We start from the raw sequence: 57,671 nt of genomic DNA on the forward strand, positions 1-57,671 counted from the left end.
ATCCTGGTAGCCGACGAAGAGCCGGCCTTCCTCTTTCCCGCCCCCCCACCGGACGACCGTGCTCCGGAGCGGCGTCTCCTGCTCCCACACGGTCTCGCGGCGTTCGAGGTCGAAGACGCGGATCGTCGACCGGCCGCTCGTCGCCAGCCGCCGGCCGTCGGACGTCACCGACAGCGAGAGGAGCCCCTGATGAGTCGGGAGCTGGGCGTAGTCAAAGCCCGCCCGCCGCAGGCGATCGAGGTAGTGCCATTCGAAGCCGCGGAGGTCTTCGCTGCCGCCGGCCGGACGCAGGCCGTCGAGGATCCGCGTCATCTCCTTGTGGTTCGCCTCCTCCCACATCTGCATGGCGACGTTGATCTGCGATCCGTAGAGGAACCGCCGAGCCCGCGCCTCCTGATACTCGGCTCGGGTGCGCTGCCGGTCCGCCTCCTCCCGTGCGGCAACGGCGGCAGTCCGTTCCACCTCCGCCTTGCGCCGCAGCTGCTCGGCTTCGCCCCGCAGCCCGTCGGCCTTGGCCTTCTCCTCCTCGGCCAGGACCCGCTGCCGCTGGGCTTCGGTCCGCTGTGTCTCGGCGACTTCCCGCTGGTGCTCCGTCTCAGAGAGCGATTTCGACAAATCGCTCTGGTACGACAGGCTGACACCGACGACTGCCAGCGCCACCAGGGCCAAGACGGAGACCACCGCCAGTCCTGCCTCGGTCGGCCGCCGTCGCATCCAGCGGGCGGTCCGTTCCAGCCGTCCCAGCGGCCGGGCCAGGATCGGCTCCCCGTTCAGGAACCGCTGCAGCTCGTCCGCCATCTCGGCGCCGCTCGCGTACCGGTCCTTCGGCGATTTCGAGAGAGTCTTGAGGCAGATCGTTTCCAGGTCCCGCGGGAGCTGCGGGCTCCACTGCCGCGGCGCGACCGGGTCGGTATGGACCACCTGTTGCAGCGTCTCGATGACGCTGGCCGCCTGGAACGGCGGACGGCCCGCCAGGAGGCAGTAGAGCGTCGCCCCGAGGGAGTAGACGTCGGAGAGGACGCCGACCTCTTCGGTCTTTCCCGAGGCCTGCTCCGGCGGCATGTAGCTCGGCGTCCCGAGGACCTGCCCGGTGGCCGTGAGTCCGCTGTCCTTGGCGGTCCGCTTGGCGAGACCGAAGTCGGTCACGCGGGGCTCGCCGTCCTTGTCGATCAGGACATTGGCCGGCTTGATGTCGCGATGGACGATCCCCTTCGAGTGGGCGTAGTGGACCGCGCGGGCGATCTTCTCCATCAGGGTCGCCGCCTTGCGGGGGCCGAGCGGGCCGTCGGCGACGATCTGCTTGAGGCTGTTCCCTTCGACGTAGGCCATCGAGAGATAGGGCCGGCCGCGGTCCTCTCCGACGGCGTGGACGGCGACGATGTGGGGATGGTCGAGCTGGCCCGCCGCCTCCGCTTCCGCCTGGAAGCGGCCCCGCTCCTCGGGGGACATGCCGTGCGTCCCGAGCATCATCTTGAGGGCGACGGTCCGGTTCACGCCGAGCTGGCGGGCCCGGTAGACGACCCCCATTCCGCCGCGGGCGATTTCGCCCAGGATCTCGAAGTCGCCGATCCGCTCGACGACCTTGGGGGCGATGATGGTCTTCAGGTGGGAGTCGTCGACCGGGGTGGTCGCCGGGGGGCGTGGCGTATCGGGGCGGGTGGCGGAGCCGCCGCGCGAGGGGCCGGTTCCCGACGCGGGGGGTTTGGCGGCGGGCTTCTTCGGTTCGGCCCGCGGTTCGGCGACGGTCTCGCTGGTGTCGATGCGCGGTGGCGTCGGGTCAGAGTCGGTGGGATCGGTCGACGGGCGGGTCACGATCTCAAGTCCTCGGCTCGTTCCGTGGAAGTCCCGGCAGGGCAGCGTGGGAACGAGAGTCCGGGAAGTTTAAACGTTTGGAACGCCAGCGTCCCGGTGGGCCGGGGTGGGAGGGGAGAGCGAGTGCGTGTGTCCCGAAAGTCGGTGGAAAGTTCCAACGGGAGGATCGAGGGGAAGACATCGGAAGGGCCGTACCTCGACGCACTGCTCCTCGTCTCCTCTGTGATCTCTGTGCCTCTGTGTTTTCTTCTTCCGGAAGAGGTTTGAAACACAGAGACACGGAGGGCACAGAGACGAAGAGGGAGGCGGGCCGACACGGGCCTTCGGTGCGGAGTGTCGACGACTCATCGGTGGCGGGAGACAACGCTGCGGCTCGGCAGGAGCCTCGCCCTCCCGGGGGGCCGTACCCCGACGCACTGCTCCTCGTCTCCTCTGTGATCTCTGTGCCTCTGTGTTTTCTTCTTCCGGAGGAGGTTTGAAACACAGCGAGACGGAGGGCACGGAGACGAAGAGGGAGGCGGGCCGACACGGGCCTTTGGTGCGCAGTGTCCGGGATTCATCGGTGGCGGGAGACAACGCCGCGGCTCGGCGGGAGCCTCGCCCTCCCGGGGCGTTCTGGCGGGGCGATGGGGCTCTCCGGACAAGGCTTTATGGCCTGCCGCGAGGGGCCGAATCTGCCGGCTACAGCGGGTCTCGAAGATGACCCGGGCCCCCGCAAAATCCGCCGGACCCGCGTAAAAAATACAATCGTTCGGCAATTCCTGCCCAACATATTGACCCTTTTTGCCGGTCGCCGATACAAACCCCGCACCTTCAACCGCAGCGGTCAACTCCCTTCCCACCTCGACCGCCCGCAGTTCCCTTCTCAAATCCCCTCCTCTCGTCAAAGCAGGAATGAATCCATGCTGAGACTCCGATCTCGCCTTCTGGCCGGTGCAGCCACCCTCGGTGCTGCGTGCGGCGCTGTCCCCGCCTTTGGTCAGTGGTTCGGCGGTTCAAGCTGCGGTTGTGCTCAACCCGTCGCCATGGCCCCCGCTCCCGTCGTCACCAGCGCGTGCTGTGCTCCGCCGCAGCCGATCGCCTGCATGACACCCGTCCAGCAGACGGTCTACCGGGAGATGCCGGTCACCGAATACCGCACCGTCCAGAAGACGGAAAAGGTCCCGGTGGTCAAGGTGGCCTACGAAGACCGCCCCGTCACCGCCTACCGGCAGGTGATGGAGACCAAGACCGCTTCCGTTCCCTCCTACGACTACCAGACGGTGGCCGAGAACCGGGTCCAGACGGTCAACCAGAGCTACTGGCGGACCAACTGGCAGCCGATCGCCAAGTGCGAGCCGTGCCAGTACGACCCCCGCCCCGGATTCATGGGCAGCATGAACCGCCTGGGGGTCCAGATGCGGAACGCCATGACCCCCAGCTACATCCCCCGCCGGGAGTTCGTCCCGAACGTTGTGGCCTACAACGTCCCGACCCAGCGGACGGTCGCCATCCCGACGACCCGCCAGGTGGCCTACAACGTCGCCCGGATGGAGCCGTACCAGTCGACGGAGCGGGTCGCCGTTCAGCGGGTCGAATACGAAGACCGCACCGTGACCGCCCTCGAGCCGTTCACGACGACGCGGACCGTCGCCGTCGGCACGCAGACGCAGTACGCCTGGTCCGGCGTGGGTGTCGGTGGGACGATGACCGCCTTCGGGTACCTGCCGACGACGACCGCTCTTGCTCCGCTTGCCACGGGGCAGACCGCCGCGGCGCCGCAGCCGACGCCCGCCGGCAGCAACCCCGTCAAGCTGCAGTCCTATGAGCGGCCGGTCGATGACCGCGGCCTCCAGACGGTCCCCGTCCGGCCCCTGAACGGTCGCCTCCCCGAACAGCAGCCCGGCAAGGAACCCGCCGTCGCCGGCAACGGCTGGCGGAGCTACCGCGGCCGCGATGGCCAGGTGGATCCCGCTGCCGCCCCGGCGAATCCGATCGTCCGCCGTGCGGCTCCTCCGGCTCCGGTTCAGGGACCGATCCTGAGCGTCGCCGCCAACTGAGCGTCTTCGCGAACGAATCCAGGGACCGGCTGTGCCGGCAGGTTCTCGACCTTCCGTCTTCCGCCTCAGGTCTTCCGACTCTCCTCTGCCTCCTCTCCGCGCCGGCGGTCATCGCAAGATGACCGCCGGCGTTTTGCGTTGAACAAACCCGATCCACCCACCAGCATGACCCGCGGGCCGGAGGCACCACCGCGTCCGGCTCTTTCCCTTTCAGATCGTCCTGACGAGTCGGCTCATGCGTGGTTGTCGGTGCTTGTTCTTTTCGCTCCTGGTCATTGCAGGAATTACATCGGAAGGACGCGCCGCGGAGGTCGGTCCGGACGATCAGCACGTGATCGTGATCTGCGTCGACGGACTTCCGGCTTACCTCCTCAATGACCCGAGTGCCCCGCTGGCGACCGTCCGCCAGCTCGCAAAGGCCGGCACCACGGCGGAGGGGATGACCGTCTCGAACCCGTCGGTGACGTGGCCCAACCACACCTCGATGGTGACCGGCGCCACGCCGCGGAAGCACGGCGTCCTGTTCAACGGAGTCCTGGAGCGGGGGAGCGTCGGCCTGCCGGTCCGGGTCGATCCGAAGCGAGACAAGAAGGACCTGGTCCGCATCCCGACGATCTACGACGTGATGCACGCGAAGGGGCTCTCGACGGCGGGGATCAACTGGCCCTGCACGCGGAACTCGGGGACGCTCGATATCGACTTCCCCGATTCGCCCGACACGTTCGACCACAGCACCCAGAGCTTCCTGGCCAGCATGAAGGAGGCGGGGCGGCTCTCCGATGAGACGCGGGCCGGGTTCGGCAAGCTCAGCCCGACCGCCCGCGACCACGTCTGGATGGAAGCGGCCTGCCACGCCATCACGGCCTACAAGCCTCGCTTTCTGCTCCTGCACCTCCTGAACTGCGACGCCCTGCACCATCGCTACGGGCCGAAGACCCCCGGCGGCTACGCGGCGGTCGGTTACGCCGACACCTGCATCCGCGAAGTCCTGCGTGCGGTCGAGACCGCCGGGCTGACGCAGAAGACGACAATCTTCATCGTGGCCGATCACGGCTTCATCGCGATCCCCAAGACGCTGCAGCCGAACGTCGTTCTGAAACAGGCGGGGCTGCTCACCGCCGCCAAGGGGAAGGTCGAGACCGCCCGCGTCCAGGTCGTTCCCGAAGGGGGGATCGGGATGGTCTACCTCACCGTCCCGGAGACCGCCGCGGAAGACCGGCGGAAGGTCATCGAGCTGTTCACCGGGAAGGAAGGGATCGAGACGGTCCTGGAGCCGAAGAGCTTTGCGGAGTACGGGCTGCCGCAGCCGGACGACTATCGCCAGATGGCGGACCTGATCCTGGTGGCCAAGGACGGATACGGCATTGGCGGGGATGCCGATGGGGAGGAGTTCGTGACCGAGAGCAAGTCGACGCTCGGGACACACGGGTTCCTTTCGACCGAGCCGAAGATGAACGCGATCTTCGTCGCCGCCGGAGCCAACGTTCGGCAGGGGGAAACGGTCGGCATCGTGCGGAACATCGACCTCGCTCCGACGATCGCGCGGCTGTTCCGGATCGAACTTCCGGCCGCCGAAGGGCGCGTGCTGGACGAGGTGCTGCTTAAGTAGTCAGTCGTCCGTTTTCCGTTGTCAGCCAAGCATCCTGTCAGGAGAGCTTCCGATGCCCGTTCACCTGTCTCCGATCCGCCGCCGTGAGTTTCTCCAGCAGAGCGCGGCGGCCCTGGCGGGCTTTGCCGTCCTGCGCTCCGCCTCGGCGGCTGAAGGGGCGAATCCCAACCTCCTCGCGCTCCTCTCCGATACGCACATTCCGGAGAACGCGGACGTGCTGGCCCGCGAGGTCAACATGACCGCCAACCTGCGGAAGGTCGTACGGGACCTCGTGGCCCTGAAGGAGAAGCCGGCCGGCGTCCTCGTCAACGGGGACTGCGCGTACCTGAAGGGGAAGCCGGACGACTACGCCAACTTCGCGGGATGCGTGGCTCCGCTGGTCGAGGCGGGCCTGCCGCTGCACCTGACGATGGGGAACCACGACAACCGCGAAGCCCTCTACGAGAAGCTCGCGGCCCAGAAGCCGGCCGCGCCGCTGGTGCAGGCCAAGCACGTCAGCGTCCTCGAATGTCCGCACGCCAACTGGTTTCTCCTCGACTCGCTGTTCGTCACCGACGTCGTGACCGGCCAGCTGGGGGATGAACAGCGGGGGTGGCTGGCGAAGGCGCTCGACGAGCGGAAGGACAAGCCGGCGATCGTGATGGCGCATCACACGCCGCAGTTCGAGCCGCCGCCGGAAGGGACGAAGTGGGGCGGGATCGAAGACACCGCGGCGCTGTTCGAACTGCTGATGCCGCGGCGGCACGTCAAGGCGTTCGTCTACGGCCACTCGCACAACTGGAGCGTGACGATGCGGGACGACCTGCACCTCGTGAACCTGCCGCCGGTCGCCTACGTCTTTGCGGCGGGGAAGCCGAACGGGTGGGTGTCGGCCGCGATGCGGCCGGACGGCCTCGACCTGCAGCTGCACACGCTCGACCCGGCCCACCGTCAGGCCGGCGAGAAATTCTCGCTCACCTGGCGGGCGTAAGTCCCGCGACGTGCCTCCGGCGGGCAAGGGGGCTGACCCCCTTGCATCCCCCACCAGGGCATCCGCCCTGGACCCGGTGGGCCAGCCGCGTTGGGTTGCGCTAGGAAAGTCCGTCGGCCATGGACGCTGCTTGAGCAGTCGGAAGACTCAATTCCCGTCTTCGCCCGGACCGCGTCTCAGCCGGCACGACTCCCGCCACCTCAATCCCATCGTTCCACGGCCACCCCGGTCCAGCGGGACGCTGGCTGGCTAGATGGTCATGGCGCTGAAGCCGCCGTCGACGACGATGTTTTCGCCCGTCACGAAGCTGCCGGCGTTTTCCGCAGCGAGCAGGAGCACCGCGCCCGCCAGTTCCTTGCCGTCGCCGAAGCGGTTCATCGGCGTGTGCCGCATGATGTTCTCGACGCGGTCCGGCGTCAGGACCTTGCGGTTCTGCTCGGCCGGGAAGAAGCCGGGCGAGAGGGCGTTGACCCGGATCCCCTTGGCGGCCCATTCGCGGGCCAGGTTCTGCGTCAGGTTGAGGACTGCCGCCTTCGAGGCGGAGTAGGTGAAGACCCGCGAGAGAGGCTTGATCGCGCTCAGCGAGGCGACGTTGATGATCGAGCCCTTCGTCCCCTTCTCCAGCATGTACTTGGCGAACACCTGGCAGGCGACCCGCACGCCGCGGAGGTTGACGTTGAAGATCCGGTCCCACTCTTCGTCCGTGATGTCGAGGAACGGCGTCGGCGAATTGACCCCCGCCCCGTTGATCAGGACGTCGCAGGCCCGGTTCGCCTTCTGAAGATGGGCGACCAGGCTCTCGAGGTCTGCCTTCGCCGTGGCGTCGCAGGCGAAGAACTCGGCCGTCCCGCCGACCGCCTCGACCCGCTGGACCGCGGCCGCCCCCTGCTCCGCCTTCCGTCCGACGACGACGACGTGCGCCCCCGCGGCCCCGAGAGCGACGCACATCTCGCCGCCGAGGACCCCGGTCCCGCCGATGACGACGGCGGTCTTGCCGCTCAGGCCGAACAGGGAAAGCAGGTAGTCAGAAGCACTCTTCGACATCGCAAACGCCTTGGAAACGGCCGGGGATTCGCTCGGAAATGACTCGGAAACTGCCGGCGTTCTCGCACATCCGCGCGGGGTTGTCGAGCGACGGGGAGGACTTCGGCCGCCCGTTCTCCGCGGTCCCGCGGGGCAGCCGGTAGTGTCACCCCGGATGCTGCGATACACTCCCCGCGCCGGGACAGCGCTGAGGCCCCACGCCTCTGCCGGATGGTTCCGGATGATTTCAGGCGGGGAGCCGAGAGAGACATGCCGGTTCGGGGTATTCGCGGAGCGACGAGCGTCGAGCAGAACACGGCCGCCGAGATTCTCGGCGCGACGAAGGAGCTGTTGGGAGAGATCCTGCGGGCCAACGACCTGACCGACTACTCCGAGATCGTATCGGCGGTCTTTACGACGACGCCGGACCTGACCGCCTGTTTCCCGGCGGAAGCGGCCCGCGAGCTGGGGATGAAGCAGGTCCCGCTGCTGTGTGCATCGGAGATCGCCGTTCCGACCGGAATGCCGATGTGTATCCGGATCCTGCTGCACCTGAATACGGAGAAGAAGCAGGCGGAGGTGGTTCACGTGTACCTCCGCAATGCCCGCAAGCTGCGGCCGGATGTCTGCAGCGCGCAGTAAACCGAGGCAGGAACGGCAATTGGCCCGTCTGGATCTGCGACGGTCCATTCGGCGCCGCGTCAGGGGAAGTGCTCGCTCGACAGTGGTCGGGCTTGGCGCCCCCTAGCCGGGTCCAGGGGCACCCTGGTGGGGGATGCAAGGGGGTCACACCCCCTTGCCCGCCGGAGGCCTGGCCGTCGAGAGATGTTTGGAGGAGTGCGTGTCCAAACGCGGACACCGTGTCGGATGCCCCCTCACCAACCCGCGGGGATTCCAGAGCGAGCGTCGAGTCCTCAACGCTGTTCCCACGAAGGGGACATCCGTTGTGTACCACGGTTCCTCATGGAAGCGCCTCCGGCGGCAAGGGGGCGTGGCCCCCTTGACCCCAGGCTGCCAGGGCACGTTGGGTTTGAGCGAGCAACGTCGTGCCGGCAAGAGCATCGTCCCGGCCAGCGAGACAAGGCATTTCGACGCTTTTGCCTTCACGGACCACCATTCGGCGAAGGGACTCAGCGTACGGCGGCACTGTGAATTCTGATGAGTTCGTCAGGAAATGCCGCGCCGGATGCGGCGTGAGCCCGTCTAGAATGGGGAATGGCCCTCCGGGCCGAGGCTCCCCGATCGGAGCCGGCTCGAGCGGCCAGTCCCCTGCCTTGAGGGAGGCGGCCTGATGTCTCTCGAAACGTCGTTCGACTTTGCCCGGGTCTTTGATGAGCACGAGGACCTGATTCAGCGGATCAAGGCCGAGCGCCTGTTCTGGCTGCAGCTCCGGGAGTGGGGCGTCCCCGACTTCGGCCAGATGGGATTGCGGCTCCACGATCTTCGCGACCGCCTCGCGGATCACCTTCACCACGAGGAACGGCTCGAGGACGAAGTCGAGCAGCACGGAGCGGGCGCGGCCTTCTCCCTGGTCGCGGGACGACAGCGACAGGAACACCAGGCCCTCCTGGCGCGGCTCGACGGGATCATCGGCCGGCTGGAAGGCTGCGGTTCCGGATTCGACTGCTGGGGCGAAGCGGGCGAGGCCTTCGAGACCTTCGCCGGAGACCTGCAGGAACACGAGGAAGACGAGCTGAGGGAGCTCCGGAAATTCCGGATCTGAGCCTGCCGTCCCGCCCCACCGCTCTTCTCCCTGCGGGGCCGGACCGTTCAGATCACTCGGGCGTCCGGAGGGGTGAATTCTCCCGGTCAAAGCCTCCCGGGCCGTCCGAACTGGCCGTCCGCTACGACTGATCGCCCGGGCCGGCTGGGCCTCGCTCCGACTGATTTTCGACTCTCCAGCCGGCCGCGGCCATCCGCGACTGGAAGTCGAACTGGCGCTCCATCACCTTCCAGTCGGCAAATGTGATGACCAAAAGCTGCCGGGCGTCGTCCCACAGGGCCGAATGGACGATCGCCGGCGTTCCGTCCGCAATCAGGATCTGAGATCCGGCCGCTGGAACGAACGGAATCTCGCTCCGCCGCTTCAGGTGGACGAACCAGGAATTCCTGTCGCCCCACGTCATCAGCTCCAGTTCCGTCTTCACAGAATCTCCTTCCGGACGGTCCGGCGGTTTCTTAATGACCTCTCTCTAGTCCCGCAGACAGGAATCGGTATAGTTTTTCCCCTTGTTTCTCCCCGCGTGGTCTCCGACCGGAGCGCCTTTAGATGATTGAACCCGCCGAGTCCTGGTCCGTTACGGATTCCAGCGAGCTGTATGACGTTCCGCGGTGGGGGAAAGGCTACTTCTCAGTCGGCAAAAACGGGCACCTCCTGGCCCATCCGGACCGGAATTCGGCCCGCGCGATCGACCTCAAGGAACTGGTCGACCGCCTCCAGATGCGCGGGCTCTACCTCCCGATCCTCGTCCGCTTCAACGGAATCCTCAAGGACCGGCTGCAGGAGATGCACGACATCTTCGCCACCGCCATGAAGGAGCACGACTACAAGGGGGGCTACAGCTGCGTCTACCCGATCAAGGTCAACCAGCAGCGGGAAGTCGTCGAGAAGATCGTCGAGTACGGCCACAAGCTGAACTTCGGCCTCGAGGCCGGCAGCAAGCCGGAGCTCCTGGCGGTCATCGCCATGACGGCGCCGCATACGCCGATCATCTGCAACGGCTTCAAGGATGACGAGTTCATCGAGATGGCGATGCTGGCGACCAAGATCGGCCGCAACGTCATCCCGGTCGTCGAGAAGGCGACCGAGCTCGACCTGATCCTCAAGTACTGTGAGAAGGTCGGCGTCCGGCCGCAGATCGGGATGCGGGTCAAGCTGGCGACCCGCGGCTCCGGCCGCTGGCAGTCGTCGGGGGGCTACCGCTCGAAGTTCGGCCTGACGGTCAGCGAAATCCTGAAGTGCTTCCAGAAGCTCGAGGCGGCCGGGATGACCGACTGCTTCCAGCTCCTGCATTTCCACCAGGGAAGCCAGATCACCAACATCCGGCAGGTGAAGCACGCCGTCAACGAGGCGGTCCGGATTTACTGCGACCTCTACAAGCGCGGTGCCGGCCTCAAGTACCTCGACATCGGGGGCGGTCTGGGGGTCGATTACGACGGCTCGCAGACGAACTTCGAATCGAGCATGAACTACTCGGTCCACGAGTACGCTCGCGACGTGATCCACCACGTCTCGACCGTCTGCGACGAAGCCCAGGTCCCGCATCCGACGATCGTGTCGGAGAGCGGCCGGGCGGTCGTGGCGTACCACGCGGCCCTGATCTTCGGGACGATGGGAACCGCCGAGCAGGGGGCCGTGGCCGAGATTCCGAAGGAGATGCCCGAGGAGTCCGAGCAGCCGCTGCACGACCTGTTCAACACCTACAACGCGGTCAACATCCGCAACGCCCTGGAGTCGTACCACGACGCCCAGCAGGCGCTCGACATGGTCAACAACCTGTTCAGCACCGGCTATCTGCCGCTGACGCAGCGCGTGGTGGCGGAGAACCTGTTCTTCGCGATCTGCCACAAGATCCGCAAGCTGTCGCAGGAGATGGACTACGTTCCGGACGAGCTGGCGAACCTCGACCGGATGCTCTCCGACACGTACTTCTGCAATTTCTCGCTGTTCCAGTCGATGCCCGACAGCTGGGCGATCAAGCAGCTCTTCCCGGTGATGCCGATCCATCGTCTGGAGCAGCAGCCGACGCGGCATGCCGTGATCAGCGACATCACGTGCGACTCGGACGGCAAGATTGACTGCTTCATCGATCAGCGGGACGTCAAGAAGACGCTGATGCTCCATCCCTTCAAGGAGGAGCAGCCGTACTACTTGGGGGCATTCCTGATCGGGGCGTACCAGGAGATCCTGGGGGACCTGCACAACCTGTTTGGTGATACGAACGCCGTCCACGTCGACCTCAACGAGTCGGGCGAGGTCGAGCTGCATGCGATCATCAAGGGGGACACGGTCAACGAGGTTCTTGACTACGTCCAGTTCAAGGGGCGGGACCTGATCGACCGGCTGCAGATGGCGGTTGAGCTGGCGGTTCGCGAGGGTCGGATCGATCACGTGCAGGCGGGGCGGTTCGTGAAGTTCTATGAGGACGGTCTCAACGGTTACACGTACCTGGAAGAGCCGGGCGAGTAGGCCGTTCGATCGCAGTGGGTGGACGTGTCTCGAACCACGTCCTTGCCGGCGCGGCTCTGTTTGCTCAAACCCAACGTGCGACGGCCGCTGGGGTCAAGGGGGTCTCACCCCCTTGCCGCCGGAGGCACTTCCATGAGGAACCGTGGGAAATAACGGGCGTCCGCTTTGTGGGACCGGCTATGAGGACTCCCTCACCCCACACAGCTGGCTTTGCAATCCCCGCGGGTTGGTGATGGGGCATCCGGCACGTCGTCCGCGCCTGGACACTCACTCCTTCAGACATCCCTCAACGGCCAGGCCTCCGGCGGGCAAAGGGGCGTTGCCCCTCTGCACTCCCCACCAGGGTACCCCTGGACCCGGTTGGCTTGCGCTATGCAGCATCCGCACGCCGGCGCACTACCCGCTTGACCAACCGGCGTCTGCCTCCCGACAGTGATGACGGTTTGCCCGTGGCTCGCCGGAGACCGTCATGAACGGAACGTCGATTGTGCGTCTCGTTGCGCTGGTCGTGTGGCTGGGGCTCGCTGCACGGGCGGCCTCTGCTCAGGCTCTCGTGGAGGCCGATTTCTCTAAGGGAGACTTCGCCACCCTCGGCTGGAAAGCCGAAGGGGCCTGGGACGTCTTCGAGTACCCGGCGCCCGCCGGCAAGAACCCCGGCCGGGTCGCCCGGTTCGCCGCCAACCAGCCGGACGGGACGCTGACCCGCTCGTTCGCCAAGGCCAACGACCCCGCCCGGCTGACGCTCTCGCTCGACTACGGCTGGGGCTGGGGGGACGCAGGACAGCAGGCGGACGCCGTGGCGTTCCAGCTTCTCGACGGACAGCGCAACGGCTACCTGTTCGAAATCCACCGCTGCAAAACAACCTGGGCCGTCCAGTGGGGACGCGTGGCCGACGGCAAACCGTCCGGAAACAACGTCTGGGCCCCGATCGAGATCGATGCCACGCGAGCGGCGGTCCGGGACGGCGGGGGACTGGGGACCGTCACCGTGACCCGCGAAGCCGGCGGAGCCTGGACGATGTCGAGTCCGGGCTGGAACGGCGGACGAGGGGGAGGCATCACGTTCACGGATGCGACGACGAACTCGTTCGAGCAGATCGTCCTCCTCGGGACGCGGAACTTCGACGAGCAGGTGTTCAACCGGATCGCCCTCACCGTCGCCGCGGCCGAGCCGGTGCAAGCTCGCCCGGCGTCCGAGTTCCTCGGGAGTGTCGGGATCGTCACCACGTTTCCCGACCGGGGACAGCCGCTCGAGAAGACGATCGAGATGGTCCGCTACTGCGGGTTCCGCTGGGTCCGGGGCGGGATCGAAGGGGTGACCGAGGACGGCCCGACGACGATCCAGACGTACCTCGACCTTCACCGCGAGACGGGCGCCCGGTTCAGCTGGGGACTCGTGAGCGGCGGGACGGACGTCGACCGGCTTCTCCGGACGGGGCGAGTCCTGGCGGACGCCGGCGCGCTCCTGGCCTTCGAGGGGAACAACGAGCCGAACAACTGGGGGGTGACTTACGAAGGGGAGAAAGGAGGCGGCGGGGCTCCTTCATGGATCGCCGTCGCCAAGCTCCAGCGCGACCTCTATCGGCGGGTCAAAGGCGATCCGGCGCTGGCGAAGTACCCGGTCTGGTCGATCAGCGAGAGCGGCGGCCAGACGGACAATGTCGGCCTCCAGTTCCTGGAGATTCCGGCGGGAGCCGGAACGCTCATGCCCGAGGGGACGAAGTACGCGGACTCCGTCAACGTCCACAACTACACCTACCACCCCGGCTCGCCTGGCGTGGAGGACAACAAGACCTGGAACGCCGCCGATCCGACTTCGGCCTGCAAGGTCGACGGCCTCTTCGGCAATCACGGTCGGACCTGGGCGAAGCAGTTCGCCGGGTACTCCGAAGCGGAACTGCGAACGCTTCCCCGCGTGACCACCGAGACCGGAACGACGATCGGAGGCGACATCACCGAGGAGATCCAGGGGCTCAACCTGCTCAGCACCTACCTGGCCCAGTTCGCGCGGGGCTGGAGCCACACCGCGGTCTATCTCCTCCGGGACCGGACCGACGAGGCGGGGAACCAGAGCTTCGGCTTCTATCGCGCGGACTACACGCCGCGGAAGGGAGCGGTCTACCTGCACAACCTGACGACGATCCTGGCGGACGACGGCCCCCCGGCCGCGCCCGCGCGGCTCCAGTACACGCTCCGGCCGCGGCCCGCGACCGTTCACGACCTCCTGCTCCAGAAGCGCGACGGGACGTTCTTCCTTGTCGTCTGGAACGAGCGACTCCGCGGCTCGGACGAGATCACGCTCCGTCTGGAGAAGCGGGTCGCCGGGATGACGATCTTCGATCCGACGGTGGGGACCAATCCCGTTTCGTCGCCGGGCGAGACCGATACGCTGACGCTCTCGCTGAGCGATCATCCGCTGGTCATCGCGATCCCCGGCCGGTTCGCGGCGGAGTGACCGACCAGGCGGCGGGCGATGCGTCGATCACATCGTCGACTGGGCCAGGGAGGCCAGGACCTCGCCGAGGTTCGAATACTGCCAGCCTTCGCCCAGCTTGCCGTTGCGGACGTGGATCCACGTGATACCGCGGAGCGCCACCGCCTGCCGCGCGGGGCGGATGCCGAGCTCGGGGCCGCAGAGCGTTCCGGAGGCCGACCAGCGGACCACCGCCTGGGTCCCCTCCGCGACGGCGTCCTCGACCGTCACGAACAGATCGGGGATCGCCGCGAGAAACGGCGTGTACATCCGCTGACGGAACCCCTCGGGACCGACGACCGGCCCCCCTTCGGCGTGACAGACGCTGGACTCGTCCAGCAGTTCGTCAATGGTCTCCTTCCGCCGCTGGTTCCAGACCTCTTCGAACCACCGGACCGCCGTCGCCACGACTTCGTTCGATCGATCCATACTGTCGCCTCGAATCGAAACCGCGTCGATCGCCGCCGGCAAACGCCGACCGCACGCCGTCTCCCCCGATATGCCGCTGCGCCCGCAGAGATGGAGGGGATGATAGCCGATTCCGCGAAGAATTGCGTCGGTCCCGGCCTCCTCGGCCGGCGTCCTCACTCCGATCCCATTCGGAGTATCACGCCTTACCGGGGATCGAAGACGCGGAGAACGCAGCAGAAGACAGAGCTTGCCAGGAGCCTCAGGGGGGCGCGTCCGCCGTGTGCAGGACCACCCGGAAGCCGAAGTCCTCGCCGGAGGTGATCGTATTCCCGGCGAGGACCACGGGATCGACCCGGTCGAAGTCCTCGGTCGGGACGATCGTCACGGTCTCGCCGTCGCGGATGGCCCAGCGGAAGCGCTGATCGCTCGTGGGGCGTTCACCGACGCCGCGGACCAGGATCCGGTAGAGGCCGGTGACCTCCGACTGCGCGGCGACGCGCTGGAGGTCCGTCAGGATCGTGTTGGCGAGCAGCGTGCCCGTCAGTTCAGTAATCGGCAGTCCCGCGGCACTGCGCGGATAGCGGCATCCGAAGGGGGAGCTCTCCGTCAGACGCCCGCCGTCCGGCACGTAGACCTCGTTGTCGTCGGGCCCCATGCCGTAAAGAACCGTGTAGTTGAGGTCCCGCACCGGAACCGGCTTCTTCCGGAACGCCTCGAATGTTCCGGACGGAATCTCGCGGGAGGTCACGTTGGCGACCCGTTCGAGAGCCTCCAGGAGCTCATAGTAGCCGGACGAGATGTCCCACTCGGTCGTCGTCGGCAACGTCGCGCCCTTTCCGCCGATCCATTGCGCGAAGCCGTGGGCGTCGAGCGGAACGATGTCGGTCACCGGGTCGTCGTCGTTGAGTTCGCTGCTCCGATCCTTGGACCCTGCGGGCTTCCACGGCCGCTGCGGTTGGTCCTGGGCGTAGGCGTAGAACATCCGGTTCGTCACGAGCCCTTCCATGACGTAGAAGGTCCGGACTCGACGCTGTCCGACGGTCCGCTCGGGGACGAGACGGAACCGGACTGTCTTTCCGGCAACCTCGCGGCTCAGGACGGTCGGGAAGAACTCCTTGTCGATCCGGCAGAGCTGCGGCGGCTTGGCGAGGGAGAACCCGAGCGACTTGAGCGATTCGGGAAGCCATGCAACCGGCGGCCTGAGGTCGAGGCGGGTCACGATCTCGATCGGGTCGACTCCGGAGGCGGTCCGGCCGCGGAACGTGATGGCCGCTTCCGGCGGAAGCGTCACGTTCGGGTCGGGGACGCTGATGGTGTAGGTCTGCGCCTCCGCGTTGCCGACGCCCTGCTCGGACTCGATCTTGACCCCCTGCGGCACTTCGGGAGCTTCAAAGAGCGGCGCGGCGTCCGGAGGGAGGTTGTCGAAGCGGAAGGTGACGCGGGCGATGTCGCCGGGCAGGAGCGACAGCGGGGCCTTGGCGAGGTCGACAACGTCGTCGCCGATCTTCGCGGTCAGTTCCGCCACCGGTATCGGCGGCGGAGGTCCTTGAGGGACAACCGACGGAGGCCAGAAGGCGATCGCCAGGATCACCGCGCAGGCCGCCGCCGTGACGAGCCAGGTCCAGTGGTCGAAGATCCCGGGGTCGGACGGCTCGGGGGGGAGTCCCGGTCGACTGATGGCGTCTTCCTCCTCGTCGTCGTCGAGGAAAGGAATCGCGGTCGCCGAGACCGTGGCGGGGCAGGCGGCCCGGAACTGTTCGACAAGGTCGATGACCGACTGCGGGCGCTTGGCCGGGTCCTTCTCGAGGCACTGCAGGACGAGCGCCTGGAGCTCCGCCGAGTAGGGCCGATGGGGAGCGATGGCGGAGAACGGGGGAGGAGGCTCGGTCGCGATGGCGTGGAGGCAGGTCGCGAGCGCGAGGTGCGAGTTGTCTTTCTGCGGGAACGGGACCCGGCCCGTCATCATCTGGTAGAGGATCGTGCCGAAGCCGTAGATGTCGGACTGCGGCGTGGTCTGGGGGGAGGAGGTGAGCAGCTCCGGGGCCATGTACTCGACGGTCCCGGCGCCGTCGCGGGTCCGGTTCCGCTGGGTTCCTGTGGCGTCGAGCTTGGCCGCGATCCCGAAGTCGAGGAGGACGAACTTTCCGGCGGCGAGGGAGGTGCCGCTTTTGGAGGTGGACCGTTTGAGGATGATGTTCCGCGGCTTGAGGTCGCGGTGGATGAGCCGTTCGCCGTGGGCGTGGGCGAGGGCGGCTCCGACCTGGCGGACGAGTTTGCGGAGCTGTTCGAGGGAGAGCTGGTTTCCCTGGGACTTGAAGAGGACCTCGAGGTTTTCCCCTTCGAGGAACTCCATGACGAGGTAGGCGAGGCCGTTGTCGTCGCCGAAGTCGGTGACGTGGACGATGTTGTCGTGCCGGACCTCGGCGGCGAGGCGGGCCTCGCGCATGAACTCGCGGTTGGAGAGGCCGACTTTGACGGCGACGGGCTGGTTGAGTCGTTTGTCGAGTCCGCGGTAGACGGCGCCGAAGCCGCCGCGGTCGATGAACTGGTCGAGGCGATAGCGTCCCCCGAGTTCCCGTCCGACGAGACCGAGAAGGTCGTCTGCTTTGATCTCGCCGATGGACATGGGTGTGGCGGCCTGTTCGCCTGGGAAGCAGGTCGGACGGGTGGAAATGGGGCTCCTAAGACGTTGATCTTGGCGCAGCTGGTCATCATACGGCCAGTCTCTGTTCTCTGCCTACTCCGCGGTGCGGTTGCGTCTGAGTGGAATCTGGCGTTGTTCGATATGACTCGACCGGGTCCAGGGGCACCCTGGTGGGGGATGCAAGGGGGCAACGCCCTCTTGCCCGCCGGAGGCCTGGCCGTCGGAAGATGTCTGAAGGAGGGCGTATCCAAACGTGGACAACGTGTCGTATGGCCCCTCACCACCCCGCGGGGATTGCAAAGCCAGCGGTGTAATGTGAGGGAGTCCTCAACGCTGGTGCCACAAAGTGGACGTCCGTTGCTTACCACGGTTCCTCATAGAAGTGCCTCCGGCGGCAAGGGGGCGTAGCCCCCTTGACCCCAGGCTGCCGTCGCACGTTGGGTTTGAGCTATCGCGTCGTGCCGGCGAGGACAGGGTTCGAGTCCGCCGGACCGCCACTCCCTTGACGGACCGGAAGGCATGCCGAATGCTGTCAAACTCGCGTCCTGCCTGATCGACCTCCAGCCACATCCCCACAACCAGGTTGCCCTCATGCTTCGACCCCGCCGAGTCCTTGCCCTCCTCGCCTCGGCGATCCTGTCCGCCCTCGGCCCGGCCGCCTTCGCGGGAGAGACCATGCGCGTCTACATCGGCACCTACACCCAACGCGACAGCAAAGGGATCTACCTCCTCGAACTCGACCTCGAAACAGGGGCTCTGAGCGACAAGGGACTCGTCGGCGAAGCCCGCAACCCGTCGTTCCTGGCCATCCATCCCGACCGCAAACACCTCTACTCCGTCAACGAAGTCAGCGATATCGGCGAGAAGAAGGTCGGCGGCGTCACCGCCTTCGAAATCGACGCCGACAGCGGAAAGCTCAAGGAACTGAACGGCCAACCCTCCGGCGGAGCAGGGCCGTGCTACGTCGCCATCGACCGGTCGGGCAAGAACGTCCTCGTCGCCAACTACGGCGGCGGCAGCGTCGCCTCACTGCCGATCGACGCCGACGGCAAACTCAAGCCGGCAAAGAGCGTCATCCAGCACGAGGGCTCGAGCGTCGACAAGAGCCGCCAGAAGGGCCCCCACGCCCACTCGATCAACGTCTCGCCCGACAACGAGTTCGCCATCGCGGCGGACCTGGGCCTCGACAAGCTCCTCGTCTACCGGCTCGATGCCGACCGCGGCACGCTGACCCCCAACGAGCCCCCCTCGACCTCGACCGTCGCCGGCGGCGGGCCGCGGCACTTTGCCTTCCATCCCAACGGAAAGTTCGCCTACACGAACCTCGAGATGTCGCTCGAAGTGACGGCACTCCTCTACCACCCGCAGGCCGGCGTCCTGGCAGGAATCCAGACCCTTTCGACGGTTCCGGAAGGGACCGACCGGCAGGGGAACTCGACCGCCGAGGTCCAGGTCCATCCCTCCGGGAAGTTCGTCTACGTCTCGAACCGCGGCCACAACACGATCGCGATGTTCAAGGTCGATCCGAAGTCCGGCATGCTGACCGCGATCGGCCACCAGTCGACCGAGGGACGGATTCCGCGGAACTTCGGAATCGACCCGAGCGGAAAGTTCCTGCTGGCGGCGAACCAGGACTCGGACGACGTCGTGTCGTTCCGGATCGACGCCGAGAAGGGGACCCTGACGCCGGTCGGAAGCAAGGTGAAGGTCAGCGCTCCGGTCTGCGTGAAGTTCTTCCCGAAGGACTGACGGGATCGGTCCGCCTTTGTGTTTTCTTGATCTCTATTGGTGAACGGCCACTGCCATGCGTGGAGCAGGACTTCGGCTCAGCCTTGATATTCGCCGGCACTGGAAATGTGCCGCCTGCGGCGCGGAGCGCCGGCTCCCCGCGACCGTGACGACGGTCCGGTGCCAGTGCGCCGGGCAGCCGCAGATGAAGCTCGTCGAATCGCAGCGCCGGGGGCGGACCGTCGCCGAACCTCCCAATCCGGTCCTGGAGATCGACCTGACCGACGAACCGGTCTCGATCCCCGAAAACCTGCCGATCCCGGAACCCAACCCGCGGTTCGGCCGCGGGCACGGACGCGGTCATCACCAGCAGGCTCCGCCGTCCCAGGGGCCGCCCCCGGGACCGGACGCCGCCGCTCCGGAAACCGTGGAACGGCCGGCGAAGGGACGTCCTCCCCGCAATGGCGGCAACGGCGGCGGGGGTGGGGGCGGGGGCGGTGAGAGAGGCGAAGGACGCCCCGGTGGAAACGAGCCGGGGGGTGGCGGACGAGGTCCCCGCGGTCCCGGCCGCGATCGATCCCGGCAGGAACGTCGTCGCCCCGAAGAGGGCAAACCGGGGACTGAAGATCGCCCGCCGGCATCGCCCGCCGAGGGTGAGGGTCCGGTCGCCGGCGATCGAGTACCGGAAGCGGCGCCGCCCACAGCATCTGTGGCCCCGGCGACTCCTCCGACGCCGTCGGCGCCTCCCGTCGCTCCTCCGCCTTCGAGGGAAGACGACTTCGGAGCAGGGCTCGATTCGGCGGATTCCTGAGCGGAGCGCCCGCGTGGCTCGATTGGCGTGGCCCGGGTACGGCATCTGCGAAGTGGCTGCCTGACCTTGGACCCCGTCCGTCAGGAGCCGACCGATGCCTGCGCCGCCCATTTCCTCCCGCCGTGATTTCCTGGGGGCCGCTGGCGCGTGGGGGGCCAGCATGATGGCGGGTCTCGCATCCGCCGATTCGGTCCCCCTGGCCCCGCCGGACAAACAGCCGGTCGACGTCGCCATCCCGGAGAAACCGGAGAAGACCGTCGGCTGGGCGATCGTCGGACTGGGGAAACTGGCCCTGGAAGAGATCCTTCCCGCATTCGGACGGAGCCGGCTGTCGCGCGTCACCGCCCTCGTCAGCGGGCATCCGGACAAGGCGAAGAAGGTGGCCGACGTCTACGGAGTCCCTGAGTCAGGGATCTACAACTACGAGACCTACGACCGGCTGGCCGACAACCCCGACGTCGACGCGATCTACATCGTCCTCCCGAACAGCATGCATGCGGAGTACACGATCCGCGGCTTCCAGGCGAAGAAGCACGTCCTGTGCGAGAAGCCGATGGCGGCCAATGTCGCCGAGTGCGAGGCGATGATCGCCGCCGGGCGGGAGGCGGAGCGCAAACTCATGATCGCCTATCGGCTCCGGTACGAGCCGTTCAATAAGAAGGTGATCGAGCTGTGCCGCAGTGAAGAGCTGGGGCCGATCCAGTCGTTCTCCGCCAGCAACTGCCAGGTGGTCGAGGCGCCCAACATTCGCCTCAGTGGGGAACTCGCCGGAGGGCCGCTGGGGGATATCGGCGTCTACTGCCTCAACGCCGCCCGCTATTGCCTGGATGCGGAACCGATCGAGGTCTCGGCCTTCGCGCACCAGCCCGAAACCGATCCGCGGTTCCGCGAGGTTCCGGCGGCGGTGTCGTTTGCGATGAAGTTTCCAGGCGGCGTGCTGGCGACCTGCGATTGCAGCTTCAACGCGAGCGAAAGCCGTCGCTACCGGGTCCAGTGCCAGAAGGGCTTCATCGACCTCGAGAATGCTTTCAGCTACGAGGGACAGATCCTGACCGTCGCCTCAGATAAGCGCCGTGCCCAGCTCCAGATCGCGCCGGTCGATCACTTCGCAGCCGAAATGGACCACTTCTCCGAATGCATCCTGGGCGGAAACGAGCCGCGGACGCCTGGCGAAGAGGGGCTCAAGGACATGAAGGTCATGGCCGCGATCGAGACGGCAGCCAAGTCAGGACGGGTGGAACGCGTCTGCTCGTAGAGCGGCTCGAAAAGGTCGGTGAACATTCCGCTGCGATGGCGGTTCGGTCGGGACGATTCGTTCCCCTGAGACTGCCGGCATGTCGAACCGCCGTCTGCTTATAGTGCTGACAGGCGTTGAACTGCTGCTGATCGGCCCGGCGTTCTGGTGTGCTGGGTGCCGGGGGGCTTCTTCGTCGGGCCGGTCCTGATCCCGGTACTGCTCCCGAGCGTGTTTGTCGCTTCGCTGATCGTGGGAGTGCTGTGCGGCCTGCGACCGGATCGATAGCACGGCCAGCGGGCTCAATTCGCCGACGGAGCCATGAGCGGGACGAATCGAATCGCGCGGCGGTCCCGAACCACCTTGGCCGACAGTTCCCGGGCGACGGCGTCGATCAAGGCCTCGACCGTCGTGTTCTGCATCGACAGGGCGAGCATCTTCCCGTCCAGCGCGTTCTCCGCATCCAGGGCCGACCAGTCGAGCGGGACCGCGGCAATCTCCTGCAGCTCGTAGAGCACATCTTCCGCCGGCACGGGCGTCGGGACCCGGTACTCCCGGAGCCGCTGCGCCAGGGCCCGCTCGAAGTCGATCATCGGGACTTCCGGGGCGAGCTGCGGCAGGATCGGAGGATCGGCCGGGAGTCCGGCATTCGGCATCCCGGGAGCCGGAGCCGAAGGCGTTCCGGGACCGACCGCCGCCATCGCGGGAGGGGAGGTTGAGGAAGGGACAACGGGCGCCGGCGCATCGAGCGGGTCACCGGGGCTCATCGGGTCGAGCGTCTGGCCGTCCGCCATCGCGGCGTAGCGGCGGAAGACCACGGGGGCCGTCGCCGACGACAGAAACTTCACGCTGCCGTCGGCCAGCAGGACGTGCATCCCCTCCGGCTCGCCGGTCCCGAAACCGTCGGGTCCGCGGACGTACGGCTCGGCCGTCAGGGGGCGGATCGAGTGCTGGCCGTCCGCCCAGGAGTGCAGGTGGTCTTCGCGGCCGAGGACCAGGAACGTGTTCGACAGTCCATCACGCACGTCCTCTTCGGTCGTCCGCCGGTCCCAGCCGAAGATCCCCGCCCGCGGATGCGTCTTGGGAAGCGCGGCTCCGTCGGCGCCGACGCCGGCGACACCAACGAAGTGTCCGGCCGGATATCCGTCCGGTCCGGCGGCGGCGAGGCCGGAAATCTGGAAGGGAGGAAGCCGCCGGCGGACGAAGCGGTCGTTCTCCGGCGCGTTCCAGGGCAGCGTGAGTGAAGGCGGGGGGGTGCCATCGGCGACCGACTGCCGGGCAATCCGGGCCAGCCAGCTCAGCCGGTTCTCCTGCGTCACGTCTTCGAGCCCTTCCGTCGCCAGCGGAAACGCCCCTTCGCCATCGAAGGCGTCGGTCAGCCATTCCCCCAGCAGCCGCATCCGCTTGGCCGGCTCGGGTTCGTTGGGATCGGGAGCGGGGGCGGGGGCGGCCGCGACGCCATCCTGGGGAGCCGCGGGATCGGAGGCCGGGGGGCGGGGGACCTCCGCCTGAGTCCCCGCGGGCTGTTCACGGAGGACGAAGACCAGGAGGCCGAGGCACATCAGGATCGTGGCGCCGACCACGATCCGGATCGGCCAGCGGCCGGAGCTGACCGCCCGCGGTCGGGGAGCCGGCTTGGCCGCCAGCGCCAGGATCCCTCCGTCGTCCGCTTCCTTCAGGAGGAGCGGCTGGCCGCACTCCGGGCAGGCCATCTCGCGTCCCACGTTCTTCCGGTCGCGGGCCCGCAGGCGGGCCTGGCAGTGGGGACAATCGAACTGAAAGGCCGACGGCATACGCAAACAGGGGGACGGCGGGGCGCGAAACTCGGAAGCCGCACCGTGGAGTGACAGGACGGCGGGGGCCGAAGCCCGCTAACCCATTGTCGGGGAAGAGGTCGGTAGAGGGGAAGCCGACCTGAGGCCGAGGTGCCGATATCCGTCCGGCGTCACGATCCGGCCGCGGGGAGTCCGCTGGATCAGGCCGGCCCGCAGCAGGAACGGCTCGACGTCATCTTCGAGCGTGTCGGGCGGGATGCTGATGCTGTGGGCGATGGCGTTGAGCCCCGCCGGGCCGCCGTTGAAGACCCGGATCACCGTCTCCAGGTAGCGGCGGTCCTGCCGCTCGAGTCCCAGGGCGTCGATCTCCAGCATCTCGAGCGCGTCGGCGGCGATCTCGGTCGTGATCGTCCCCTCGGCGTGGCGGAGCGTCGCGAAGTCCCGGGTCCGGAGGAGGATGTTGTTCGCCTTCCGCGGGGTCCCCTGGCTGCGGCGGGCGACCTCCTGGGCCGCCTCCGCGGTGATGGAGCTCCGCAGCTTCTTGGCGTTCTTCTGGACGATCTCGACGAGGTCCGGGTTCTCGTAGTAGTCGAGATGCTCCCGGTACACGAACCGGTCTCGCATGGGGGCGGTCAGCATCCCGGCCCGGGTCGTCGCCCCGATGACCGTGAACGGCTTGAGCTGCATGTTGATCGTGCGGGCGTTCAGTCCTTCGCCGAGCGCGATGTCGACGCGGAAGTCTTCCATCGCCGGATACAGAAACTCCTCGACTGCAGCAGGCAGGCGGTGGATCTCATCGATGAAGAGGACCGACCGTTCCGAGGCGTTCGTCAGGTAGGGGAGCAGGTCCTTGGGGGCGGCGAGCGCCGGGCCGGCCGCGATCTGGCACTCGACGCCGAGTTCGCGGGGGATGACGGTTGCCAGCGTGGTCTTGCCGATTCCCGGCGGGCCGTCGAGCAGCAGGTGGCCGAGGGTGTCGCCCCGTTTGAGCGTCGCCTCGAGCATGATCCGGACGCGGTCGACGACTTTCTTCTGGCCGACCACCTGGTCGAGCCGCTGGGGACGGAGCGCTTCGTCGAACCGGTCGTCGTTGGGATCGAAGGGGGCCGCGGCGGGGAGCGAAGCCAGGTCCAGGGAGGGCCGCTCGGCTCTCTCCTCCTCGCGCTGCTCGTCATCTCCCCGAAAAACCTTCTCGCGCGGCATCGCCGTCACTCCGTTCCGGTCCCTGGATCGCGGGCAAAGCGGGCGATCGCGCGACTCCTTTATTCACTCCCAGTTCCGCTAAGATACCGGTCCCTTTTCCGGTCGTCGAGCGCGGGTGTCGGTCCGCGGCCGGTCGGGAGCATTCGAGAGCCTGGCTTCAGAACGGGAGCGGCCTCTCGCGGCCTGATCGGCGGAGTCGTTTGTGCGGAAGGTTCTGGTCACCGGCGCGGCAGGATTCATCGGCTTCCACGTCGCTCGGGCGTTCCTGCGGCGCGGCGAAGAGGTGATCGGGCTCGACAACCTCAATCCGTACTACTCCGTCGACCTCAAGCGGGACCGGGTCCGTCTCCTGGAGGACCAGCAGCGCTCGGCGGGGCAGGGCCGTTTCGAGTTCGTCCCGCTCGACCTGGCCGATCAGCCGGGGATGACCCGCCTGTTTGACGAGCGGCGCTTCGACTGCGTGGTGAACCTCGCCGCGCAGGCCGGGGTGCGGTATTCGCTCGAGAATCCGCAGGCCTACACGTCCAGCAACGTCACCGGGTTTACGAACATCCTGGAGGGGTGTCGACGGACCGAGGTCGGCCATCTGGTGTATGCCTCGTCGAGCTCCGTTTATGGCGCGAACACGCGGATGCCGTTCTCAGTCGGAGACACGGTCGACCATCCGCTGAGCCTCTATGCGGCGACCAAGAAGGCCAACGAGCTGATGGCTCACGCCTACAGCCACCTGTTTCGGCTGCCGACGACGGGGCTGCGGTTCTTTACGGTCTATGGGCCGTGGGGCCGTCCGGACATGGCGATGTGGCTCTTCACCAGGGCGATCCTGGCGGGAGAGCCGATCCAGGTCTTCAACGGGGGCCAGATGCGGCGGGACTTTACCTACGTGGACGACATCGTTGAGGCGATTGTCCGAGTGACGGATCGGATCCCGCAGCCTGATCCGGAGTGGTCTGGCGCCGATCCCGATCCGGCGACGAGTTCCGCGCCGTACCGGCTTTACAACATCGGGAACAATCGTCCTGTCGAGCTGGGGTACGTGATCGAGACGCTGGAAGCGTGTCTGGGTCGGAAGGCGATTCGGAACCTGTTGCCGATGCAGGCGGGGGATGTTCCGGAGACGTGTGCGGATGTGGATGATCTGATGCGGGATGTCGGGTTTCGTCCGGACACGCCGATTGAGGTGGGCATCGCGCGGTTTGTGGAGTGGTATCGCGAGTACCACAAAGTCTGAGTCTCGGATCGCACCCCATCACCGGGTCCAGGGGCACCCTGGTGGGGAGTGCAGAGGGGCCTGTGTTGTTTTTCCGGCCCTTTGCCCGCCGGAGGCCTGGCCGTCGAGGGATGTCTGAAGGAAAGCGTGTCCAAGCGCGGACAATGTGTCGGATGCCCCCTCACCTAAGACGCGGGGAGCGCGAAGCGAGCGGGGAGTCCTCAACGCCGGTCCCACTAAGCGGACGTCCGTTACTTACAGCGGTTCCTCATGGAAGCGCCTCCGGCGGCAAGGGGGTGAGACCCCCTTGACCCCAGGCTGCCGTCGCACGTTGGGTTTGAGGTGTCATGGCCGTGCCGGCAAGAACGTCCCTTTGCGGCGACATCAGGGAGTCGGCGGGGAGTTCGATACCGACGGGGGCCCCGCCTCGGCGTCCGCCGCATTCGTCGAAACATTGAGCGCCACAATCCGCAGGTCGTCGAGAAACACATCCCCAAGACCGCGGAGCTCGAACCGCAACGCAAACTCACCCGACGCAGGTGCCACACTCACCAGCTCGAACGTCTCCCACTGACCGGACGACGTCGGGCTCCGGAACCGCAACGACCGCGACGGCCCGTCGATCGTGTTGTAAATCACCAGCCCCTCGCTCGTCGGATCGAGCGACTGCGGCACTCGGATCCGCCCGCTGACATGAAGAATCTGCCCCTCCCGGACAGGAAGGATCGGACTCTGGACCTGGACCAGCGGGCCCTGGATCGGCAGGAACGATGTCCGTTCCCCCGCCTTTCCCGTCGCGGCTCCCGTGGCGGCCGCCAGCCGTAGACAGGAACGTCCCTCCGGCCCACCCGCCCGCATCTCGACGGCGGTCCGGACAGTCTCGTTGGCATCGGCCTCGTTCAGCGTCCAGCCGTCGCTCGCCATCTGCTGCAGCGACGTGAAACGGCCGCTCCGCAGGAGGTTCACACTCTGGCCGGCACCGGCTCCTAACTTCTCCAGCATCTTCCAGTGCTGCGGCAACGTCTGGAACGCGACCGTGTAAGGGTAGGAGACCGGCGTCGCGAAGCGGCGGACCGCGTTCTCCCAGTGCCGCCGCTGAACGACCCGCGTCAGCGCCATGGCGAACCGGGCATTCTCCTCGACACTCTTGAAACTCCCCCGCTCGAAATCGGCGCGGGCGGCGGCGACGTATCGGTCAGCCTTGGCCAGGATGTCGGCGGCATCCATGACCGCGGGAGCTTCGAACTCGATCTGCCGGTGGACGTCATGGACCCGGCGGATCTTGTGCTCCGCCAGCTCGACCCAGCTCCGGGCCGCCCTCTCGCGAACCTGGCTGATCTGCCGGGCGACCGCGTCCCGGACCGCCTGCTCGTGCGTGATCAGCACGTAGGCGAACTGCTCCACCTGCTTGAGCGTGATCTCCGTCCCGCCGGGAACTTGCTTGAGCGATTTGACCGTCTCCATCCCCGTGGCAGTGACGGTCCAGGCCTGCAGGACGTCCCGCTTGACGAACAGGTGAAGGTCGTCGACCACCATCCCCCCCGGCTGGTACTGCGCACGGTTCTCCAGCCAGTTGATGATGACCAGCATCCCGAACTCGCTGTCGAGGACCGTCGCCCGGAGCTCGTTCTCCAGCCGCGCGGCCCGCTCGCTGGGGGCCTTGCGGTTGGCGTTGTCCCAGCGGGTGCTGACCACCGAGGAGAGGCTCGTCCCGCCTCCCTGGGCCAGGTCCTGGCCGAACTGGACGGGAGACGTGCTGACCACCTTGCCGGTCGCCAGCCACGGCTCCAGCAGTCGGACCTGGAGGTTCATCAGGTTGACGGCGTGACGCGTCTCCTCGCTGAGGGGGTTGCGGTTCCAGTATCCGATCCCTTTGTAGCCCGCCGACAGGGCGGCGTTGGCCAGGAGGAACACCTGCTCGGGCTCGATGCGGGGGCCGTCCGTCGGATCGTGGAGCAGGCCGTCCGCCGGTTCGAGGGGGACAAGAGTGAACATGCCGCGGCCGGGGAGTCCCATCCGCTGCTTGCGGTCGAGGTGCTCGACGTATTCGAGCGGCGCGGTCGTGGTCCCGAGGATGAAGCGGCTCGAACCGAGCAGCGACAGGTGCCGGTGAAAGTCCCGCTCCCGGCCCGCCACGTCCGCCAGGATCGGGCGGGGATGTTTGTGGTCCGCGTCCCGCAACTGCTCGATCCATGTCTCCACGTCGAGATAGGCCGACGCGGGGATATTGACGTCGAGCATCCAGAAGTCGATCGGGGCCGACGCTCCGGTGAACGGCGGCAGCGCTTCGCCCCGCTCACTGTTGACCGGGCGGGGGGGAGTGGCGGTGACGCCGATTCCCCGAGCGGCAAACTCCTTCAGCAGGGCCTCGTCGTCCCAGTTCTGGACCCAGGCGGTGTTCGCTCCGGTCGCCAGGAACTCGTCGATCGATTCGTGGTGATAGGGGAGGATCAGCGGGATGAACGGGCGGCCGTTCTTGGTGATCCGGTTGTCCCCCATCGCGATCCGGGAGAACTTGGCTTCCGGCTCGGCCGGAATCTCCTTCTGCGACGTCGTCGGGGGGACCGCGATCGGGCCGACGATCAGGTCGTCGACGAGCAGGTCCGTCCGTCCGGCGCCGAGCCGCGCCTTGAGGACGACCGCCTCGACGTAGACGTCCCGTGTGTCGAGGTCGGCCTGGTTCCGCAGTTGCGGAAGAAGGAGGTGCCGCAGCCGCTGCATGAGCTGCTGGAAGGAGCGATCGTCAGGACGGCACTCCAGGCGTTTCCAGAGCTCCGTCGTCTCTTCGTACCGGCTGGCCGGTCCACCCGCCATGTCCGCCGTCAGCGGCGCTCCTGTCCGGGGATCGATCTGATGCGGGAACCTCAGCCGGACGTGGAGCGACAGGTTGGGCTGCGAGCAGCGGGCCCACAGGCTCACCTTCGTTTCGTCGAGCCGCAGGGTCGGGTCAACCTCGGTCAGGAACTCGATCTCGGTGCCGGGAGCGGGGGACTCGATGCGGACGAACTCGGGGCTTTTCCCTTCGCGGGCGTACTCCGGGCCGGGAAGGCTCTGACGGACGTCCGTCGGTTGCGGCCCGCCGGGGCTAATGCTGATGCGGCCGACCGGATCCGGTCCGTCGTAAGACTGTCGATAGTCGCCGGAAAGGGCCGGACGGGGGGCCAGCATGGCCAACAGCGCGCAGACCGCTAGCGCCGCCTGCCAGAATGCCTGCGGCGTGAGCCTGAGACGTCGGAAAATTCCGCCTCTCACGCGGTCCTGGTCCTCCCTGATACCGATCTCGGGCGGCGCATCCTGAGCCACCCGGGCGGGGCCAGTCTCAACAATCGAAACAATCGTCGCAATCCCACCTTGCGATGGAGGATTTGTCAGATTCCCTGCCTGCCGGTCCTTGCTCGTGCGAGGATCGTTCTGCGCCGGGGGCACCGACGATCTGCCGCCTCTAAGTGTTTTCTTAACAGAATGTTGCGCTGGGGCGGGGCCTTCAGCCCGCCGGCGGGCTCAGAGGGCGTCGATCGCTCCGACGCCGCGAGCTTGAGGAAATCACCGGATTTTCCGCGCGCTCCGACATGTTGCATTTGGTCAACATCGTGGGAACACTTGAGAATTGTTTCCGTTGGTCCCTTTCCTTTCCGTCGTTGCCAGCGGGTCGGACCATGAATCCTCGCCCACGTTTTCCGGACCTTCTCGACGATGATGTTCCCCGGGAACTCATCGAGTTGGGGAAGCGCATTGCGACGCTGCCGGAGGAGTTGTACGCCGGGTTCAACGAGCCGTTCGTTCAGACCGTTGAGGCGACGCGGCGGCGGAAGCGGGTGCTGAGTCTGGTGCAGGAGACGTTGTCGCAGTTGCGGCTGGACGTGAAGTACCTGCTGTTCGACCTGGAAGTGACCCGCCGTGAGCGGGACGAGCTCCGTCGTCAGGTGGATGAAATGCAGGCGGGCGACGCCGGGTTCTGAGAGAGAGTCGGCACGTCGTTGCCGGCACAGCGCTGTCAGCTCAAACCCAACGTGCGACGGCAGCTGGGGTCAAGGGGGTCACCCCTTGCCGCCGGAGGCGCTTCCATGAGGAACCGTGGGACACAACGGACGTCCCCTTTGTACTCCACGCGGGTTGGTGTGGGGGCATCCGGCACGTTGTCCGCGCTTGGACAAGTGATCCTTCAGACATCTCTCGACGGCCAGGCCTCCGGCGGGCAGGGGGTGGCCCCTGCACGCCACCAGGGCCAGCCCTGGACCCGGCTCTGACGGCGCGTGGGTTGTGCTCTGAGCGTGTCGCCGTGGCACCGTATCAAGACGGCACCCCGCAACCTCATTGCCTGACGCTGACTACTCGACCGTCACACTCTTGGCGAGGTTCCGCGGACGGTCCACATTGCAGCCCCGCAGCAGAGCAATGTGGTACGCCAGCAGCTGCAGCGGAATCGCCGTAACGATCGGCTGAAGATAATCCTCGACCGGCGGGACGAAGATCACGTCGTCGACGAGCTCCGCGATCCGGTCGTCCCCTTCGCAGGCGATCGCAATCACCGGACCCCTGCGGGCCTTCACTTCTTCGATGTTGCTGATGACCTTGGGGTAGATGTTCGAGTGCGGGACGACAAACACGCTCGGCGTGTTCTCGTCGATCAGGGCAATCGGCCCATGCTTCATCTCCGCCGCGGGATACCCTTCAGCGTGGATGTAGCTGATTTCCTTGAGCTTCAGGGCCCCTTCGAGAGCGACCGGGAAGTTGTAGAGCCGGCCCAGGTAAAGGAAATTCTCCATGTGGGCGTACCGCTCGGCGATGTCCTTCACGGCATCGTGGCAGCGGAGCGTCTCGGCGACCTTTTCGGGCATCTCCCGCAACCGGGAGATCATCCGCTGGCCCGCCTGATACGAAAGGTTCCGCATCCGGCCGAAGAACAGCGCCAGGAGCGAGAGAGTCGCGACCTGCGAGGTAAAGGCCTTCGTCGAGGCGACGCCGATCTCGGGACCGGCGTGCAGATAGACCCCGCCGGCCGCCTCGCGGGCGATCGTCGAGCCGACCACGTTGCAGATCGCCAGCGTCGGAAGTCCCTTCCGCTTGCACTCCCGCATCGCGGCGAGCGTGTCGGCGGTCTCACCGCTCTGCGTGATGGCAAAGACCATCGTCCGGTCGGAGAGCGGCGGATTCCGGTAACGGAGCTCGCTGGCGTACTCGACTTCGACGGGAACGCGGGCGAACTCTTCGATCAGGTACTCGCCGACGAGCCCGGCGTGCCAGCTCGTCCCGCAGGCGGTGAGGACGATCCGGTCGATCCGGCGGAGTTCCTGGGCCGAGAGGTTGAGACCGCCGAACTTGGCGGTCGCCTCGTCGTCGTCGAGACGGCCGCGGAGGGCGTTCTCAAGGGTCTGCGGCTGCTCGTAGATCTCCTTGAGCATGTAGTGGGCGTAACCGTTCAGGTCCGTGTCCGCCGCCACCTGATTGAGCGTCTGAACCGAAGGGGCCACCGCACCCGTGTCGCGATGGACGATCTCGATGTTGTCCGCCGTGACGACCGCCAGCTCGTTGTCCGACAGGTAAACGACTTCATCCGTGTAGCCGACGAGCGGGCTGGCGTCGCTGGCGATGAAGTTCTCACCCTTCCCGACGCCGAGCACGAGCGGGGAGCCGTTGCGGGCGACGACGATCATGTCCGGATGGTCGCGGAACAGGATCGCCAGTCCGTAGGTCCCCTTGAGCTTCTTGAGCGTCAGCTCGACCGCCTTCACGCAGGTCTTGGTGTCGGCTGCGTCGTCCCCCAGCTTGATCTGTTCGCTGAGGTGATGGGCCACCAGATGCGCGACCGCTTCGGTGTCGGTGGCGGTCCGGAAGACGTAGCCGAGCGACTGGAGCTGGGCCCGCAGGAGGGTGTAGTTCTCGATGACCCCGTTGTGGACAAGGACGACTTCACCGTCGCCGCCGATGTGGGGGTGGGAGTTCGTATCGCACGGCTCCCCGTGGGTCGCCCAGCGGGTGTGGCCGATCCCGGTGGTTCCCTGGACAGGCTGCTGCTTCACGAGCGCGGCGAGCTGGTCGACCTTCCCGACCTTTTTCCGGATGCTGATCCCGTTCTTCTCCCGAACGGCGATTCCGGCGCTGTCATAGCCGCGGTATTCCAGTCGATAGAGGCCTTCGACCAGATAGCGTTTGACGTCTTTACGTCCGACGTAACCAACGATACCGCACATGGTTCAGTCCAATCGTCCCGGAGTCCACCGCACAGGCCGCACCCCTGGCGCAGAGACGCCCGGCAGGCTCGGTGGGGATATCACGTTTCCGAGAGTTGGGTCAACGTGAGATCTCCGGAGGAATTCTAGGTTGCCCGCTGATGCCGGATGGCATCACGCGGGGGGATGCGAGATTACCGCATCGGTCGCCGGAAGCCGACCGGGCAACGTGGGAAATCTGGGCTGGCAGCAGTCTTTTCACATCTCCTGTCCTCGGAGCGTGAATCGGTTCAATGACGTTCGCGTGTCGCGGGGGCGTTTTGCCGCGTTCCGCATCAGACACGGCCGATCGTTGCCACGCCTCAACCCGATCCGTACGTTGGCCACGGGAGAGCGATGCTTCGGTTCTCGCCGTTCGGTCGATTCGATCGGAAGGCCGCTCCTGGGCACCCCAGGAGCGAAGGTGGTGCTGGCAGAACGTCGCGTGAGCGATTGTCCGCGGCTGCGGACCGTAGCTCACGCCGGACAAGACTGGCGAAGCATCGCCTCTCCCGTTTGTTTCTCGCGAGATGCCTGTCCTCCCCGTGCCGGGGAGGGACGAGTGAGGCGCTTCGCCGCGACGGAACCGGATGTCCGCCCGGATGCGATGTGCGATGAGGGCCACGACGTTGGACGAACCCGAGTTCCGCGAGCGAGTCGTCCTCGACGCCCTGGCCCGCACACTTCTGCCGCTGGCGGATGACGTCTCGGTGGCCGTCCGGGCGGCGCGGCAGCTTCTGGGCTGGAAGCCGGAGCGATGGTTCCGGACCCTGGTCGCGAACGTCCTGGCCTGGCCGGAGATGCGGGCCGGTCAGATGACGGCCGGTGAACTGGCCGCGAGGCTGAGCGGCATCCCTTCCCTGATGGAAGCCCTCGACGAGGGAAAGGGGGTCGTCCTCGATCTTTCGGCGATCCCGCGTCCCCGGATGCGCCGCAGCCCGGTCGCCGGCATGGGCCCCATCGTCCGGCTGGAGACGGTGGGGGACTGCCTGGACTGGCTCGGTCTGGGCCTCAATGAACTCGACTGGCTGACCGATCCGAAGGGGTGGCTTCCCGCCGCCGGCCAGTCCCGGCTGGCCCACTATCACTGCCAGTGGATCCCCAAGCCGGCCGGCGGCGTCCGGCTGATCGAGGCTCCCAAGCGGCGACTCAAGGCGATTCAGCGAAAGATTCATGAGGAGATCCTGCGTCACGTCCCTCCGCACGAGGCGGCCCATGCTTACCGCCCCGGCCGGTCGATGGTCACGGCCCTGACCCCGCACACCGGGCAGGAGACGGTCTGGCACCTCGACCTGACGAGCTTCTTCTGGTCGATCGGCTCGGGACGCGTGCGGCGGTTCTTCCGGCGGATCGGATACCCGGAAGGAGTCGCCGGAGTCCTGACCGGACTCTGCACCAGCCGCGTCGCCCCCGGACTGCTGGAACCGGCTCCCCTGTCGGAGCGGGAGAAGCAGCAGCTCCTGGCGCGGCATCTTCCGCAAGGGGCTCCGACCTCGCCGGCCCTCTCGAACCTGTGCGCCTTCCGGCTCGACTGCCGGCTCTCCGCCCTTTCGGCCCGCTACGACGTCCGCTACACGCGATACGCCGATGATCTCGTCTTCTCCTGCGGACCGAAGCTGCGAAGACGCCTCCCGGGCTTCCGCAACACGGTCCTGGCGATCCTGATCGACGAGGGCTTTCAGATCCGCCGCCGCAAGACCCGCGTCCTGCGCCGCGGCCAACGGCAGCAGGTGGGGGGACTGATCCTCAACGAGACGCTCAACGTCCCGCGGTCCGAGTACGACACGCTCCGGGCCATCCTGCACGATTGCGGGCGGAACGGCCCGGTCGTCGCGAACCGTGACCAACACCCGAGTTTTCGCGAGCACCTCCAGGGACGGGTCGCCTGGATCGCCCATGTCTCTCCCGGACGGGGCCGCAAGCTGAAGGAGATGTTCGAGCGGATCGACTGGTCCGGGTCCGAAGAGCCAACCGGCGCCGGGTGACTTCCTTTACAGATGAAGCCGCGGTTCGGCGCCGCCAAGGGAAAAGAGATCGCCGCCGAGGCTTCCACCGCTACACTCACGCGAGGACTCTTCCTGCGCTCGGAGGCTGTCGTGGCGGAAGACGTGTTGGAACGGCAGGGCTGGAACACCGCAGCGATCCTGTGGGCCCTGCTCGTCTGGGGAACCCCGGCCGCGCGAAGCGGATACGACGCGATCCCGGACCGCGTGCAGGTCCTGCCGGTGGCGTTCGTGCCGAAGGACCAGTCGCCCCCCGATCCGGCCGAGACCAAGCTCTTCGGGGAACATCTCCAGATCGCCCGTGCGCGATATCGGGAAATGCTTCACGGTGACACGTTCGACTTCGCGCCCGAGCGGCGCCTCAAGGTCGTTCGCGGCCGGCACGATCTCGACCACTACCGTCGCGCCCGGGAACGGGGAGCCCCCGATATGGTCGCGGAGCTGCTCGACGAGCTGGAGCTGACGCGGTTCTCGAACCCGTATGTCTTCTGCATCCTGGTCATGAACGCGGAGGACAGCTTTCCCGAAGGGGGAGGCCGGCCAATCAACGGGGGAGCGAACCTGGGGGGCGGGATGCTCTACATCGCCTCCTTCGAACTGAAGCGCAACGAGCACTTCCAGAGCACGCTGCAGCATGAGCTCGGGCACAGCTTCGGACTGCCGCATGTCGACGTCTATGGCTACCCGATCCAGGGGACCGACTCGATCATGTCCTACAACCCGGCGCATCACAGCCAGGGGCTGCAACCGAGCCCGACGCCGGGAACCCTCATCGCGGAGGACCGTCGCGCCCTGGCGCTGAACGACCGCGTCTTCGCCAAGACGACCTTCCGCCCCCTCCGCGACATCCCCGTCGGCGGCGCGATCTCGCCGCGGATCGTACCGCTCGGCCCGATGACGCTGCCGGGGCATCCCGACTTCTATCCGGTCGTCACGACCGACGCCGGCGAAGAGCTGGGGAGCCGGGCGGTGAACGTCATTCAGGGAGAGATCAAGCCGAGCGCCGGCCCCGGCATCACCTACGACCCCGGCAACATGTGGCACTCCCGGCCGCTCCCCGGCGGAAAGGCGGTGCTGGAGATCGAGTTCCCGTTCGCCGTTTCCGCCGACGAGCTGGTGATCCACTCCCAGCACAGCGGGATCGACCATGAGGTCTCGGCGATGAAGCTGGAGCGTCTCGATGGGTCGGGCTCCGCCGCGGCGCTCGCGGACCAGCGGGTCGGCTCGATCGAGGAGGCGGTCTCCTTCGAACCGACCGAAAGCCGCCGGTGGCGCCTCACGCTCCGGACCGGCAAGACCCCGTTCCTCGTCCTGCGGGGCCTCGACTTCCGCCGCAAAGGGAAACCGGTCGTTCCCCGGCTGATCCCCTCTCTCGTGGACGCGGAGTCGCGAAAGTGACGCGACGGGGCTCGCTCGGCCAATCAGGTGCGGAGCGGCACCGCGGCCGGCGGGAAGTCCATCGCGAACGTTCGGATTTGCAAACCGGCCGCGGTTCGGGAACAGTGGTCGTGCGGCAGTGCCCTTCCTTGGCTCGGGATGGCGAGGCGTGGCGATGATTGTCATTTATCGCAGATGGGGTCTGGCGTTTGCCCTCGCGGGAGCCTTGGTCGGCTTCCTGCTGCTGCTGGCGACTTACAGTTTCAGCATCCCGCTGCTGGCGATCGCGGCGCTGTGGATCGCCTACGGACGGGCCGGCGTCGACCCGGAGACGGGGGAACCGATCCCTTCAAACAGCGTGTTCTTCATCCCGCTCTGGGTCTGGGGCAGTGTCCTCCTTGTTCCCGCGGTTCCGATCGCCGCCTTCGAGGTGACGGTCGGGCGACCGCTGGCGATGGTCGCGGCGGCGGAGCGACGGCGCGAGCTGGCCGAACTCTCTCCGGCGGAGCTCCCCGCCCCGACTCCCGCTCCCGAGGAACGCCCCACCACCACCATCGACCAGGACGGGCCTCCCCCGGGTCTCGGAAGCGTGGCCGGAACCACGCCCCCGCCGGATCGCCCTCCTCCGCGGCCTGTTCCGATGGGCAGGACGATGACGCTCGAGGAGGCGCAGAGGGAGCTCGCCAAGCAGCACGAGGCGGCTCGGAAGGCCTTCCAGGACGCGCATCCCGAGCCGCCCCCTCCCGGACAGGCGGTGACGGAGACCCGGATGCTGAAGCCGGGACAGAAGCTGCTGGGGAAGAACGGTTACCACTGGGCCTGCGCGCGGGTGCTCGCGGTCGCCGATCCTGGCACGCTCGTGATCCACTGGGTCGATCAGGCGACTGCCTTTGACGAACGGCTGAAGCTCGATCAGGTCCGGATCAACGGAGAGAAGGACCTCGACGGCCCCTTTGGTCTCAAAGAGAAGGACGAGCGGGACCTGGTTCACGTCCGGAAGCCCGATCGCGGAGCGGCGACCGAGCCGGGGATGCGGTTCCTGTGCGACAACGACGGGCTGTGGCTGCCGGTGGAGGTTGTCCGCAAGGTCGCTCCCGAGAGCATCCAGGTCCGCTGGATGAGCTTCGACCGCCGCTTCGACGAGACGGTCCCCGCCAGCCGGCTGCGGCTGCCGATCGCGGAGCCGCCGTTCGGAATCCACCGGGCCCCGCCCCCCGGTGAGCCGGTCACGTTGCTGACCGACCTGCAGAAAGACGGCCCGATCCTGCACCGCTTCGGATTCGAGTGGATGGAGGTCCGGGTGGCCGAAGCGGTCGGAATCGACCATGTGCAGTTCTTCGATCCGCGGTATCCGGACCAGCTCCGGAAAGTGAAACGGTCCGAACTCCGCGTGCAGACGCGCGAGTGAGCCGCCGGGGAGGGGAGCTCACCCGTCAGTCGGCCGTTGGCCCGCTGCGGTGAGCCGCCAGGTAGCGATCGAGTTCCCCGGAGAGTCCGTCGCTGGAGATCCAGAAGGGGAGGGCCGGGTTCTGGCGGATGCGGATCACCGTGCGCCCGGTCGCCACCCGTCCCAGTTCGAGGACCGTCTCAGCGTCGGAAGGCTCCTCGAGGCCGATCCGGATCGTGGCGATCGACTCGGCACTCGCGTGGGCCGTGAGGCCGGCGAAGTTGTCCCGCTCGGCTCGATTGATCGCCTGGAGCAGCACCTGGCCGTGCGGATCGGCGTGAGAGTCGGGAATGCGGTAGAAGGCACTGGTCCAGGAGGGAAAGGTCTGCGCGGCGACGAGGCGAAGGAGCTCCGCCGAGGAGAGCTTCGGCAACTCGCGGCTTTCTCCGGCCAGAGCCGATTCATAGTCTGCCGCGGTAAAGGCGCGGAAATCGTGCGCTGCGAACCGGCCATTGGGCCATATGGGATCCGCCGCGTCGATCCAGAGAATGATCTCATCGAGACGTCGCACGGCGATATCCCGCGCGCCGCAGTGACGGCAGTAGTCGCACTGAGACAGTGTGAGGCGGTTAGAGGCCGCGTCGAACGGTTCGGCGTCTTCCGAAACGAGTTCGCCGTCGATCCAGAGCTTCCAGAGATGTCCCTGGAACCGGATGTCCTCGAAATAGACATCACGGGCTTCGAACTGAAGCGAACTGGTCGGCTCCGACACGGCGCGGGTTCTCGGCTGAGGACTACGAGAGGTCGCGGATGATCTCCTCGGCGCTGGCGAGCTGCTTCTGGAGGCCGGCGAGGGTCTCCTTGATGCCATCGACGATGTGGGCCGGGGCCTTGCTGACGAAGCTCTCGTTGTTCAGCTTCGCTTCGCTGCCGGCGATCAGCTTGCGGAGTTTTTCGGCCTCTTTCTGCTGCCGCTCCAGCTCCGACTTGCGGTCGATGATCCCTTCCAGCGGGACGAAGCCGTCGGCGTCGCCGAGGGAGAAACTGGCCGAGGCGGGGGGCCGGACGACATCCGCTCCGGCGGCGGCGAGAACCGACTTCGCCAGGTTGTCGAACTGGCTGGCGACGTTCTGCATGTCGCCGGCGACGTCGTTCGACGCGCGGATCATGAGCTGGAGCTGCGTCGACGGCGGGATGTTGTAGACCGCCCGGACGTTCCGGACGGCGATGATCGTCTCCTGCAGCCGGGAGAAGCGGCGCTCGAGCGCCTCATCCCGCCAGGTGGCCGGGAAGGGGGGCCACTGGGCGACGATCGCGGCCTCTTCGCCGGCCCGCGGCGCGAGGCCGGCTCCGTCGGCGGTCGGGAGGCTGCGGGTCGGGGCGATCTCGTTCAGCCGGTGCCAGAGCTCTTCACAGAGGAACGGCGTGAAGGGCTGGAGCAGCCGGACGAGCGAATCGAGGACCGTCAGCAGGACCCGCTGCGCGACGGCGCGAGTCTCGTTCTGCGTTTCCCCCTCGGCCTTCCGCAGCCGGGGCTTGATCATCTCCAGGTACCAGTCGCAGAACTCGTTCCACGTGAACTCGCGGATGGCGCGGGTCGCGGCGTCGAGCTGGTAGCGGGAGAGGTACTCGTCCATCTCCTTGGCGACCGACGCGAGGCGGCTCAGGATCCAGCGGTCTTCGAGCTGGAACTGCTCCGGCGCGACCAGGGCCGGGGTGTAGCCCTCCAGGTTCATGATCGCGAAGCGGGCGGCGTTCCAGAGCTTGTTGCAGAAGTTCCGGCCGTACTCGAACCGCTCGATCGTGATCCGGGCGACCGGGACCCCTTCGTCCGGCGTGTACCACGGCTGGGCGTACTGGGCTTCCTTCTTGCACTTGGGGCATTTGACCTTCGGCTTGCCCGGCTTGAACTTGAGGTGTTCCTGAAGCTGCGGGATCGCGGCCTGGCAGTGGGGGCACTCGTAGGAGACCGGCAGGCGGACGTCCTGCGTCTCGCCGGCGAACGAGGCGATCGTGAACCGGGTCCCGTCGCAGCCGTAGCGGTCGATCAATTCGAGCGGGTCGACCCCGTTCCCCTTGGACTTCGACATCCCCTGCCCGAAGCCGTCGAGGATCTTGGGGTGGACGCAGACGTGCTTGAAGGGGATGTCCCCCATGTTGTAGAGGCCCGTCAGGACCATCCTGGCGACCCACAGCGTGATGATGTCGCGGGAGGTGACGAGGACGCTGCCGGGGTAGAAGGTTTTCAGAACTTCGTTCTGGGCTGAAGCCTGAAGGCTGAAGGCGGAAGGTAGAGACGGAGCGGCGTAATCGGGATAGAGGCGCGAGAGGGCGAAGGCGATCCCTTCGGCCGAGGCTTCGGTCGGGACGTAGTCCTGCTGCAGCCGCGCGGTGATGACGTCGTCCGCGGCCGAGACACCGGTGGCGGCAGCGATGACGAGCCGGCCTTCCTCATGCCCGAGCGGGACGACCTGGAGCTCATGAGCGAGGGCGGCCGGAACGAGCGCGGCGGCGGTGAGGTCGATCGGCTGATGGATGAGATCGACGAAGCTGGCGAACGGCTTCTTCGTGGGATCGAAGTTGGCGGCGACCTTCGGCTGCCCCGTGGCGGCCGGGTTCGCGGCGGTGAGTCCCTCGATGGTCTGCTTCGCGACTTCCTTGGGATCGAGCGGCGGGTCGTGCTGCAGGTCCGGCCAGCCGAGCGTGGCGTGCGGCCAGAGGGCGGACGAGAACCAGGTATCGAGAACGTCCGGGTCCTGAATAAACTGGCTCTCCTCCAACTCCTTCTCGTAGTCCAATTCGCCGTCCGCGACGCAAACAATGAGCTTGGAAAAACTGGACTCGCGAACAAGATAGGCTCGGACGCGACTGTCGAACTCAGCAGGCAAGCCCAGCCAACCGGAACCCTCCGGCATTGAGATCTCGATGTGCTTGGCGGAAAGCGTCGGCAGATGACTGAGGACTGCGTTCTCCGCATCGTTCCTATCAGTGAAGCCGGTGCCCTCCCCGAAATCATAGGCAATGGTCCAGATCGGAATCCGGTGTCCCCACCAGAGCTGCCGGCTGATGCACCAGTCCCGCTTCTCGCCGAGCCAGTCGAGATACGTCTTGGCGTACCGCGACGGGAAGAACTTGACACGGCCCTTCTCGACGACCTCCATCGCCATTTGGGCGAGACCCGGCTGGCCGTCGTCGTGGTCTCCCATTTTGACGAACCACTGTTCGCTCAGGTACGGCTCGATCGGGGTCTTCGAGCGGTCGCTGTGCTTCATCGGGATCTTGCGGTCTTCGACCTTCTCGAAGTGGCCGAGCCGCTCCATCTCGGCGACGACCGCCTTGCGGGCGTCGTACCGGTCGAGCCCCTGCCACTGGCCGCCGTTCTCGTTGACGGTCCCGTTGGGGTTCAGGATGTTGATGATCCCGATCTCGGGATTCCGCATGAAGCAGGCGTAGTCGTTCGGGTCGTGGGCCGGGGTGACTTTGACGCACCCCGTCCCGAGCTCCTTGTCCGCCAGCAGGCCGTCGGCGATGACCGGGATCAGCCGGCCGTTGACCGGGATCTGGACCTGCTTGCCGACGAGGGCGGTGTACCGCTCGTCGGTCGGGTGAACGCAGACCGCCGTATCGCCGAGCATCGTCTCGGGCCGGGTGGTCGAGAACGAGATCGCCTCGCCAGTCGGCTTCCCGTCGGCGTCGACGACCGGGTAGTTGAACGTCCAGAAGTGGCCGTCGATCTCCTCGTCGTAGACCTCGTCGTCGGCGACGGCGGTCTGGAGGAAGGCGTCCCAGTTGACGAGCCGCTTGCCGCGGTAGATCAGGCCGTCCTGGAACATCTTGAAGAACGTGCGGCGGACGGCGCGGGAGCAGACTTCGTCGAGGGTGAAGCGGACCCGCCGCCAGTCGCAGCTCGCGCCGAGCTGTTTCTGCTGGCTGAGGATTCGGGCTTCATAGACGTCTTTCCACTTCCAGATCCGGTCGACGAGGGCCTCGCGGCCGATGTCGTGGCGGGTTTTGCCCTCTTCCTCGAGCATCCGCTTTTCGACGATCGACTGCGTGGCGATGCCGGCGTGGTCGGTGCCGGGCATCCAGAGGGCCTCATAGCCCTGCATCCGCCGCCATCGCGTAATGAGATCCTGGACCGTCCCGTTCAGGGCGTGCCCCATGTGGAGCGCTCCCGTGACGTTCGGGAGGGGGATCATGATCGTGTGGGAGGGCTTGCCGGTGCCGGGGTCGGCGTTGAAGTAGCCGTTCTTTTCCCAGAACGCGAACCAGCGGGTCTGCGCGGACTGAGGGTCATACTGCTTCGGGAGTTCCGTCGACATGGCACGTTGCGGCTGGCGGGAAGGGCGGTCGGGCGATTCCATCGCTCGACACGGTTTTTCCCAGGGTGGTTCGTGACCTGGAAGGATAGTCGGGTCGGGAGGGGGAGAGTAGCCAGTGGAGAGAGGCGAAGGGGCTTGAACATTGTCCTTGCCGGCGCGGCTATGCTCGCTAACCCAACGTGCGACGGCAGCCTGGGGTCAAGGGGCCAAAAAACAACACAGTGCCCCCTTGCCGCCGGAGGCATTTTCGTCGCGGAACCGTGGGACACAACGGATGTCCCCTTTGTGGTACCGGCGTTAAGGGTTCACCGCTCGCCCTGCAATCCCCGCGGGTTGGTGAGGGGGGCATACGGCACGTCGTCCGCGCTTGGACACACAAGGCGTACGACAGTTCCCGACGAGACAGGCCTCCGGCGGGCAAGGGGGTCTGACCCCCTTGCATCCCCCACCAGGGTGCCCCTGGACCCGGTTGTGGGGCGTAGCAGCGCACCACCATCCCGCCCACGCACCCTGCCTAGGCACAGGTGGACGGGCAGGCTTAGAATTGGCAGGCTCAGGAGAGAGCGCCCGATCGGCGCAACTTCCTCCCAAAACGTGCCTTTCGCGCCGTTCGCTCTCCGCCCGTGGAGACGGGCCGGAAGACCGTCAGGAATCCCCGGAGGGACCCGATGCCGGATCCTCGTATCAACCTGAAGAATCCGGTCCTCGCCGGCATCCTCGCCTTCCTCGTCCCGGGAGCCGGACACCTCTACCAGGGACGGATGTTCAAGTCGGTGATCTACGCCGTCTGCATCTGGGGTACCTACCTCACCGGGAACGTCATGTCCGGCTGGCGCGCCGTCCAGGCCCCCCGGATGTCCGAAGTCTCCCGCCGCATCCCGCTGACCCTCAAGTTCGCGGCCCAGTCCGGCGTCGGCCTCCCCAGCCTGTACGCCATCTACCAGAACCAGCGCGCAGCCGGGCCCGCCAACCGCGACGTCACCTCGATCTCCTCGCCGATGAACCAGCCGTTCCAGGGAGCGGCGGAACTGCGCCCCGAGCTGGGAGAACGCATCGAAGGGACCATCGAGGGAACCATCTCGCTGAAACCGGAAACGGATGTCTTCGGGAAGTCGATCGGCGGCAGCCTGAAAGGGACCTTCCGCCCCAAGGGGGGAGAGGCCAAACCGATCGAGTGGCCGCTGGAACAGGTGGTCCTGGGACGGCGGATCCAGCCGGGGCTCGAGCGGTCGGTCCGGGCTTCGGTCCTGAACACCGAAGGGCGCGAGACCCAGGGTGAACTCATCGGCCACATCCCACGATCGATCCTGGACGGGTTCGGAGCCCCCGCGACCGAGGCGGACGACGAAGAACTCCACCGCAAGCTCGGGAAATTTCACGAGTTGGCAATGGTCCTGACCTGGATCGCCGGGCTGCTCAACGTGCTGGCCACGTGGGACGCCATCGACGGCCCGGCCTATGGATACGGCGACGAAGCGGAGAAGGCGCTGGCCGCTCAAGCGGCGAACGGAGCCACACCGGCGGCCCCGGCCCCCTCGACCGCGGCGTCGGCGACTCGCGACGGCGGCCGGCCGCAGAAGGTCCCTTCGACCTGACGGGCCACCGGCAGCAATCGCAAAACCCTCGGCCCGGCGCGTGTTTCGGTTCGGTCTCCAGCGAAGGAAAGTTTCATGTCGTTCACGTGGTACCTGTTTCCGCTGAGCGCGGCAATCAGCCTGGTCTGGACGGCGAGCCGATACGAATCGGAAGCGGTCATCATCCGCCGATCGATCGCCCTGACGTTCAAGATCCTGGCGGTGATGGCGGTGATCCTGGCGGTTCTGTACGTCCTCTCCTTCCGCCTGTAAGGACAGGAAGGGGGACCTGGCGATGTCGGGAGCGACGGACATTCGAAGCGATGGACTTTCCCGGGCGGAGCCGGTGTGATAACACGCTCGGGGAGAGCGGGTGGCGAAGTCCTGGATGAGTTGATTTTGAGGCGGACGTGTCCATGGCGGACAGACTGACATTCCGATGGGGCCACGTCAGCATCACGGGGAACTTCCGCGAGAACAACGAGGACAACTTCCACGTCGATTCCGCGGGACGCTTCTTTCTGGTCGCCGACGGGATGGGAGGCCAGAGCGCGGGAGAGAAGGCGAGCGAGCTGGCGATCGACCTGATCTCCGAGAAGTTCGAGCAGGCGATCGGCGGGCCGGCGGCCAACGTCCGGAGCGCGGCCGAAGCGATCGACCGGGCGGTCTCCTACGCCAACGACGAGATCATGGCCCTCAGCGGGCTCGACCGCCGTTACCACAACATGGGGACGACGATCGTCTTCCTGGCGGTCTGTAACGGGACGGTCTTCATAGGAAACGTCGGAGACAGCCGAGCCTACCTCTTAAGAGACGGGAACCTGGAGCAGCTGACGAAGGACCATTCGCTGACGCAGGCGCTCCTCGACGCGGGAACGATCACGCACGAAGAGGCGACGACCCACCGCTACAAGAACGTCCTCTACCGCTACCTGGGGACGAAGGAAGGGGGGACCGGAACGGAGCCCCGGCAGGTCACTCCGCAGAAGGGGGACCGGTTCATGCTCTGCTCCGACGGCGTCACCGACGGAGCCAAGTCGGCGGTCCTGACCGAGCTGCTCAAGACCGTGAATGAACCGCAGGCGGCAGCGGAAGCGATCGTGGCGGCCGCGCAGGCGGGGGGCTCGCGGGACAATATCTCGTGCATTGTCGTGCACGTGGTGTAGCAGGGCCGTCGAAGCGGACCGGTCTGCAATCGAGGTGTCCGGAAGGAATGAGCGGACGTGCATTCCGTCATCGCGCTCTTGTGCAAACTGATTCCGACCCCGGGCCGCTATTCCGGCTTTTGCCTTACGGATCTGAAGCGGCTGCTATGGGACGTGATTCCACTTGAGGTCCATGTTGGAACACGGGAACGAGGTCCGCGGACGATTCTGATTCGGGACGAAGAGTATGCCGTGGCGGTCCGCCGGTTCTTCCGCTCCTATCCGGAATGCATCGCACACCGCTCCCATTTGACCGTTCGGGCCCAATGCGGCGATGAAGAGATTGCGGGAGACTGCTTGAGGATCGCGCTCGGCGATTCGACGGAGGACGCGACGAGGGAGGCCGTGGGCGCATTGGGGCTGCTGGGAAGCCCGAACGCGATCGCCGCACTGGCGAAGATTTGCGAATCGGCGCCCACTCGACGCTCTCGCGTGTGTGCCGCAACGGAGTTGACGTTTCAGCACTGTGACGCGGGCGCTGAATTGATCAAGGAGGAGTTTCGGCTGGAGCGCGACAGCCAGCGCGCCGCTTTAGCGGCATGCGCTGCCGTCTTCGGCGACCTCGACGCCCATCGGCATCTGACCGAGCTGGCCTCCCAAACGGACTCGACGTCGTTTGGATTGGCCTCGCTCGTGGCGACGCGCCTGTGCAATCCCGCCCTGTTGTACGAAGACGAGGAGACGATCTCTCACGCCGAGTTCATGCGGCGAATCGACGACCGGAAAGCGAGGCCGTGGTTCCGGTACGGACAGCCGACTGCGTAGACGCGTCTTCGAGGGGAAGGCTTCCGTCGTTGCTCGACGCGCTCGGGTGTCATCCCTTGCGGATGAACTCCTCGTGCCGCCGCAGCTCATCGGTGACCCGCAGCAGGGCGTCGAGCTGCTCGTCGAGCTGATGCTTGACCTGCACAAAGACGTCCGCGTTCCGGGCGAGCGACTGGCGGTCCTGGTTGTCTCCGACGAGTCCCACGAGCGTCTGGATCCGCGGGAGGATGTTCTCGTGGAGGTTCTCGCGGATCGCCTCCGCGGCGGTGATCGCGTCCCGCGACATCCGGTGGTTGTCTTCCCGGTCCTGGTTCTTCTCCTGGAGCGTGAGCTTGCGGTAGTTCCCGACCGAGTAGTCCCGCTTCTCCAGCTCCTTGGTGTCGACCAGCCGGCCGAAGGGGCTGTACTTCTCCTTCTGGACGACGGCCGCCTCTTCGATCCGCCGCAGGCCGCGGCGGGCGGGCTCGAAGTCGGGGCGGATCTCGAGGGCCTTGTCGTAGTGCTGCTTCGCCAGCGCGACGTTCCCCATTTCGAAGTAGACGTTGGCCAGGTTCTGGTGGGCGTCGTGCATCGCCGGGTTGAATTTGACCGCCTCCTTGTAGGCCGAGACCGCTAGGCTGAGCTGGTGCAGTCCTTTATGAGCGATCCCGAGGTTGTAGTACGCCTCGGCGCTCTTGCGGTCGCGGGAGATCGCCTGCCGGAGGGCCTTGGTGGCGTTCTGGTAGTCGCCGATGCGGTTGTAGACCGCGCCAAGGTTGGTCATCGGCGGGGCGCGGCGGACATCGAGCATGCTCACCTTGCGGAAGCATTCGATCGCCCGCGGGTAGTCCTTGGCCTGGAAGGCGGTGTAAGCCCGTCCTTCCCAGGCGGGGAGGCAGCGTTCATCGGTCGCGATCGCCTGTTCGAAGAAGGCGATCGCCTCGTTGAGCCGTCCCTGATCGCGGGACGCCTTGGCCTGTTCGCACAGGTGCTCGGCGGGGGTCGGAGTCGTCATTCACAGCCTCCGGACAGGTTGGGCGGGAGCTCAACCCCGCGCCCGGCCGCTCCGGCAATACGACATGAGAGGCCGCCGATGACACGGCCGCGCAATCGCTGTCGGAGCACACAACAGCCATTGTCTAGCGACCGGCAGTGTAACAGTGACGCGCGGTGGACGCATCGAATTTCTTGCGCGCGAGGAAGCGGCCGATCCTGAGCAGGCTATGAAATCCGTTGCCGCACCGAAGGATCAGGCTCTGTTGGGAGACGCACACCCGCCCGAAGCGCCAGCGAGGGACGATGCGTGAATTCCCTCGCTGGCGCTTCGGGCTGGTGTGGACGGACCGCTTTCGAACAGAGCCTAGTTCTGAGCGCCGCGCCAGCGCTGGACGGATTCGACCAGGCGGTCGATCTGTTCCGGTGAGTTGTAGAGGTGGCAGCTGACGCGGAGATGGATCTCGTCCCGCCAGTTGACGATCGGGACCTCGATCCGGTGCTCGTCCCACAGGAACTTCTGCAGCGGGTGGAACGCGTTGGGGAAGGCGGCCCGGGAGGCGACCCACGGCAGGCGGACGGTGACCATCGATCCGTACCACTCCGGGGAGTCGGGGGAGATCGGGACGCCGTCCAGGTCCTCGATGATCCGCTGCCGCGCGAAGCGGGCGAGGGCGTGGGTCTGGTCCCGGAAGCGGTCGAGGCCGATCCGTTCCAGGAAGGCGATGGCGGAGGGGACCGAGAGGTAGGGGGCGGAGTCGGCGGTTCCGACCCACTGGAACTCGTCCTTCCAGATCATGGGCCGACCGCCGAGGCTGCGGCCCCAGCTCAGGAGGTTGGGGCGGAGGCCGCTCTTCCGCGCGCCGGTCACATAGAGAAACCCCGCGCCGAACGGGGCGGCGAGCCATTTGTGGAGTGAGCCGCAGTAGAAGTCGCACTTCAGGTCGGCGATCCGGACGTCCCGCATGGCGATGGCGTGGGGGCCGTCGATGCAGACGGGGATCTTTCGCGCGCGGGCTTCGCGGCAGATCGCTTCGACGGGGAAGATCAGGGCGCTGGCCGAGGTGATGTGGCTGACGACGATGAGTTTCGTTTTCGGAGTGACGCGGTTGAAGATCGCGTCGACGATCTCCTGGGGGGTGATGACTTCCGGCGGGGTCGAGGCGAGGACGGTGCGGGCTCCGGCGCGGGAGCAGGCGCGGCCCCAGATGCGGATGACGGCGCCGTATTCGTGGTCGTTGAGGAGGACTTCGTCGCCGGTTTCGAGCGGGAAGTTCTCGGCGACGATGTTCATGGCCGTGGTGGCGTTGGGGACGAAGACGAGGTCTTCGCCGCGGCAGCCGATGAACTTGCCGAGGTGGTTGGAGGCGGTGTCGAGTTCGTCTTCCATTCGCCGGAGGTAGAAGTCCATCGGGTTGCGGCAGAGCGTTTCGCTCCAGCGTTCGCGTTCGCGGCGGACGGTGTCGGCGGGTGGTCCGAAGGAGCCGTGGTTGAGGTAGGTGGTTCCGGGGTCGAGGGTCCATTCGGGGGTGAATTCGGACCAGTGGAACTCAGCGGTCATTGAAGAACTTCCGGAGGGACGGACCAACCGGATCTACGATAGAGAGGGGCCACCGCATGGTTCCAGCCACCTAGACCGGGGTCCAGGGGGTCACCCCTGGTGGGGAGTGCAGAGGGGCAACGCCCCTTTGCCCGCCGGAGGCCTGGCCGTCGAGAGATGTCTGAAGGAGTGCGTATCCAAACGCGGACGCGGTGTCGGATGCCCCCTCACCAACCCGCGGGGAGTACAGAGGGGACGTCCGTTGCCTGCCACGGTTCCTCATGGAAGCGCCTCCGGCGGCAAGGGGGCGAGGCCCCCTTGACCCCAGCGGCCGTCGCACATTGGGTTTGAGCAATCGGTCCTGTGCCGGCAAGGACGCGGTTTATCAGTGGAGGCTGGCTCGGCCGCCCACCGTGACCACCTTCGACGGACTGCCGCCAACCTCGAACGTCTGCAGAATCTTGCGGTCCGCCACACCAAAGACCGACAGCGTTCCATCCCCCGGATTCGACAAGACACCCCGCCGGCGATCGGCATCAAAGTCGACCGTATGGTGCCCGTTGTGACCATCGACCTTGCTCCGGCCAACGTCCAACGTCCCCACAATCCGGACATCGGTCCACTGGCCATCTTCATTCGGATCGAGCTCCAGCAGCGTCATCACGTTCGGCGCGGTCACCTCGGCCGGGTGGTCATGAAACACGAGCGCCAGCGGCGACCCCCGCCGCGGCTGGACGATCTGAAGACCCGCCGGCCGGTTCTCCTCCGCCATGCCGAGCTCCACCCGCGTGACCTCCGGCTCCACCGCTGACGCATCGAGCAGCCCGAACGCCGCATCGGTCCCCGAACCGGTGACAAACATCACATGCTTCCCCGCCGTCTGAAAAGCACCGGTCCGCCGCGGCTTGTCGTTGTGCTGACCAAGCGACAGATGATGCGTCGCGATCTCGTCGGCGGTCTTCGGTAGCGCCGCCGGTTCCGCGATCCAGCACACACCATCGGAGGGAGCGAAGAACACTTTGCCCTGGCAGAACGTCGCGCCGTGCAGCCCGCCGTGCGGCAGCGTGATCGACAGCCCGATCTGCGGCGAACTACCGCTTCCCGCAGCCGCGAGCGGCGTGATGTCGACGCGGCCACCCTGCCCGCCCCCCTCCTTGTCATTCGGACGGCCGATCCAGGTCGAGTAGCCCCACCGCTTCGACGCGGCGAGCGTGATGTGCCCTCCCCCGCCGGGATGGAAGACCGCCCGGCGACTGATCGCCCCATCCTCGTCCTCGGCCGTGATCGCCGCGGGATCGAGCCGCGTGTAGCCGTTCTTCCGATCGTTCGCGAGATAGAAGACGTTGTCGTAGCAGTAGAGGTGGGCCGGGTTTCCCTGCTGCTTGTCGATCGTCAGCGCGCGGACCCGTGGCGGGCGGACATAGGTCCAGTGCGAATGATCGCCGTGCTCCTCCTCTTCGACACCGGTGTCGATCAGGATCCACCCGCTGCCGAACGCCCCGTCGTCCTCGTCGCGGACGCCGACCAGCAGGAAGCCGCGGGCCGCCTCCATCTGGACGAGCCGCTGCTCATCGGCGTCGAGCTTCGGAAAACCCTCCACGGATCCGGTCGCCGTGAGGCTCAACGTCGAGCCCTGCAGGCCGAGGTCGGCCCACTTCACGATCCGCTCGGCGTCGTCCTGAAAGAAGACCCGGGTCACGGTCCGCGGCGGGGGATCGGCCGCGCAGGTCGTCCCGACGACGGCGACGACAGACAACACCCAACACGACAACGCCACGGAGAACTGTGTTCGACGCATGAAGCACCTTGGAGGAATGAAACGCGGAATACGGAACAGGATCTCCTCCCCCTCTGTGCTTCTCCGTACCTCTGTGTTTCCACTTCTTACGACGGAAAGGAGGAGTGAAACACAGAGACGCAGAGGGCGCGGAGGAAGAGGCTGAGGAGCAGACGGATCAGAAGTCGCCGACGATCTCGCGCCCGGCGAGGGTGAAGAGGGCCCGGAAGGTCACGAGGTCGATGTTCTCGCCGACGAACCGGACGCTGCCGTCCCCAAGGACCATCTGCGCGCCGCCGGAGTGCCAGCTTCGCGGACCGGACCAGAGGCGGCCGTGGGCCGTGACGTCCGGAATGAGGCTGTTGGGCGGGAGATAGCCGTTGACCATCGAGTAGGTCTCGAGGCCGCGGATCCAGCCCCGGCCGCGGTCGCCGCTCCACGAGGTGATCGTCGGAATGATCGGAGCGAGGTCGGGGTCCTGGACCGCCATGCCGGAACCGACTCCGCCCGGAGCGGTCGAGATCGGCGCCCACAGGCTCCCGGCGCTGGCCATGGACCGCGTCCGGTCCTGCGGCATCGGGCCAGTCGCGCTGGTTCCGCTGCCGCGGATCGTTTCGGCCATCAGGACAGTCGTCGAGGTGCCGTCGGTGAAGTCCCGCAGCCGGACCCCCGACCCGTACCAGGCAATCCCGTCCGTCGGGAACCGGGCGTCGTAGTAGGTCTTTGTTCCCGACCCGGAGCTGACCATGTAGTTGAGGCCCGCGTAGCCCCCGGAGTACTGGACGGGACCACCGTCGCTCGGGCAGAGAAGTAGCGGCACGACCGTGTTGGCCGCGCGGGCCTGGACCGGGTTGATGACCTGGCTCGGTCCTGAACCGGTGAGGAGCGGGAGGTCGAAGTTGATCAGCCCCGAGAGTCCCCCCTGCTCGACATACGGGAGGAGCTTGGCCTGCACGGAGAAGTTGTACTGCGACGGCGTCCCCAGGCCGGGGAGCACGGAGTAGGTGCTTTCGTAGTTGTGCAGCGCCAGGCCGAGCTGCCGGAGGTTGTTCTGGCAACTGCTCCGGCGGGCCGCCTCCCGCGCCTGCTGGACGGCGGGGAGCAGCATCGAGACCAGGACCGCAATGATGGCAATGACGACGAGTAACTCGATCAGCGTGAATCCGCGACGACAGCGAGGCATGACCCCCTCCACTCCAGATGTCCACGGAGATTATCTGCACAACGTGTGCGTCAAGCAATCTACGTGCACAACGATGCTTGTGCAATAGCTGTGCAAGTGTGATGCGCAGCGAAAAATTTCCCGTGGCGGGGAGCGGGCTCGCGCGATACCGTCGCGTCTGGCGGCGGGACCGAGAGGATGGGGGATCAGGACCGACCGGAATGACGGGCCGGCGCCGGGAGAGTGAGCATGTCGGTGACGCAGATCCTGGCGCGGATGCAGGAGGGGGACCGCCGGGCGGCCGGGGAGCTGATGCCGCTCGTCTACGGGGAGCTGCGGAAGCTGGCCGAAATCCGGTTGGCGAACGAACGGGCGGGCCACACGCTCCAGGCAACCGCGCTGGTCCACGAGGCGTACCTGCGGCTCGTCGGCGAGGAGGACAAGCCTGTGTGGGAGAACCGGCGGCACTTCTTCGGCGCGGCCGCGGAGGCGATGCGGCGGATCCTGATCGAGAGCGCCCGCCGGCAGGCGGCGATCAAGCGCGGCGAGGGGGGTGCGAAGGTGCCGCTGGAGGAAGCCTTTCTCGTCATCGAGGAGCCGGACATCGACCTGCTGGCGCTCGATGAAGCGCTGGAGCGGCTGGGGGAGACCGACCCGCCGGCGGCGGAACTGGTCCGGCTGCGGTACTTTGCCGGGCTGACCCATTCCGAAGCGGCGGATGTGCTCGGTCTGCCGCTGCGAACCGTCGAGCGGACCTGGACTTACGCGCGGGCCTGGCTCCTGCGGGCCTTGCAGGAGCCGGCCGGGAGCGGGGAAAATCTCGAAAATTCTGGCGGGGAGCGGAGCCCGACGACGCATGAAGAGTGACCCGCCCACGCCGCGGCGGCCGTCCCAGCGAGCCCGTCATGTCCGAACGCACGATCTTCCTCAACGCCCTCGAGATCGCCGACCCCGTCGCGCGGCGGACCTACGTCGACCAGGAGTGCCAGGAAAACGCGGACCTGCGGCGTCAGGTCGATGCCCTGCTGATGGCCCACGAACGGGCGGGGGAGTTCCTTGAGCATCCGGCCGCCGCGCCGCATCCCGCTTTCGTTCGGACACAGGCCGAGACGGGCGGCTCCTCGTCCGCCGGTCATGGCCACGACACGGGAGTCGCCGTCGATCCGGACGACCTGAAATTTCTGGGGCCTTCGCCGCGGCCGGACGCGCTGGGGCGGGTGGCTCACTACGACATCCTGGCGGTCCTGGGACGCGGAGCCTTCGGGACGGTCTTCAAGGCGGTCGATACCGGACTCGACCGGGTCGTCGCCCTGAAGGTCCTTTCGCCGGAACTGGCGGCGAGCGGACCCGCGCGGCGGCGGTTCATCCGCGAGGCGAAGGCGGCCGCCTCCGTCCGGCACGAGCATGTCGTCGACATCCACGCCGTCGGCGAGGAGCCGATCCCGCACCTCGTGATGGAGTGCATCCTCGGCCAGACCCTGCAGCAGAAGCTCGACCGGGTCGGCGTCCTGCCGGTGATCGAGATCCTGCGGATCGGTTACCAGATCGCCTCGGGGCTCTCGGCTGCACATGCGCTGGGGCTGATCCATCGCGATATCAAGCCGGCCAACATCCTGCTGGAGAACGGGGTCGAGCGGGTCAAGATTACGGACTTCGGCCTCGCCCGGGCGGGGGACGATGCGAGCCTCACGCAGTCCGGGATCGTCTGCGGGACGCCGATGTACATGTCTCCCGAGCAGGCGCAGGCCGACCAGATCGACGGCCGGGCGGACCTGTTCAGCCTGGGGAGCACGCTCTACGCGATGTGCACCGGCCGCCCGCCGTTCCGGGCCACGACCACGATGGCGGTCCTGAAGCGGGTCGTCGAAGAAACGCCGCGGCCGATCCGCGAGATCAACCCTGAGATCCCCGAGTGGCTGTGCGAGATCATCGACAAGCTGCTCGCCAAGAAGCCGGAGGACCGCTTCGCCAGCGCCCGCGAGGTCGCCGCGCTCTTCGGTCAGCATCTGGCGCATCTGCAGCATCCGAAGACCTCGCCGCGGCCGGCCGCCGTGAGACTGCCCCGGGGGAAGAGCGGAACTCGTGCCGCGTCCTGGACTCGGCGGGCGGCGGGACTCTGGATGGTGCTGCCGTGGGCCGGCGTGGTCCTCGCGGCGGATCTGGCGTTCCGGTACTTCAAGGCCCGCGCCGTTCGACAGGCGCCGCACGACGCGTCGAATTCCCTCCTGGCCACGATGGTGATCGGAGCCGTGGTGGCCCTGCTCGTCGCGTGGATCGTGAGGTCACCCAGGACGCGCCGCACGCTGGCCTCTCTGGCGGTCGGGTCGCTCCTCATCGCCGGCGCGGAGGGGATGCGCTGGATTCGGCTCAGCGAAAGTCCGCGGGGACCATTCCCCACGGCCGCCGATGTCGAAGCCAAGCTGGTTCGAGCGCTCGAAGCGGCTCCCGCGGTCAGCGGTGATGGCTGGGCGAACCTCCTTTCTTACTCGACTCGCGGAGACTTCGACGCGGCCCCTGCGGGAGTAATTTATCAGAAGGGGCTGCTGAGGGTTTCGGCGCCCCTTGACGCGAAGGGCGTCGACATCGAACTCAGCCGCTATGGCTTCCGCAATGGGACTTTGCGGATGGAGGCGGTCTGCCGGCGCAATGCCCCCAGCTGCGCGATCCGTCTCGGAATGTCCCATGGCGATGGGACGCCGCTGCGGGTGAGCGCCGCTCTGCAGGCCAGGCAGGCGGACGGCCAGACCGAAGCCCAGCTGTGGCAGACGGATGACCAGGCGGGCATGACGTCTCTTGCCCATAAGGCGATCGATCCGATTTCTCTGGGACGGCATGTCCTGCTGGAACTGACGGTGGACCGAGGGGCGGTTGCCGCGCGGATCGATGGCGTGGAGCTCAACCACCCGCGGGCCCTCTCGCCGGATCGTGACGTGGTCCCGTGTCTGGCGATCAGCGGCTCGGACTGGGACATCACCAAGTGGGAGCTCACGACCGACGACAAGCCGATTCCGATCGACTCCCTCAACTGGGGGCGGTTCGTCAACCCGACCGATCTGGCATCGCTGGAACGGGCCTACGACTACTCGGTCATGGAGGTCCCCGGGACCCGGCCGTTCCAACTCTCCGCTTTTTCGGACCAGAACGTCGATGCGCCTCGGCTCGTTCAGGATGTTGAAGGGGACTTCGAGCTCTCGGTCGCGATTCCGCCGTTCGATCGTCCGGCCCCCGGAACCGATCTGGAATCGGGAGGGAAGAAGAGCGACCGGGGCGCAGGCATCCTGCTTTGGCAGGACGCGACGACGTTCCTGCGATTCGAGCGGAGCGGTCGGGGCGAAGATCGCGACGGCGCCCCCATGCTCCAAGCCGAGTGGTTCCGCTCCGGCGGGAAGCAGGAGGGGCGCGACGGTTGGCTCCCGACCGATCCCGACGGGCCGACCCATCTCAAGGTTCACCGGATGGGCCCCTACGTGCGACTGTACTGGAGCCTGGATGGCTTGGATTGGACCGAGTGGGGAGCGGTGACGAATGCGGAGCTCGGGCCGAAGCTCCAGATCGGCCTGTTCGTGCGAAACTCGACCCGGTCGCCACTGAAAGTCCGCTTCGACCGGTTCCGCGTCCGGGCAACTGAGCTTCCCGATCCGTCGCTGGCGATCCTCCCCTTCGACGCCCGCCGCGCCGCCGCGTGGCAGGAAGAGACGGCGAAGGCCGCGGGGGTTCCGGTCGAGCGGACGAACTCGGTCGGGATGACGCTGCGGCTGATTCCTCCTGGCGAGTTCCCGATGGGGCTGTCGATCGACGAGGTGAACGACGTCCTCAAGCGGCCGCACCAGGCGGGTCTCGATCGGGGGCTGCTGGTGTTCATGACGAACTCCAGCGGACCGCAGCACAAGGTCCGGCTCACGCGTCCCTACTACGTCGGGACGACGGAGGTGACGGTCGGGCAGTTCCGGAAGTTCGTCGAAGAGACCCAGTTCGAGCCGGCGAACATTCCGCAGGCGGAGGCGGATCAGCCCAACTGGGTGAAGCCGGCTTCGGACGAACGTGACCGTCAGCCCGCGATCCACGTGACGTGGCACGAGGCCCGGAAGTTCTGCCTGTGGCTCAGCGAGAAGGAGGGGCTGGAGTACACGCTGCCGACCGACGCCCAGTGGGAGTTTGCCTGCCGGGCCGGGAGCCTGGAGCGCTGGCCGCACGGGGACGACCGCAGCGAACTGCCGCAGTACGCCTGGTTTGGTCTGGGGTATCACGACGCCCCGCACGCAGTGGGAGAGAAGAAGCCGAATGCCTTTGGCCTCCACGACATGCTGGGGAACGCCCACGAGTGGGCTCTCGACTGGCATCAGCAGTCGTTCTACGCCGAGTCTCCCATCATCGATCCGGTCTGCACGAAGCCCGGCGTGGGCCGGGTCTGCCGCGGCGGGTGGTGGTGGGACACGGCCGACCTGATCCGGTCCGGCTCGCGGAGTTACAACGTTCCCGATGTCCGGTATCCGGGCTGCGGGTTCCGCGTGGCGATCGTGGGGAACCTCAAGAGCGACCAGAAACCGGAATAACGACGACTGCGGTTGTCCCGGGCGCCCTCTACACTGCGGACCTCAAATGACCAGTCCGCTCCGAAGACCGGAGTGGGACGGAACTGGGGACCTGCATGATCGAAGTCCGGCCTTACGAGGGCTCCGCCGAAGACCTGTCGAACTTCGTGACCGCCACGTGGCGGCGGGACTATGCCGGGAAGATGGCCTTTCCGCTCTGGTCGGCGGAGTATCTCCGCTGGCAGCTGCGGCTCGACGAGGAGCGGTTTCGCAAGTACCAGGTCGCCGCTTATGACGGGACGCGGCTGGTCGGGACGCTCTTGGCGGCTCCGTGTGCGTTTCAGACTCCCGAGGGGCGGGTCGCCGGGGCGCATGGGAGCTGGCTGGCGGTCGATCCGGAGTATCGCGGGCAGAAGATCGTCGGCCGGATGGCGGAGGAGCGGGTTCGCCGCGTGGCGGAGGACGGGGGGCGGCTGGTCGTCAGTTATCGCTTCTTCGGTTCGAAGCATTCGCTCGCGGAGCGGCCGCCGACCGACAAGGTCGATGGCGGAAAGACATTCATCGGGAAGCGGGGTTTCTGGGCGCGGGTTCTCGATACGCCCCGCGCGGCGCGGTGGAACGTTTTGGGGTGGGAGTCAATTCTCACACGCGTGGGGGGGCCGTTCACGCCGCATCCGCGAGTTACCACTGCCAAAGGGGTGATTCGGCCGGCTCGGGAAGAGGATATCCCGCGGTGTGTGGAGCTGATGCGGAAGATGACCTCGCGGATGAGCGTGGCGGTGGCTTGGGACGAGGAGCTGCTGCAGCATCAGCTCTTGGGGAGTCCGGTGGCTCAGACCTTGGTCACCGAAACCGAGGGGACGGTGCGGGGGTTTGTGAACTTCCATGTGTTGCCGTTCCTGGGGCGGACGGAGGAGCCGGTGGGTGTTTTCGACATCGTGTGCCTGGAGGCGGTGACGAGTCGGGATTGTGTTCCGCTGGTGAATGCGGCGCTGGCGGCGATGCGGGAGCAGGGGGGGGTGTTGGCTCTCAAGATCGGCTGTGGCGATGCGCCGTGGGGGACGCTGTTGTGGACGCATTTTGTTCCGCGGCTGCCGGATTCGTATCTCGTTTTTCAGTGGCCGCAGGCTCCGATTGGCGGCAACCTGTCGGGCCCGATGCATCTGCTCTGGCGCTGAAGCGTCCTTGCCGGCACAGCGTCGATTGCTCAAACCCAACGTGCGACGGCCGCCGGGGTCAAGGGGGCCTCGCCCCCTTGCCGCCGGAGGCACTTCCATGAGGAACCGTGGTAAGCAACGGACGTCCCCTTTGTGGGACCGGCTTTCTGAGGACTCACCGCTCGCTCTGTAAGCCCAGCGGGTTGGTGACGGGCCATACGACACGGTGTTCGCGCTTGGACACGATCTCCTTCAGACAGTGTCCGACGGCCAGGCCTCCGGCGGGCAAGAGGCATTCTGCCCCCTGCACCCCCTGACCAGGGGGACCCTGGACCCGGTGGAATTTGTCGTTCGCAAATGTAGACTGATTGTCTGTTTCATGCGGAGAGCGACATGATCCGATACGGACTCTGCCTGGTAGCCCTCGTCCTGGCCGCACTTCAAACAGCCGCGGCCGATGAAGACCGCGCCCCCTGGCGACGCCTCTTCGACCGCACCGCCACCGACTACCGGCTCACTCGCCCCGCCGACTCCGGCCCCGCTCCACTGAAACTCGTCGACGGAGCCACCTACACCTGGGCCCGCTCCGGACCCCACGACGGGAACTACGGCAACGTCTACGTCTGGACACACCAGGGAAACGCCGAAGCAGTCGCCTGCTTCTGGCGCTGGGTCGACGCCGACGGCCGCCCCGCCGTCGTCCACGAACTCCACTCCCTCTCGCCCACAAAACTCGAATCGTCCGGAGACGCCGCCCGCAGCTGGAAACCCAAAGGCCCCCTTGAGCGGCATCCACTCGAAGGCGCCGCGGTTCCCGCCGAGTCCGCGGTCGGCCGAATGAGCCAGATGCGGGCGCTCTGCCGCGACCTCGCCGCCCGATCCGAAGGGGCCGCCGGAGACCGGACGGAACTCCGCCTGCTCCCCCAGCCGCTCTACCGCTATCAGAGCACCAACCCGGATGTGCTCGACGGCGCCCTCTTCGCCTTCGTCTGCTCGGTCGGGACCGACCCCGAGCTCTTTCTCCAGCTCGAAGCCCTCCGCACCCCCGAAGGTCCGCGGTGGCACTACACGCTCTCGCGGTTCTCCCACATGAGCCTGTTCGTGCAGTACCGCGACCAGCCCCTCTGGCAGGCGGTCCGTGACGCGGAAAATCCGATCTCCCACAACGCGGACCATACCTACTGGGTCTTCCACGCCCCGTTCGACCCGGCCAGCCTCCGCAGCGACTGAAGGCTGGCGAGTGGCGAACGAACTACGCCGCCTTCGCGGGCCGGCCGATGTTCGGCAGGAACACGGTCAGCAGGCCGAGCAGCGGGAAGTAGCTGCAGAGACGGAACACGTACTCGATGCTCGTCCGGTCCGCGAGCTGCCCGAGGGCGCTCGCGGCGATCCCGCTGATCCCGAAGGCGAAGCCGAAGAACAGCCCCGCTACGAGGCCGACCTTCCCGGGCAGCAGCTCCTGGGCAAAGACGATGATCGCCGAGAAGGCCGAGGCCAGCAGCGCCCCGGCAATCGCGCTCAAAACGATCGTCCCATAGAACCCGGCATACGGCAGGGCCAGCGAGAACGGCGCGACGCCAAGGATGGAGACCCAGATCACAATCTTCCGTCCGAACCGGTCTCCGATCGGTCCCCCGGCGATGGTCCCGGCCGCCACCGCGAACAGAAACACGAACAGCAGGTACTGCGACGTCTGGACCGACACGCCGAAGCGATCGATGAGATAGAACGTGTAGTAGTTCGACAGGCTGACCATGTAGAAGTACTTCGAGATGATCAGCAGAACCAGAATGACGAGCGCGAAGGCGACGCGGCCGCTCGACAGCCCCGTTCCCCCCGCGCCGGCCTTGCGGACCTTCGGCTTGAGGCGGTGCAGGTTCGCCCCGTACCAGCGTCCGACATAGCTCAGGACCAGGATCGCCGCGATGGCGATCAGCGAGAACAGCGCCAACGATCCCTGACCGCGGGGAACGACAATCGCCGCGGCCAGGAGCGGCCCCATCGCGCTGCCGAAGTTACCGCCGACCTGAAACAGCGACTGGGCAAAACCGTGCCGTCCGCCCGCCGCCATGTAGGCGAGCCGCGAGGCTTCCGGATGAAAGACCGACGAGCCGGTGCCGACGAGGGCCGCGGCCAGCAGGATCATCCCCAGCGTGTGGGCCTGCGAGAGGAGCAGGAGGCCGATCAGAGTCGAGCCCATGCCGATCGCCAGCGAGTAGGGCATCGGCCGCTTGTCCGTGTAACTCCCCACCAGCGGCTGCAGGAGCGATGACGTGCACTGAAACGTCATCGTGATGAGACCGATCTCACTGAACGTGAGCTTGTACGACTCCTTCAGGACGGGATAGATCGCGGGGAGGAGCGCCTGGAGCGTGTCGTTCAGCATGTGCGACAGGCTCAGGGCAAGGATGATCGGCATGACCGTGTCATGCGCCGCCGCGGCGGTCCCGAGCGAGGCGGCCGGATCCAGCACGGCGGGCGTGGAACCGGCAGGGGATAAAGAGGGGTCGGCGGGCGAGGCGGCGGCGGTCTGACTCATGATTCCTTCCTGTGTCCCG

The 57,671-nt window shown here is 66.7% G+C and carries 39 protein-coding genes (1 of these 39 cut by a window edge); 23 read left to right on the plus strand and 16 right to left on the minus strand.

Annotated features, from left to right (window positions below; genetic code table 11):
- Positions 1-1,812 carry the 5' portion of a serine/threonine-protein kinase gene (locus VT03_RS15510; RefSeq protein ID WP_075093813.1) on the minus strand. The gene continues 1,551 nt to the left of window position 1, outside the view, so the window shows 1,812 of its 3,363 coding nt (coding positions 1-1,812); it begins with the start codon at positions 1,810-1,812; its stop codon lies beyond the left edge, outside the window.
- Between the two features lie 1,025 nt (positions 1,813-2,837).
- Between VT03_RS15510 and VT03_RS15515 the strand changes: the two genes are divergently transcribed.
- From VT03_RS15515 to VT03_RS15525, 3 genes are all read left to right on the plus strand, one after another.
- The gene (locus tag VT03_RS15515) at positions 2,838-3,851 is read left to right on the plus strand and encodes a hypothetical protein (protein WP_075093814.1); all 1,014 of its coding nucleotides are present in this window, start codon (positions 2,838-2,840) and stop codon (positions 3,849-3,851) included.
- Between the two features lie 235 nt (positions 3,852-4,086).
- Positions 4,087-5,460: an alkaline phosphatase family protein gene (locus tag VT03_RS15520; protein ID WP_075093815.1), complete on the plus strand. Its 1,374-nt coding sequence runs from the start codon at positions 4,087-4,089 to the stop codon at positions 5,458-5,460.
- 52 nt (positions 5,461-5,512) lie between these two features.
- Entirely contained in the window at positions 5,513-6,430 is a 918-nt protein-coding gene (locus VT03_RS15525) for a metallophosphoesterase family protein (RefSeq protein ID WP_075093816.1), read from the plus strand.
- A gap of 249 nt (positions 6,431-6,679) precedes the next feature.
- Here the strand turns inward: VT03_RS15525 and VT03_RS15530 are convergent, their stop codons facing one another.
- Complete coding sequence (locus VT03_RS15530; RefSeq protein WP_075093817.1) at positions 6,680-7,474, minus strand: SDR family oxidoreductase; 795 nt, start codon at positions 7,472-7,474, stop codon at positions 6,680-6,682.
- 249 nt (positions 7,475-7,723) lie between these two features.
- Between VT03_RS15530 and aroH the strand changes: the two genes are divergently transcribed.
- Positions 7,724-8,095 carry a chorismate mutase gene (gene aroH, locus VT03_RS15535; RefSeq protein WP_075093818.1) on the plus strand — a complete coding sequence of 124 codons (372 nt, stop codon included), beginning with the start codon at positions 7,724-7,726 and terminating at the stop codon, positions 8,093-8,095.
- 649 nt (positions 8,096-8,744) lie between these two features.
- The gene (locus tag VT03_RS15540; protein ID WP_075093819.1) at positions 8,745-9,176 is read left to right on the plus strand and encodes a hypothetical protein; all 432 of its coding nucleotides are present in this window, start codon (positions 8,745-8,747) and stop codon (positions 9,174-9,176) included.
- Positions 9,177-9,297: 121 nt separating this feature from the next.
- On the opposite strand, the gene VT03_RS15545 is transcribed toward VT03_RS15540, so the two are convergent.
- Complete coding sequence (locus VT03_RS15545) at positions 9,298-9,600, minus strand: hypothetical protein (RefSeq protein ID WP_075093820.1); 303 nt, start codon at positions 9,598-9,600, stop codon at positions 9,298-9,300.
- A 122-nt stretch (positions 9,601-9,722) separates the two neighbouring features.
- Here VT03_RS15545 and speA point away from each other — a divergent pair, with 122 nt between their 5' ends.
- Together speA and VT03_RS15555 are read left to right on the plus strand one after the other, a co-directional pair.
- Positions 9,723-11,642: a biosynthetic arginine decarboxylase gene (gene speA / locus VT03_RS15550; protein ID WP_075093821.1), complete on the plus strand. Its 1,920-nt coding sequence runs from the start codon at positions 9,723-9,725 to the stop codon at positions 11,640-11,642.
- Between the two features lie 469 nt (positions 11,643-12,111).
- Positions 12,112-14,097, plus strand: a complete 1,986-nt coding sequence (locus tag VT03_RS15555) for a hypothetical protein (RefSeq protein WP_075093822.1) — start codon at positions 12,112-12,114, stop codon at positions 14,095-14,097.
- Positions 14,098-14,124: 27 nt separating this feature from the next.
- Here the strand turns inward: VT03_RS15555 and VT03_RS15560 are convergent, their stop codons facing one another.
- Both VT03_RS15560 and VT03_RS15565 read right to left on the minus strand, forming a co-directional pair.
- Positions 14,125-14,544 (minus strand): ester cyclase, encoded by a 420-nt coding sequence (locus tag VT03_RS15560; protein WP_075097141.1) that lies wholly within the window; start codon positions 14,542-14,544, stop codon positions 14,125-14,127.
- A 241-nt stretch (positions 14,545-14,785) separates the two neighbouring features.
- A complete protein-coding gene (locus VT03_RS15565; RefSeq protein ID WP_075093823.1) occupies positions 14,786-17,152 on the minus strand; it encodes a serine/threonine-protein kinase in 2,367 nt (788 codons plus the stop codon).
- A 537-nt stretch (positions 17,153-17,689) separates the two neighbouring features.
- On the opposite strand from VT03_RS15565, the gene VT03_RS15570 reads away from it, so the two are divergent.
- The 3 genes from VT03_RS15570 (at position 17,690) to VT03_RS15580 (ending at position 20,964) form a co-directional block, all read left to right on the plus strand.
- Positions 17,690-18,919: a lactonase family protein gene (locus tag VT03_RS15570; protein WP_197489352.1), complete on the plus strand. Its 1,230-nt coding sequence runs from the start codon at positions 17,690-17,692 to the stop codon at positions 18,917-18,919.
- Between the two features lie 55 nt (positions 18,920-18,974).
- The gene (locus VT03_RS33540; protein WP_156514533.1) at positions 18,975-19,709 is read left to right on the plus strand and encodes a hypothetical protein; all 735 of its coding nucleotides are present in this window, start codon (positions 18,975-18,977) and stop codon (positions 19,707-19,709) included.
- A 94-nt stretch (positions 19,710-19,803) separates the two neighbouring features.
- On the plus strand, positions 19,804-20,964 hold the full coding sequence (locus tag VT03_RS15580; RefSeq protein ID WP_075093825.1) for a Gfo/Idh/MocA family protein: 1,161 nt from the start codon (positions 19,804-19,806) through the stop codon (positions 20,962-20,964).
- Positions 20,965-21,245: 281 nt separating this feature from the next.
- Here VT03_RS15580 and VT03_RS15585 read toward each other — a convergent pair whose 3' ends face one another.
- Positions 21,246-22,736, minus strand: a complete 1,491-nt coding sequence (locus VT03_RS15585; RefSeq protein WP_075093826.1) for an H-X9-DG-CTERM domain-containing protein — start codon at positions 22,734-22,736, stop codon at positions 21,246-21,248.
- A gap of 78 nt (positions 22,737-22,814) precedes the next feature.
- A complete protein-coding gene (ruvB, locus tag VT03_RS15590; protein WP_075093827.1) occupies positions 22,815-23,921 on the minus strand; it encodes a Holliday junction branch migration DNA helicase RuvB in 1,107 nt (368 codons plus the stop codon).
- A gap of 202 nt (positions 23,922-24,123) precedes the next feature.
- On the opposite strand from ruvB, the gene VT03_RS15595 reads away from it, so the two are divergent.
- Positions 24,124-25,152 (plus strand): NAD-dependent epimerase, encoded by a 1,029-nt coding sequence (locus VT03_RS15595; protein WP_075093828.1) that lies wholly within the window; start codon positions 24,124-24,126, stop codon positions 25,150-25,152.
- A gap of 363 nt (positions 25,153-25,515) precedes the next feature.
- On the opposite strand, the gene VT03_RS15600 is transcribed toward VT03_RS15595, so the two are convergent.
- A complete protein-coding gene (locus tag VT03_RS15600; protein WP_075093829.1) occupies positions 25,516-28,299 on the minus strand; it encodes a hypothetical protein in 2,784 nt (927 codons plus the stop codon).
- 488 nt (positions 28,300-28,787) lie between these two features.
- Between VT03_RS15600 and VT03_RS15605 the strand changes: the two genes are divergently transcribed.
- A complete protein-coding gene (locus VT03_RS15605; RefSeq protein ID WP_075093830.1) occupies positions 28,788-29,090 on the plus strand; it encodes a transcriptional regulator in 303 nt (100 codons plus the stop codon).
- A gap of 369 nt (positions 29,091-29,459) precedes the next feature.
- Here the strand turns inward: VT03_RS15605 and glmS are convergent, their stop codons facing one another.
- Entirely contained in the window at positions 29,460-31,322 is a 1,863-nt protein-coding gene (glmS, locus tag VT03_RS15610; RefSeq protein WP_075093831.1) for a glutamine--fructose-6-phosphate transaminase (isomerizing), read from the minus strand.
- Between the two features lie 647 nt (positions 31,323-31,969).
- Between glmS and VT03_RS15615 the strand changes: the two genes are divergently transcribed.
- The 3 genes from VT03_RS15615 (at position 31,970) to VT03_RS15625 (ending at position 36,128) form a co-directional block, all read left to right on the plus strand.
- Positions 31,970-33,325, plus strand: a complete 1,356-nt coding sequence (locus tag VT03_RS15615; protein ID WP_197489353.1) for a reverse transcriptase family protein — start codon at positions 31,970-31,972, stop codon at positions 33,323-33,325.
- A 12-nt stretch (positions 33,326-33,337) separates the two neighbouring features.
- Positions 33,338-34,741: a hypothetical protein gene (locus tag VT03_RS15620; protein WP_075093832.1), complete on the plus strand. Its 1,404-nt coding sequence runs from the start codon at positions 33,338-33,340 to the stop codon at positions 34,739-34,741.
- Positions 34,742-34,895: 154 nt separating this feature from the next.
- Positions 34,896-36,128: a hypothetical protein gene (locus tag VT03_RS15625; RefSeq protein ID WP_075093833.1), complete on the plus strand. Its 1,233-nt coding sequence runs from the start codon at positions 34,896-34,898 to the stop codon at positions 36,126-36,128.
- 25 nt (positions 36,129-36,153) lie between these two features.
- Here VT03_RS15625 and VT03_RS15630 read toward each other — a convergent pair whose 3' ends face one another.
- Together VT03_RS15630 and VT03_RS34680 are read right to left on the minus strand one after the other, a co-directional pair.
- Complete coding sequence (locus VT03_RS15630) at positions 36,154-36,879, minus strand: hypothetical protein (protein ID WP_075093834.1); 726 nt, start codon at positions 36,877-36,879, stop codon at positions 36,154-36,156.
- Between the two features lie 22 nt (positions 36,880-36,901).
- On the minus strand, positions 36,902-40,429 hold the full coding sequence (locus tag VT03_RS34680) for a valine--tRNA ligase (RefSeq protein WP_231870664.1): 3,528 nt from the start codon (positions 40,427-40,429) through the stop codon (positions 36,902-36,904).
- 668 nt (positions 40,430-41,097) lie between these two features.
- Between VT03_RS34680 and VT03_RS15655 the strand changes: the two genes are divergently transcribed.
- From VT03_RS15655 to VT03_RS15665, 4 genes are all read left to right on the plus strand, one after another.
- On the plus strand, positions 41,098-42,024 hold the full coding sequence (locus VT03_RS15655; RefSeq protein ID WP_075093835.1) for a DUF6677 family protein: 927 nt from the start codon (positions 41,098-41,100) through the stop codon (positions 42,022-42,024).
- Between the two features lie 75 nt (positions 42,025-42,099).
- Positions 42,100-42,276: a hypothetical protein gene (locus tag VT03_RS33545; RefSeq protein WP_156514534.1), complete on the plus strand. Its 177-nt coding sequence runs from the start codon at positions 42,100-42,102 to the stop codon at positions 42,274-42,276.
- Positions 42,277-42,419: 143 nt separating this feature from the next.
- A complete protein-coding gene (locus tag VT03_RS15660; protein ID WP_075093836.1) occupies positions 42,420-43,169 on the plus strand; it encodes a PP2C family protein-serine/threonine phosphatase in 750 nt (249 codons plus the stop codon).
- Between the two features lie 57 nt (positions 43,170-43,226).
- Positions 43,227-43,973: a hypothetical protein gene (locus VT03_RS15665; RefSeq protein WP_075093837.1), complete on the plus strand. Its 747-nt coding sequence runs from the start codon at positions 43,227-43,229 to the stop codon at positions 43,971-43,973.
- A gap of 49 nt (positions 43,974-44,022) precedes the next feature.
- Here VT03_RS15665 and VT03_RS15670 read toward each other — a convergent pair whose 3' ends face one another.
- From VT03_RS15670 to VT03_RS15685, 4 genes are all read right to left on the minus strand, one after another.
- The gene (locus VT03_RS15670) at positions 44,023-44,967 is read right to left on the minus strand and encodes a tetratricopeptide repeat protein (protein ID WP_075093838.1); all 945 of its coding nucleotides are present in this window, start codon (positions 44,965-44,967) and stop codon (positions 44,023-44,025) included.
- Between the two features lie 345 nt (positions 44,968-45,312).
- Entirely contained in the window at positions 45,313-46,506 is a 1,194-nt protein-coding gene (locus VT03_RS15675) for an aminotransferase class V-fold PLP-dependent enzyme (RefSeq protein ID WP_075093839.1), read from the minus strand.
- A gap of 364 nt (positions 46,507-46,870) precedes the next feature.
- Entirely contained in the window at positions 46,871-48,241 is a 1,371-nt protein-coding gene (locus VT03_RS15680) for a hypothetical protein (RefSeq protein WP_075093840.1), read from the minus strand.
- 199 nt (positions 48,242-48,440) lie between these two features.
- Positions 48,441-49,445: a DUF1559 domain-containing protein gene (locus VT03_RS15685; protein WP_075093841.1), complete on the minus strand. Its 1,005-nt coding sequence runs from the start codon at positions 49,443-49,445 to the stop codon at positions 48,441-48,443.
- A gap of 228 nt (positions 49,446-49,673) precedes the next feature.
- On the opposite strand from VT03_RS15685, the gene VT03_RS15690 reads away from it, so the two are divergent.
- From VT03_RS15690 to VT03_RS15705, 4 genes are all read left to right on the plus strand, one after another.
- Positions 49,674-50,291, plus strand: coding sequence for a sigma-70 family RNA polymerase sigma factor (locus VT03_RS15690; protein ID WP_075093842.1), 618 nt, complete (start codon positions 49,674-49,676; stop codon positions 50,289-50,291).
- A 38-nt stretch (positions 50,292-50,329) separates the two neighbouring features.
- On the plus strand, positions 50,330-53,977 hold the full coding sequence (locus tag VT03_RS15695) for a protein kinase domain-containing protein (RefSeq protein ID WP_075093843.1): 3,648 nt from the start codon (positions 50,330-50,332) through the stop codon (positions 53,975-53,977).
- A gap of 95 nt (positions 53,978-54,072) precedes the next feature.
- Complete coding sequence (locus VT03_RS15700; protein WP_075093844.1) at positions 54,073-55,134, plus strand: GNAT family N-acetyltransferase; 1,062 nt, start codon at positions 54,073-54,075, stop codon at positions 55,132-55,134.
- 372 nt (positions 55,135-55,506) lie between these two features.
- Positions 55,507-56,343, plus strand: a complete 837-nt coding sequence (locus VT03_RS15705; RefSeq protein ID WP_075093845.1) for a hypothetical protein — start codon at positions 55,507-55,509, stop codon at positions 56,341-56,343.
- A gap of 22 nt (positions 56,344-56,365) precedes the next feature.
- Here the strand turns inward: VT03_RS15705 and VT03_RS15710 are convergent, their stop codons facing one another.
- The gene (locus VT03_RS15710; RefSeq protein WP_082846248.1) at positions 56,366-57,652 is read right to left on the minus strand and encodes an MFS transporter; all 1,287 of its coding nucleotides are present in this window, start codon (positions 57,650-57,652) and stop codon (positions 56,366-56,368) included.
- Positions 57,653-57,671: the final 19 nt, after the last annotated feature.

Origin of the sequence: Planctomyces sp. SH-PL14 (assembly GCF_001610835.1) — a bacterium.
Taxonomy (GTDB): domain Bacteria; phylum Planctomycetota; class Planctomycetia; order Planctomycetales; family Planctomycetaceae; genus Planctomyces_A.

Coding starts and splice junctions, on each gene's coding strand:
- VT03_RS15520 (WP_075093815.1), top strand. CDS start 4,087: ATGCGTGGTTGTCGGTGCTTGTTCTTTTCGCTCCTGGTCATTGCAGGA.
- VT03_RS15655 (WP_075093835.1), top strand. CDS start 41,098: ATGCCGGATCCTCGTATCAACCTGAAGAATCCGGTCCTCGCCGGCATC.
- VT03_RS15700 (WP_075093844.1), top strand. CDS start 54,073: ATGATCGAAGTCCGGCCTTACGAGGGCTCCGCCGAAGACCTGTCGAAC.
- aroH (WP_075093818.1), top strand. CDS start 7,724: ATGCCGGTTCGGGGTATTCGCGGAGCGACGAGCGTCGAGCAGAACACG.
- VT03_RS15540 (WP_075093819.1), top strand. CDS start 8,745: ATGTCTCTCGAAACGTCGTTCGACTTTGCCCGGGTCTTTGATGAGCAC.
- VT03_RS15705 (WP_075093845.1), top strand. CDS start 55,507: ATGATCCGATACGGACTCTGCCTGGTAGCCCTCGTCCTGGCCGCACTT.
- VT03_RS15525 (WP_075093816.1), top strand. CDS start 5,513: ATGCCCGTTCACCTGTCTCCGATCCGCCGCCGTGAGTTTCTCCAGCAG.
- VT03_RS15710 (WP_082846248.1), bottom strand. CDS start 57,652: ATGAGTCAGACCGCCGCCGCCTCGCCCGCCGACCCCTCTTTATCCCCT.
- VT03_RS15530 (WP_075093817.1), bottom strand. CDS start 7,474: ATGTCGAAGAGTGCTTCTGACTACCTGCTTTCCCTGTTCGGCCTGAGC.
- VT03_RS15690 (WP_075093842.1), top strand. CDS start 49,674: ATGTCGGTGACGCAGATCCTGGCGCGGATGCAGGAGGGGGACCGCCGG.
- VT03_RS15565 (WP_075093823.1), bottom strand. CDS start 17,152: ATGTCCATCGGCGAGATCAAAGCAGACGACCTTCTCGGTCTCGTCGGA.
- VT03_RS15570 (WP_197489352.1), top strand. CDS start 17,690: ATGCCGAATGCTGTCAAACTCGCGTCCTGCCTGATCGACCTCCAGCCA.
- VT03_RS15555 (WP_075093822.1), top strand. CDS start 12,112: ATGAACGGAACGTCGATTGTGCGTCTCGTTGCGCTGGTCGTGTGGCTG.
- VT03_RS33545 (WP_156514534.1), top strand. CDS start 42,100: ATGTCGTTCACGTGGTACCTGTTTCCGCTGAGCGCGGCAATCAGCCTG.
- VT03_RS15685 (WP_075093841.1), bottom strand. CDS start 49,445: ATGCCTCGCTGTCGTCGCGGATTCACGCTGATCGAGTTACTCGTCGTC.
- VT03_RS15560 (WP_075097141.1), bottom strand. CDS start 14,544: ATGGATCGATCGAACGAAGTCGTGGCGACGGCGGTCCGGTGGTTCGAA.
- VT03_RS15660 (WP_075093836.1), top strand. CDS start 42,420: ATGGCGGACAGACTGACATTCCGATGGGGCCACGTCAGCATCACGGGG.
- VT03_RS15670 (WP_075093838.1), bottom strand. CDS start 44,967: ATGACGACTCCGACCCCCGCCGAGCACCTGTGCGAACAGGCCAAGGCG.
- VT03_RS15585 (WP_075093826.1), bottom strand. CDS start 22,736: ATGCCGTCGGCCTTTCAGTTCGATTGTCCCCACTGCCAGGCCCGCCTG.
- VT03_RS15695 (WP_075093843.1), top strand. CDS start 50,330: ATGTCCGAACGCACGATCTTCCTCAACGCCCTCGAGATCGCCGACCCC.
- VT03_RS15515 (WP_075093814.1), top strand. CDS start 2,838: ATGGCCCCCGCTCCCGTCGTCACCAGCGCGTGCTGTGCTCCGCCGCAG.
- VT03_RS34680 (WP_231870664.1), bottom strand. CDS start 40,429: ATGTCGACGGAACTCCCGAAGCAGTATGACCCTCAGTCCGCGCAGACC.
- glmS (WP_075093831.1), bottom strand. CDS start 31,322: ATGTGCGGTATCGTTGGTTACGTCGGACGTAAAGACGTCAAACGCTAT.
- VT03_RS33540 (WP_156514533.1), top strand. CDS start 18,975: ATGCGTGGAGCAGGACTTCGGCTCAGCCTTGATATTCGCCGGCACTGG.
- VT03_RS15605 (WP_075093830.1), top strand. CDS start 28,788: ATGAATCCTCGCCCACGTTTTCCGGACCTTCTCGACGATGATGTTCCC.
- VT03_RS15625 (WP_075093833.1), top strand. CDS start 34,896: ATGATTGTCATTTATCGCAGATGGGGTCTGGCGTTTGCCCTCGCGGGA.
- VT03_RS15580 (WP_075093825.1), top strand. CDS start 19,804: ATGCCTGCGCCGCCCATTTCCTCCCGCCGTGATTTCCTGGGGGCCGCT.
- speA (WP_075093821.1), top strand. CDS start 9,723: ATGATTGAACCCGCCGAGTCCTGGTCCGTTACGGATTCCAGCGAGCTG.
- ruvB (WP_075093827.1), bottom strand. CDS start 23,921: ATGCCGCGCGAGAAGGTTTTTCGGGGAGATGACGAGCAGCGCGAGGAG.
- VT03_RS15675 (WP_075093839.1), bottom strand. CDS start 46,506: ATGACCGCTGAGTTCCACTGGTCCGAATTCACCCCCGAATGGACCCTC.
- VT03_RS15620 (WP_075093832.1), top strand. CDS start 33,338: ATGAAGCCGCGGTTCGGCGCCGCCAAGGGAAAAGAGATCGCCGCCGAG.
- VT03_RS15600 (WP_075093829.1), bottom strand. CDS start 28,299: ATGCTGGCCCCCCGTCCGGCCCTTTCCGGCGACTATCGACAGTCTTAC.